The sequence below is a fragment of the Paenibacillus sp. 1SOY10 genome (assembly GCF_056836745.1).
Genome location: NZ_JBXENK010000008.1, coordinates 1 through 57,671, shown reverse-complemented (window position 1 = coordinate 57,671; position 57,671 = coordinate 1). Strand labels below are relative to the sequence as shown.

The 57,671-nt window shown below is 51.6% G+C and carries 56 protein-coding genes and 1 riboswitch (1 of these 57 running past the window's edge); of the genes, 13 read left to right on the top strand and 43 right to left on the bottom strand.

Annotated elements, in window-relative coordinates; all coding sequences use genetic code 11:
- The 11 genes from AC1VOR_RS17355 to AC1VOR_RS17305 all read right to left on the bottom strand — a co-directional run.
- On the bottom strand, positions 1-913 hold the 5' portion of the coding sequence (locus AC1VOR_RS17355; RefSeq protein ID WP_482619601.1) for a CgeB family protein. 170 nt of this gene lie to the left of the window's left edge; 913 of the gene's 1,083 nt are visible here — the first part of the coding sequence; the start codon lies at positions 911-913; the stop codon falls past the left edge of the window.
- A 697-nt stretch (positions 914-1,610) separates the two neighbouring features.
- Positions 1,611-1,970: a hypothetical protein gene (locus AC1VOR_RS17350; RefSeq protein ID WP_482619599.1), complete on the bottom strand. Its 360-nt coding sequence runs from the start codon at positions 1,968-1,970 to the stop codon at positions 1,611-1,613.
- A 12-nt stretch (positions 1,971-1,982) separates the two neighbouring features.
- Positions 1,983-2,276, bottom strand: coding sequence for a hypothetical protein (locus AC1VOR_RS17345; RefSeq protein ID WP_482619598.1), 294 nt, complete (start codon positions 2,274-2,276; stop codon positions 1,983-1,985).
- Positions 2,273-2,632: an alpha-helical endospore appendage domain-containing protein gene (locus AC1VOR_RS17340; protein ID WP_482619597.1), complete on the bottom strand. Its 360-nt coding sequence runs from the start codon at positions 2,630-2,632 to the stop codon at positions 2,273-2,275. The genes AC1VOR_RS17345 and AC1VOR_RS17340 overlap by 4 nt, the downstream gene beginning before the upstream one ends.
- Positions 2,633-2,656: 24 nt before the next feature.
- Positions 2,657-2,944, bottom strand: coding sequence for a nucleoside-diphosphate sugar epimerase (locus AC1VOR_RS17335; protein ID WP_482619595.1), 288 nt, complete (start codon positions 2,942-2,944; stop codon positions 2,657-2,659).
- A gap of 90 nt (positions 2,945-3,034) precedes the next feature.
- Positions 3,035-4,333 (bottom strand): glycosyltransferase family 2 protein, encoded by a 1,299-nt coding sequence (locus AC1VOR_RS17330; protein WP_482619593.1) that lies wholly within the window; start codon positions 4,331-4,333, stop codon positions 3,035-3,037.
- A 15-nt stretch (positions 4,334-4,348) separates the two neighbouring features.
- The gene (locus tag AC1VOR_RS17325) at positions 4,349-5,548 is read right to left on the bottom strand and encodes a GT-D fold domain-containing protein (protein WP_482619591.1); all 1,200 of its coding nucleotides are present in this window, start codon (positions 5,546-5,548) and stop codon (positions 4,349-4,351) included.
- Positions 5,549-5,588: 40 nt separating this feature from the next.
- Positions 5,589-6,320 (bottom strand): sugar phosphate nucleotidyltransferase, encoded by a 732-nt coding sequence (locus AC1VOR_RS17320; RefSeq protein WP_482619589.1) that lies wholly within the window; start codon positions 6,318-6,320, stop codon positions 5,589-5,591.
- 25 nt (positions 6,321-6,345) lie between these two features.
- Entirely contained in the window at positions 6,346-7,092 is a 747-nt protein-coding gene (locus AC1VOR_RS17315; protein ID WP_482619587.1) for a glycosyltransferase family 2 protein, read from the bottom strand.
- The gene (locus AC1VOR_RS17310; RefSeq protein ID WP_482619585.1) at positions 7,089-8,246 is read right to left on the bottom strand and encodes a glycosyltransferase family 2 protein; all 1,158 of its coding nucleotides are present in this window, start codon (positions 8,244-8,246) and stop codon (positions 7,089-7,091) included. The genes AC1VOR_RS17315 and AC1VOR_RS17310 overlap by 4 nt, the downstream gene beginning before the upstream one ends.
- Positions 8,247-8,253: 7 nt before the next feature.
- Positions 8,254-9,081 carry a glycosyltransferase family 2 protein gene (locus tag AC1VOR_RS17305; protein WP_482619583.1) on the bottom strand — a complete coding sequence of 276 codons (828 nt, stop codon included), beginning with the start codon at positions 9,079-9,081 and terminating at the stop codon, positions 8,254-8,256.
- Between the two features lie 226 nt (positions 9,082-9,307).
- Here AC1VOR_RS17305 and AC1VOR_RS17300 point away from each other — a divergent pair, with 226 nt between their 5' ends.
- On the top strand, positions 9,308-10,441 hold the full coding sequence (locus AC1VOR_RS17300; protein ID WP_482619581.1) for a YheC/YheD family endospore coat-associated protein: 1,134 nt from the start codon (positions 9,308-9,310) through the stop codon (positions 10,439-10,441).
- A 16-nt stretch (positions 10,442-10,457) separates the two neighbouring features.
- On the opposite strand, the gene AC1VOR_RS17295 is transcribed toward AC1VOR_RS17300, so the two are convergent.
- Genes AC1VOR_RS17295 through AC1VOR_RS17285 form a run of 3 tightly spaced genes read right to left on the bottom strand, consistent with a single transcriptional unit; the run spans position 10,458 to position 13,467 of the window.
- A complete protein-coding gene (locus tag AC1VOR_RS17295; protein WP_482619579.1) occupies positions 10,458-11,261 on the bottom strand; it encodes an energy-coupling factor transporter transmembrane component T family protein in 804 nt (267 codons plus the stop codon).
- A gap of 17 nt (positions 11,262-11,278) precedes the next feature.
- A complete protein-coding gene (locus AC1VOR_RS17290; RefSeq protein ID WP_482619577.1) occupies positions 11,279-12,850 on the bottom strand; it encodes an ABC transporter ATP-binding protein in 1,572 nt (523 codons plus the stop codon).
- An 11-nt stretch (positions 12,851-12,861) separates the two neighbouring features.
- On the bottom strand, positions 12,862-13,467 hold the full coding sequence (locus AC1VOR_RS17285; protein ID WP_482619575.1) for an ECF transporter S component: 606 nt from the start codon (positions 13,465-13,467) through the stop codon (positions 12,862-12,864).
- A 105-nt stretch (positions 13,468-13,572) separates the two neighbouring features.
- A riboswitch (TPP riboswitch) is annotated at positions 13,573-13,684 on the bottom strand.
- 113 nt (positions 13,685-13,797) lie between these two features.
- Here AC1VOR_RS17285 and asd point away from each other — a divergent pair.
- Positions 13,798-14,619, top strand: a complete 822-nt coding sequence (gene asd / locus AC1VOR_RS17280) for an archaetidylserine decarboxylase (protein ID WP_482619573.1) — start codon at positions 13,798-13,800, stop codon at positions 14,617-14,619.
- An 82-nt stretch (positions 14,620-14,701) separates the two neighbouring features.
- Here asd and AC1VOR_RS17275 read toward each other — a convergent pair whose 3' ends face one another.
- The 3 genes from AC1VOR_RS17275 to pdxR form a co-directional block, all read right to left on the bottom strand.
- Positions 14,702-15,598 carry a DUF4097 family beta strand repeat-containing protein gene (locus tag AC1VOR_RS17275; protein ID WP_482619571.1) on the bottom strand — a complete coding sequence of 299 codons (897 nt, stop codon included), beginning with the start codon at positions 15,596-15,598 and terminating at the stop codon, positions 14,702-14,704.
- 116 nt (positions 15,599-15,714) lie between these two features.
- The gene (locus AC1VOR_RS17270; RefSeq protein WP_482619569.1) at positions 15,715-16,500 is read right to left on the bottom strand and encodes a helix-turn-helix domain-containing protein; all 786 of its coding nucleotides are present in this window, start codon (positions 16,498-16,500) and stop codon (positions 15,715-15,717) included.
- A gap of 34 nt (positions 16,501-16,534) precedes the next feature.
- Positions 16,535-18,049, bottom strand: coding sequence for a MocR-like pyridoxine biosynthesis transcription factor PdxR (pdxR, locus tag AC1VOR_RS17265; protein WP_482619567.1), 1,515 nt, complete (start codon positions 18,047-18,049; stop codon positions 16,535-16,537).
- A gap of 133 nt (positions 18,050-18,182) precedes the next feature.
- Here pdxR and AC1VOR_RS17260 point away from each other — a divergent pair, with 133 nt between their 5' ends.
- The 3 genes from AC1VOR_RS17260 to AC1VOR_RS17250 all read left to right on the top strand — a co-directional run bounded on the left by AC1VOR_RS17260 (position 18,183) and on the right by AC1VOR_RS17250 (position 20,453).
- Positions 18,183-18,809 (top strand): pyridoxamine 5'-phosphate oxidase family protein, encoded by a 627-nt coding sequence (locus tag AC1VOR_RS17260; protein WP_482619565.1) that lies wholly within the window; start codon positions 18,183-18,185, stop codon positions 18,807-18,809.
- Positions 18,810-18,917: 108 nt separating this feature from the next.
- On the top strand, positions 18,918-20,216 hold the full coding sequence (locus tag AC1VOR_RS17255; protein ID WP_482619564.1) for an aminotransferase class I/II-fold pyridoxal phosphate-dependent enzyme: 1,299 nt from the start codon (positions 18,918-18,920) through the stop codon (positions 20,214-20,216).
- 120 nt (positions 20,217-20,336) lie between these two features.
- Complete coding sequence (locus tag AC1VOR_RS17250) at positions 20,337-20,453, top strand: YjcZ family sporulation protein (protein WP_482619562.1); 117 nt, start codon at positions 20,337-20,339, stop codon at positions 20,451-20,453.
- A 62-nt stretch (positions 20,454-20,515) separates the two neighbouring features.
- Here the strand turns inward: AC1VOR_RS17250 and AC1VOR_RS17245 are convergent, their stop codons facing one another.
- The 5 genes from AC1VOR_RS17245 to AC1VOR_RS17225 all read right to left on the bottom strand — a co-directional run bounded on the left by AC1VOR_RS17245 (position 20,516) and on the right by AC1VOR_RS17225 (position 25,442).
- Positions 20,516-21,730, bottom strand: a complete 1,215-nt coding sequence (locus tag AC1VOR_RS17245; protein WP_482619560.1) for an ABC transporter permease — start codon at positions 21,728-21,730, stop codon at positions 20,516-20,518.
- A gap of 2 nt (positions 21,731-21,732) precedes the next feature.
- On the bottom strand, positions 21,733-22,479 hold the full coding sequence (locus tag AC1VOR_RS17240; protein WP_482619558.1) for an ABC transporter ATP-binding protein: 747 nt from the start codon (positions 22,477-22,479) through the stop codon (positions 21,733-21,735).
- A gap of 37 nt (positions 22,480-22,516) precedes the next feature.
- Complete coding sequence (locus AC1VOR_RS17235) at positions 22,517-23,998, bottom strand: DEAD/DEAH box helicase (RefSeq protein ID WP_482619557.1); 1,482 nt, start codon at positions 23,996-23,998, stop codon at positions 22,517-22,519.
- A gap of 130 nt (positions 23,999-24,128) precedes the next feature.
- A complete protein-coding gene (locus AC1VOR_RS17230; protein ID WP_482619555.1) occupies positions 24,129-24,905 on the bottom strand; it encodes an SDR family NAD(P)-dependent oxidoreductase in 777 nt (258 codons plus the stop codon).
- A gap of 78 nt (positions 24,906-24,983) precedes the next feature.
- Complete coding sequence (locus tag AC1VOR_RS17225) at positions 24,984-25,442, bottom strand: chemotaxis protein CheX (protein ID WP_482619553.1); 459 nt, start codon at positions 25,440-25,442, stop codon at positions 24,984-24,986.
- A gap of 278 nt (positions 25,443-25,720) precedes the next feature.
- On the opposite strand from AC1VOR_RS17225, the gene AC1VOR_RS17220 reads away from it, so the two are divergent.
- Positions 25,721-26,623, top strand: coding sequence for a LysR family transcriptional regulator (locus AC1VOR_RS17220; RefSeq protein WP_482619551.1), 903 nt, complete (start codon positions 25,721-25,723; stop codon positions 26,621-26,623).
- 65 nt (positions 26,624-26,688) lie between these two features.
- Positions 26,689-27,498 (top strand): histidinol-phosphatase, encoded by an 810-nt coding sequence (locus AC1VOR_RS17215; protein WP_482619549.1) that lies wholly within the window; start codon positions 26,689-26,691, stop codon positions 27,496-27,498.
- Positions 27,499-27,726: 228 nt separating this feature from the next.
- Here AC1VOR_RS17215 and AC1VOR_RS17210 read toward each other — a convergent pair whose 3' ends face one another.
- Together AC1VOR_RS17210 and AC1VOR_RS17205 are read right to left on the bottom strand one after the other, a co-directional pair.
- Positions 27,727-28,302, bottom strand: coding sequence for a GNAT family N-acetyltransferase (locus tag AC1VOR_RS17210; protein WP_482619548.1), 576 nt, complete (start codon positions 28,300-28,302; stop codon positions 27,727-27,729).
- Positions 28,299-29,048 carry a DUF1361 domain-containing protein gene (locus AC1VOR_RS17205; RefSeq protein ID WP_482619547.1) on the bottom strand — a complete coding sequence of 250 codons (750 nt, stop codon included), beginning with the start codon at positions 29,046-29,048 and terminating at the stop codon, positions 28,299-28,301. The genes AC1VOR_RS17210 and AC1VOR_RS17205 overlap by 4 nt, the downstream gene beginning before the upstream one ends.
- Positions 29,049-29,191: 143 nt before the next feature.
- Between AC1VOR_RS17205 and AC1VOR_RS17200 the strand changes: the two genes are divergently transcribed.
- The gene (locus AC1VOR_RS17200; protein WP_482619546.1) at positions 29,192-29,506 is read left to right on the top strand and encodes an MGMT family protein; all 315 of its coding nucleotides are present in this window, start codon (positions 29,192-29,194) and stop codon (positions 29,504-29,506) included.
- Between the two features lie 40 nt (positions 29,507-29,546).
- Here the strand turns inward: AC1VOR_RS17200 and nagZ are convergent, their stop codons facing one another.
- From nagZ to AC1VOR_RS17185, 3 genes are all read right to left on the bottom strand, one after another.
- Positions 29,547-30,905, bottom strand: coding sequence for a beta-N-acetylhexosaminidase (gene nagZ / locus AC1VOR_RS17195; RefSeq protein ID WP_482619544.1), 1,359 nt, complete (start codon positions 30,903-30,905; stop codon positions 29,547-29,549).
- 27 nt (positions 30,906-30,932) lie between these two features.
- Positions 30,933-31,511: an LOG family protein gene (locus AC1VOR_RS17190; protein WP_482619543.1), complete on the bottom strand. Its 579-nt coding sequence runs from the start codon at positions 31,509-31,511 to the stop codon at positions 30,933-30,935.
- Positions 31,512-31,580: 69 nt separating this feature from the next.
- Complete coding sequence (locus AC1VOR_RS17185) at positions 31,581-32,120, bottom strand: hypothetical protein (RefSeq protein ID WP_482619541.1); 540 nt, start codon at positions 32,118-32,120, stop codon at positions 31,581-31,583.
- A gap of 230 nt (positions 32,121-32,350) precedes the next feature.
- Between AC1VOR_RS17185 and nrdD the strand changes: the two genes are divergently transcribed.
- Together nrdD and nrdG are read left to right on the top strand one after the other, a co-directional pair.
- Positions 32,351-34,537: an anaerobic ribonucleoside-triphosphate reductase gene (gene nrdD, locus AC1VOR_RS17180; RefSeq protein WP_482619539.1), complete on the top strand. Its 2,187-nt coding sequence runs from the start codon at positions 32,351-32,353 to the stop codon at positions 34,535-34,537.
- Position 34,538: 1 nt separating this feature from the next.
- The gene (gene nrdG, locus AC1VOR_RS17175; protein WP_482619537.1) at positions 34,539-35,051 is read left to right on the top strand and encodes an anaerobic ribonucleoside-triphosphate reductase activating protein; all 513 of its coding nucleotides are present in this window, start codon (positions 34,539-34,541) and stop codon (positions 35,049-35,051) included.
- 95 nt (positions 35,052-35,146) lie between these two features.
- Here the strand turns inward: nrdG and AC1VOR_RS17170 are convergent, their stop codons facing one another.
- From AC1VOR_RS17170 to AC1VOR_RS17120, 11 genes are all read right to left on the bottom strand, one after another.
- Complete coding sequence (locus tag AC1VOR_RS17170; RefSeq protein WP_482619536.1) at positions 35,147-35,980, bottom strand: CPBP family intramembrane glutamic endopeptidase; 834 nt, start codon at positions 35,978-35,980, stop codon at positions 35,147-35,149.
- Between the two features lie 17 nt (positions 35,981-35,997).
- Positions 35,998-36,519: a YfiT family bacillithiol transferase gene (locus AC1VOR_RS17165; protein ID WP_482619534.1), complete on the bottom strand. Its 522-nt coding sequence runs from the start codon at positions 36,517-36,519 to the stop codon at positions 35,998-36,000.
- Positions 36,520-36,522: 3 nt separating this feature from the next.
- Positions 36,523-37,158, bottom strand: coding sequence for a DUF4269 domain-containing protein (locus AC1VOR_RS17160; RefSeq protein WP_482619533.1), 636 nt, complete (start codon positions 37,156-37,158; stop codon positions 36,523-36,525).
- 1 nt (position 37,159) lies between these two features.
- Positions 37,160-37,984, bottom strand: a complete 825-nt coding sequence (locus tag AC1VOR_RS17155) for a VanW family protein (protein WP_482619531.1) — start codon at positions 37,982-37,984, stop codon at positions 37,160-37,162.
- 177 nt (positions 37,985-38,161) lie between these two features.
- Positions 38,162-39,790: an extracellular solute-binding protein gene (locus tag AC1VOR_RS17150; RefSeq protein WP_482619529.1), complete on the bottom strand. Its 1,629-nt coding sequence runs from the start codon at positions 39,788-39,790 to the stop codon at positions 38,162-38,164.
- Positions 39,791-39,835: 45 nt separating this feature from the next.
- On the bottom strand, positions 39,836-40,756 hold the full coding sequence (locus AC1VOR_RS17145) for a carbohydrate ABC transporter permease (protein WP_482619527.1): 921 nt from the start codon (positions 40,754-40,756) through the stop codon (positions 39,836-39,838).
- A 15-nt stretch (positions 40,757-40,771) separates the two neighbouring features.
- The gene (locus tag AC1VOR_RS17140) at positions 40,772-41,695 is read right to left on the bottom strand and encodes an ABC transporter permease (RefSeq protein ID WP_482619525.1); all 924 of its coding nucleotides are present in this window, start codon (positions 41,693-41,695) and stop codon (positions 40,772-40,774) included.
- A 341-nt stretch (positions 41,696-42,036) separates the two neighbouring features.
- Positions 42,037-44,139 (bottom strand): pullulanase-associated domain-containing protein, encoded by a 2,103-nt coding sequence (locus AC1VOR_RS17135; protein WP_482619523.1) that lies wholly within the window; start codon positions 44,137-44,139, stop codon positions 42,037-42,039.
- 46 nt (positions 44,140-44,185) lie between these two features.
- Positions 44,186-45,469: an alpha-amylase family glycosyl hydrolase gene (locus tag AC1VOR_RS17130; RefSeq protein WP_482619522.1), complete on the bottom strand. Its 1,284-nt coding sequence runs from the start codon at positions 45,467-45,469 to the stop codon at positions 44,186-44,188.
- Positions 45,470-45,496: 27 nt separating this feature from the next.
- Positions 45,497-46,540 (bottom strand): LacI family DNA-binding transcriptional regulator, encoded by a 1,044-nt coding sequence (locus AC1VOR_RS17125; RefSeq protein WP_482619520.1) that lies wholly within the window; start codon positions 46,538-46,540, stop codon positions 45,497-45,499.
- A gap of 48 nt (positions 46,541-46,588) precedes the next feature.
- Positions 46,589-48,226 (bottom strand): extracellular solute-binding protein, encoded by a 1,638-nt coding sequence (locus AC1VOR_RS17120; RefSeq protein WP_482619518.1) that lies wholly within the window; start codon positions 48,224-48,226, stop codon positions 46,589-46,591.
- A gap of 375 nt (positions 48,227-48,601) precedes the next feature.
- On the opposite strand from AC1VOR_RS17120, the gene AC1VOR_RS17115 reads away from it, so the two are divergent.
- Positions 48,602-50,335 carry a sensor histidine kinase gene (locus tag AC1VOR_RS17115; protein WP_482619516.1) on the top strand — a complete coding sequence of 578 codons (1,734 nt, stop codon included), beginning with the start codon at positions 48,602-48,604 and terminating at the stop codon, positions 50,333-50,335.
- Between the two features lie 10 nt (positions 50,336-50,345).
- Positions 50,346-51,977, top strand: coding sequence for a response regulator transcription factor (locus AC1VOR_RS17110; protein WP_482619514.1), 1,632 nt, complete (start codon positions 50,346-50,348; stop codon positions 51,975-51,977).
- A 17-nt stretch (positions 51,978-51,994) separates the two neighbouring features.
- On the opposite strand, the gene AC1VOR_RS17105 is transcribed toward AC1VOR_RS17110, so the two are convergent.
- The 5 genes from AC1VOR_RS17105 to AC1VOR_RS17085 are packed head-to-tail and all read right to left on the bottom strand — an operon-like array spanning position 51,995 to position 56,103.
- Positions 51,995-52,558: a TlpA family protein disulfide reductase gene (locus tag AC1VOR_RS17105; protein WP_482619512.1), complete on the bottom strand. Its 564-nt coding sequence runs from the start codon at positions 52,556-52,558 to the stop codon at positions 51,995-51,997.
- Positions 52,559-52,562: 4 nt separating this feature from the next.
- The gene (locus AC1VOR_RS17100) at positions 52,563-53,294 is read right to left on the bottom strand and encodes an ABC transporter ATP-binding protein (protein WP_482619510.1); all 732 of its coding nucleotides are present in this window, start codon (positions 53,292-53,294) and stop codon (positions 52,563-52,565) included.
- On the bottom strand, positions 53,287-54,108 hold the full coding sequence (locus tag AC1VOR_RS17095; protein WP_482619508.1) for an ABC transporter permease: 822 nt from the start codon (positions 54,106-54,108) through the stop codon (positions 53,287-53,289). Before AC1VOR_RS17095 ends, AC1VOR_RS17100 begins: the two co-directional genes overlap by 8 nt.
- A gap of 28 nt (positions 54,109-54,136) precedes the next feature.
- A complete protein-coding gene (locus AC1VOR_RS17090; RefSeq protein WP_482619506.1) occupies positions 54,137-54,724 on the bottom strand; it encodes a nitrous oxide reductase accessory protein NosL in 588 nt (195 codons plus the stop codon).
- A complete protein-coding gene (locus AC1VOR_RS17085) occupies positions 54,721-56,103 on the bottom strand; it encodes a right-handed parallel beta-helix repeat-containing protein (protein ID WP_482619505.1) in 1,383 nt (460 codons plus the stop codon). The genes AC1VOR_RS17090 and AC1VOR_RS17085 overlap by 4 nt, the downstream gene beginning before the upstream one ends.
- A gap of 216 nt (positions 56,104-56,319) precedes the next feature.
- Here AC1VOR_RS17085 and folE2 point away from each other — a divergent pair, with 216 nt between their 5' ends.
- Positions 56,320-57,243 carry a GTP cyclohydrolase FolE2 gene (gene folE2 / locus AC1VOR_RS17080; RefSeq protein WP_482619503.1) on the top strand — a complete coding sequence of 308 codons (924 nt, stop codon included), beginning with the start codon at positions 56,320-56,322 and terminating at the stop codon, positions 57,241-57,243.
- Positions 57,244-57,671: the final 428 nt, after the last annotated feature.

The following is a 57,671-nucleotide window of genomic DNA, read 5'->3' as shown; positions in this document are numbered from 1 at the left end:
CATATCCGGGACGATAGTAGGAAGTGAGTTCATCGCGAACATCGGTAATCTGGAATGCGCCACAACCGGCAATTTCATAGGTTCGGGGGTTAATGGACCCGCCAGATAAATTTCGACCGTTCCGGTTGTCTTGCCCCGCCTCCGTCGGACGGTGAATATTCAGCACAATCTTGGCGGCATTGTAATAGCTGACCGTTTCCTCCGGCGGAAGCCATCCCTGCCGAATCCAAGGCGATAGCTCCTGGAAATGGGGCATGCGTTCCCAATGCCAACCCGCAATCAGGACACGACGGTTCTGGAGAAAGGAGCTCAAGCGCTCGAACAAATCAACGCGGTTCCAGAACGCATTTCCGACAAAGCAGACATCATAGCGGTGCTCTGGCTTCGCCGGCACAGGACGAAATAACCTTGGATGGGCAGCCAGTGGAAGATGATGCACCTCGGCACATCCAATGGAACGGTACAAGGACACGCATTCAATCTCATGGGTGAAGATAACGTCGTAGCTAAGAGCCAAAGCCACCGTGTCATCGGTAAAATAGGGATCGTCGACAAACCAGACGGCCGTGCGAATACCCATGCTGCGAATTCGTTCCATCTGCTGGGGATGATCCGCAGGGAATACATGCAGCGAATTCATGACCAGCACCAGGTCAGGCCGATAGCGCTCCGCTTCCTGCACCATGGTCTCCGGAGAAGCTACAATACACTGATCCGTCAGCTCCGTCAGTGCGTCCTTCACTCCCTCGTCAATAGCTTCGAATCCCTGGGGAACGTACAGCACCCGCAAATTCACTCTGGGCCAGCCAGCAGGAGATACCCGCTGAAGCACGGCCTGACAGCCGCCATAACGATACCCCTCGCCGTACCCGGCTGAATAAGCATCACCGGTGTGATTCTCCTCATCCTTCATCAAAGTTCTTCATCCTATCTTTGTGGATTCAAACTATGCGTTTTTCCTGGGTCTTAATAAATATATGCTGAGGGGGCACGTGCATCATGGACGACTACCCGCCCGCCTGATAAATTGGCGAATGCCCTCTAGGTCAAAATAACAACAAAAAGCTTCCATGAATACGGAAGCTCCAGCAACCATTTACGTCGACTAGAGGATATGGCTGTTATCCAAGAATACGACAATCCGCAAGAAGCCTGGAGTGGCTATAAAGACAACACAAGCTTCACCCAACTCGTGAGCTCTATGTATTCCATACGAGCAGAAGTAATGTTGAGGTTGTAGAAGAGTTTTTCTCAGGAGTACGGCAGCTAACATGAAGTTATAGTTACAGAGAGACTTGCCTATGGTTTCTTTGACTGTAACCCAAAGTGATCGCTCCGTCGTTTTACACAATGTTTTATTTGATACAGGCTGTGCAGCTACCGTTTTTGATACTGATGCCTTAGCTGCAATATACCTCTAACGGGAAATCCTCCTGCTAATTCGTCTGTATTTCACCAAATATCACATATAGCGGGATCTTTTCCCTATAATAGGAAGGTGGATCCCCCAAAATAGAGATAAAACGATCCTACATAGCTAGGGCTACCAAACCATAAATGGTTGGTAGCCCCGAACTGATGCTTTAGGTATGCTGCAAGCAACAGCTTGACTAGACTTGTTCCTTGTAGGCTAGCTTATGTCCATCCTCAAAGCCTTGGGCAAAACCTCCGTTGAAGCCTTCCTGATAAGCATCATTATACGCTTGATTATAAGTGGCATCCTCGGTGGCAGGATCGACTGGAACGGGCTCCTTCACTGGAAGGCGACGAGCCAGCCCTTTACGACGCCGTCTCAGCTTACTCTTACGGCGGCGCAAACGGAGTGCCGGGCGTAGCTTACTGCGCTTGCGGCGGGCAACACCGATCTTTCTGCCCCGCTTTAAGGATAATCTCCGCTTCTTCCCCGGACGTCCTTTCTTCATCACACGCGGCTTCACCCGGCGGGTGCGCCGAGATTTCGTTTTGGCCATTACCTGTTCCTCCTATTCTCCTCGGGCAACCTCGTTAGCTGCATAGCAAGTGTTCTTAATCCACGGCGATGAAGGAGTTCCATAATTGACGCGATGGAGAGTCAACCCGCAGACGGTACGGGCCATCGCTTCCTGATGCTTCGTCAAAATCTCGATATTGGCGGCAAGGTGCCGGGCGGTTTCCGGCGACCCTTCCGCTACCTCGGCCAGACTGCCGAGAATGCGAGCCATGGCGACCTGACTTCGGCTGATCGAGTCGATCAGCCGGAGTTTGGCTTCTTCGTGAAGTTCTAGCGGCAACCTCATTTGCTGGAATCCTCCAAGTCAAATCCACCGCCAAACAAACCACCGAAGCCGCCGCCCAGGTCGCCATCACCGCCCGCTTCTTCTTCCTCGGTGGCTAGCACCGTTTTTAGATTGCTGTACAGCCCATTTTGCAATTTGGTCAACCCTTCAACCATTTCCACAAGCTGCTCATGAACGTCCAGCGGGTCGGATAATTGCTTCTCATGATCGTCAAAATTGGCCTCTACCACATGATTGAGCACCCAGTTGCGCACCTTCTCCGCTTCAACCGCCTTCGCCTCCAAAATCATTGCAATGTTCCATTGTATTTTGGCGGCTGCATCCAACATGTGCAGATAGGCCTGTTCCCTGCTCATGGCATCATACCCCGCTTCTTGGCATTACTCTTCGTCATGGGTTTTCAATTCCTTCATTACATAACCCAGGTTCTCGGCCATGGCCTCTTCCAGATCGGCTATCGCATTCAAATAAGAGATGACGCTCTTGTTGACGCGGCCTGAGTTCTCCAGCACGCCAGACATGCCAGCAAAGGCCGGCCCCGCATCCGGAATGCCGTGTACAATCTGCGCCATACGTACCGCAACCTGTCGCTCGGCATCGATCATTCGCGCCATCTGCTGGTGAGAGTGGGCCATATGAACAATGATATCCGTTATCTTTTGCTCCACCCTGATTCCTCCTCTATGGACGGACTGCCCAGCTTGGTACCCTGCATTAGCATATGCCGCTGCAAACCAGCACGTTCCTGGGGAATCCTCCTATAAATCCTCGTTTAACAGTCTGAGAGGCGGGAGAATGGGCAGCCCCTCCGGGTACTGCTCCAACCACTGCATTCCTGGGATTTCCCCTGACACTGTAAGCCCCCAGGCCCGGCAAGCATATTCCGATACGACCTCGCGGCGTTGCCCCCGGTCAAGCTGATACAGGCGCCCGTCAGCGGCGCGAGTGACGCTTCCCTCCTGCCCCGGCTGTGCTGCCAGACCCGCTCGCAGAGCTAACACTTCATGCATGGAACGTCCTGCTCCGCGCGGAAGATGCAGCAGGTCCGTTACGGCTAGCCTTGTCGGCGGGAAGCCCACCCCTTCTGCTACATTTCCTTCTAAGGGATAGCGAACACCGTGCTCCAACCAATACACCGTAGCATTCCACCCCTTGACACAGACTCCACTCGGGAAAAAATCAGCAGACCGAAGTGCCCCTGACGAACGCAGGCCTGGCATACGCAAGTACAAGGACTGCAAATCGCCCCATTTCTCGGCAAAAAAATCATGATTCCTTGTATTGACCTCGGCAAAGCCTTGCTCTCCCAGCCCCTTCATCGTCATGCTGCCATAATGATGGATGAAGGTATCTCCGGCAACCACCTGCTTCTTCCCTTGCAGCCGCAGCCGAGCCACCCAATCGTCATCCTCATAATTTCCAATGGTATACCCCTCGTCAAGGTATCCGATTTGCTCAAAGGTGCTGCGGGGAAAAACCAGACAGAAACCAACCAATCGCTCCGTTTCCCGCCATTTGGCCGGATCAGTAACATTATGGGCTGCCGCATAAACCTGCATGGCGGCAATATCGTCCCCATAGGGTACAGCAATCTGCTGATCACCGCTGATATAATTCGTAACCGGACCTACCGCCGCCGCGTCTGGACGCTGGCTCAGGCAATGCAGCAATTGATCAAGCCAGCGTTCCGTCACCAGCACATCGTTGTTCAATAGAACGATGTATTGGCCCTTTGCCATCATCAACCCTGTGTTAATAGCCCTCGCAAACCCCAGGTTCTGCTCATGCACCGCCAGCCGAATCGGTCTCTGGCGACGCCTGATCGCTTCTGCTGTCCCATCCTCGGAGCCGTTGTCGACGATAATGATTTCATAAGGCAAATGGGTATGGGCCTCAATGCTGTCCAGACATTGGAGCAACAAGTCTCTGCGATTATACGTCGGAATAATGATGCTGGTGCCCTCCAGACCCGAACCAAACGAACGGATGCCTTCCTCCATCCCCCGTGCATACCCGGCTGCGTAGCCGCTTGCATATTTGCCTTGCTCCTGCTTCAACCTCTCATCCTCCCCTCACAACCGTGTTAGAAACATCTCTCCACGGATCAACTTGTCGGCTAAATGGCCCAGGTCCAATGCCAGCTTGCCTTGCTCTGCCGCGAGGCGTGAGCATATCATCACTGCAGCTATACCTGCCGCTACCAGAGCCAGGTCAAAATCAGGCTGCTCGCGGGTTCGTATTAGAACAGCCTCAACATCGGCAACCCCCTGAACCGGAGCGACCCAGCCTGTGATGGCTATCCCTTGTCGGCTTAACAAATCTGCCAGTTCTGGCGATTGATTGCCGATCAGCAGCACGCGTCGACCTTCCAATAGCCGCGCCAGGTACCCTCCTGCGTTCAACTCGTAATTGACCGTTGAAGTAGTGAGCTGCATTGTGCGGTAATCCATGCCGTAATGACGCAGCACGGGGAACAGCAAGCCCTGATACGACGGATGCCGGGACTGAGGCACGCCGATAATGTCTGCCGAGTGGACCGCCTGCGCCAAGGCTTCCCGCGCTCCAGCATCCGGCAATTGCACACCCGCATAAGGTAAGAAACTCCCCCAGCGGATGGCATCCTCTGTGGGGATTACCGTCTCATGCGCCAGCGTAAGCAACTCGCCGTCGCCCAAGCGAACGATGGACAGCGGCCGCCCCTCCTGAAGGGCGGTTACCGCTGCTTGAAATACGGCAGGTGCAGGGAGCAACGGATACAGCGAGTCGGCAACCGCTCGGAACCCCTCGGCAATGACCGCATCCACTGTGATTTCAGGCAGCATCGTATGGTGGGGAATCAAACGGCCCAGCTTGGCTTCCCCACCTTCGAATAAGCCTTCCCGGTGTCCATGAGCATAAGCTTCTGCACGGATGGATTCCAACGCCTCCGTACTCTCGGATGGGGCAGGAGAGCGATCCTCTATTCCCGAAGACGCCGCTTCCTCCACCGGAAGTGATATCGGCAGGAGTGCTGCTCTAGATGCCGCTGATTCTAGCGGCGCAGCAACAGCCGAGCCTGCTGGCATACGCGTACGCCGTCGCAAATCCCGCTTGCGGCGCCAGGCCGCCCGCCGGGAACGCAAGCGACGGGGGAGCGTCCTTCCCCCGCTCCTCCTGCTGGCTGTCTTGCGGCGGATGCTGTTCAGGGTGCGGCGGGATGCCACTGCAGCACCTCTCCCTCCTGCCTGGCGCCGGGCCTTTCGGCTGGATTTTCCCGATGAACCACGCATCATGGCCCGCCCTCCTTTCTTCATCATGTCAAGTCTTAAGAAGTCACGGAAGTACGCCCTTCATATAAACCCCGGCCTCTCGCAACGACTCGAGCGTACCGGCGTCCCCCCACCATAGCTGCAGTATGTCATATTCCAGCTTGCCTGCCTTGGCATAACGATTATTGACATCCGTAATCTCCAATTCTCCACGATCGGAGCGACTGATCCCGCGAATGATATCGAATACAGCGTCATCATACATATAGATGCCTGTCACCGAAAACTGCGATTTCGGCTTTTTGGGTTTCTCTTCAATGTATGCAATCAAATCCGGATTTTCGGTGTCAAATACGGGAACTCCGTAGCGGCGGGGATCATCCACAGGCTTAAGCAGTACCCGCGCACTCCCTGACGGCTGCTGTTTGAATTTCTCCACAAAGGGGGTCAAATCATCCAGGAACAGATTATCGCCCAGCAGAACCACAAACCGCTCGCCAGACGGGATGAAGCCGGATGCCAGCTCCAACGCCTCCGCAATCCCTCCCGCCGAATCCTGTATCCGATAGGTAAGATTAACGCCAAAATTGTCGCCACTGCCAAGAAAATCGGCATACAGCCCGGCAGACTGCTTGCCAATGACGATCAGAATGTCCGTGATTCCGGCTTGACGCAGCCGTTCTATGCCATAGCACACCATCGGGTGGCTCCCGACGGGAAGCAGGTGCTTATTAATCAATCGGGTCAGCGGGTATAGACGCGTACCGGTGCCTCCCGCCAAAATCACACCTTTCATGAACTCTCCCCCCAGTAAGTAATTGCTATATAAACTGCCAGGGGTCTAAGCCCCATTTATTCATAAAACGCTGCCGGTTCCGTTCAATCAGTTCGCTCCACCCCTCAGGATGCTGCGCCTTGAAGCTGGCGCTTCCAGCGTGATGCACGAGTGTATCTCCGCAGATGAGCAAGCGATATCCCGCCTGGCGTACCCGGTAGCAGTAATCATCATCTTCGTAATGCCCCGGCGAGAAGCTTTCGTCCAGCAAACCCACCAGAGCCAGCACCTCTCGCTTGATAAGCAGACACATGCCAATCAAACGCTGGGCCTCTTGCCAGCGGGAAGCGTCGGAGTGATTGTAGCGCTGTGCAAACTGGATAAAGTCCTCCCCTTCCCTCCAGGGAACCTCCACTTGCTGGCGCCCGCTGGCATAGTTCGTGACCGGGCCTACCATCCCGATATCAGGAGCGCTCTTTAGTGCTCTTTGCATGTTGGATAACCAATACGGCGAGACGGTCACATCATTGTTCAGAAGAAGCAACTGATCACCCGAGGCGATAGACAGCCCCCGGTTCACAGCGATGGGAAAACCTTCGTTACGCGGCAAAGCAGCCAAAATGAGCTGCTCTCGCAGACAATACGAGACGGTCTCGTCAGCAGAGCCGTTATCCACCACGATAATTTCGTAGGGAACCTCGGTATGACGACGAATGGCCTCAACGCAAGGAGCAAGCAGATGAAGTCCGTTATAAGTAGGGATAATGATGCTGGTCAATCCGGCTTCATTCATTTGGCATTCCTCACTTTCGCGAGCTCGCTGCGAGGAAGCGTAGCAAAGCTTAGACGTACGCCCTCCGTCTTCATCACTTCTCCCAAGGCCTCCACATGGTCGCCGATGATCATTCGCGCTACGGCATTGCCTGCCCCGCTATTGCCACTGCGAACCCGATTGCTGCGTATGACGTCGACGGAGACTGGTGCGCTTGTAGCAAGGCCACGAGCAAGCACCATCGCTTGCGCCTTGGGCGGCACGAGCAGAGCCGCGGTCCCCACCGCCTGAACAGCCCGGCGGGACATCGCGTGCGGCACCGCTGTCAGCGAGTTAGCCCGCAAATCCGGACGGCCAAGTGCGTGGTTCAGGAACACTTTGCAGCGTGTCACCTCATCTTGACCCGCAAACGCGGGAAGATATGGAGTCAAATCATTGAGTACCAGGTCCTCACCCCGATCAACGGCCAGGATAAAAGCCGCGAGTTCCTGAGCAGGGACGCAAATGTCGCCATCGGTGAACAGCAGGATATCGCCGGAGGCCACCGATGCTCCAACAGCCCGACCTACATCATGACCCAGTCGCTCCGGGAAGCTGAGCCGCGTAATTCGCGGGTCCTGATCCACAGCGGCAAAGCTTCCGTCTTCACAGCCATTCAGCACGATAATGATCTCTTGCAGAGGCAGCTTGCGCAGCTCCGTCAATACGGCTGGCAAGGTTTTCTCTTCGTTACTCGCAGTAACGATCGCCGTTACGGTGCCTTGTAAGGGTAGGGGAATCCACAAATCCTCTACCCCGCAAGCCTTGGCATAACCGCGGTGGTAAGCCAAGGCCGCGGGTAACAGAATCTTTATCGGTAGACCGGCTGGAGCGTACCGGGCATACCACTCCCGGAACCCTTCTTGCATCTGGAAGGAGAACTCTTCGCTGCCCCGGTTCTCCCGAGCCGCTCTCCCCGCAAGAGCACCCGCTTCCCCGGCCCTGAGCGCCAGACGGGTTGCGCGCTGACTCTCCGCTGTTGAGCGAATCATCTTCCGCCGGGCAGGTAACTTGCTCCGGTTTGCACTTGCTCTTCTGGACATGCGGCCTGCCCTAGGTCGCGGGTAGGAAGGCCGCTTCCCCGATGGGGAACGCTTCTTATGCCCTTGACGGCTTGTTGTTGGCTTTGTCTTCACCCTCATCTCACCTCACCCGGCCGCGCTGTCGGCCCAGATCGCTATATCCGCCCCGGGCTCCCTGCTGCTTAATTAGCCATTCGACCGCTTCCAGATGGTCTCCGGCGACGAGCCGGGTCAACGGATCAACCCGTTTGCCCTGCTCCTCTTGTCTGGCTCGCACCGGATTTAACCGGCCGACCTCCACCGTATGGACCACTTCCACCTTCAGGTCCAGCAGAATGGCCTTGGTCAAGGCCAGCGGAGGTACCTCCAGCGCCTCTGGCCGAATCCATTCCAATGCCTTGCGGCTCAAGGCATGAGGAACTGCCGTCAGTGAGGCTCCCTTCAAATCAGCACGTAGTAGCAAACCATTAAGTACATGTTTGGCCAATACGACCGGATGAACCTCTCGCCGGCGTACCGGACCCGAATAGCCATTCAAAGCTACATCGATTCCTGACAATACCGCTTGCACGAAAGGTCTAAGCTCCTTGGCTGGCACCACCATGTCCGCATCCATGAATAGCAGCACCTGACCAGCAGCCGCTTCCGCGCCTACCCGTCTCCCCACATCATGCCCCAGCGGCTCCGGTACGCGAATCAGGCGGGCGCCGCATTTCTCGGCCAATTCAGGCGTGCCGTCCGTGGAGCCGTTAGCCACCACAATCGTTTCGCTGCGGGGGTGCACCTTACCCGCTTCGCGCAGTACCCGGCCCAGCGTGGCCCGTTCATTCATAGCCGGAATAATAATGGAGACTATGGGGTCGTCGTGGTTGACCAAACGCGGAAGCGGGGACTTTCGCCGAAGCGGCTTTCGGGCCGGCCGGCTGCGCAGCTTGCGTGTTTTGACCACATCGCTTTCCTCCCAAATCGTGATATACCAGAACATATACCACAGTGTATGTGCTGAAGGAGGTGTTGCAACGGCAAACGTACAACCGTCTTCTGGTAGAGGAATCCTGCGCTGTAAGGGCCAAGGCAATCGTCTGTAAAACAGGCGGCTGACGCGGAACAGTCGTCCACGCTTTTTGCCCGGGAAATCATAGATTGGAGGAAGAAGCAAGGAAGGAGGAAGTCTCTTGAGTCAGACTTACGTTGGAATATTGCTGAATACGGGAATGTACCGGGGAATTCCCACACGCCGAACCGGTCAGGAATCGCTCTCATTATATGAGGAGACCGCACGAGAATATGGGCTGACTCCCTGCTATCTGCGTCTTGCTGATATCGATTTATCCAATGAAAGCTGTATTGCCTATGTATATAACGGAATTGACTACAGCAAGCAGGAGCTGCCATTGCCGCAAGTTATTCATAATCGTGCCCTGTATCCGAGAGCCGAAGCAGTACAAAAGATTCGTAAGCTGATGGCCATGGGGATTACCGTATTTAATGTGAACAACCGCTATGGCAAGGATACCATCCACCGGTTACTCTGGAACGCTCCTCATTTGCGTCATTACCTTCCTGCAGCTATGCCCTTAACCTCCAGGACCTTGTCTACGATGATGTCTCGCTACCCGGACTTGATCCTGAAGCCGATTCGCGGCTCGGTGGGTCATGGCATTATGCGCTTGCAGTATCGGGAGGATGCAGGCTGGGCGTTAATCTATCCCTCTCCTACAGGACCCCGAGACTGGATCACAGCCAGACTCAGAAGAGGGGAACTTCCAGGGTGGGCAAGAAGAAGACTCGAACGTGTACCTTACCTGGTACAGGAACGCATTCCATTGGTCGAATATGAAAGACGGCCCGTAGATTTACGTGTTACGGTACAGCGGGGAATTCGCGGGGATTTTGAAATTACCGGTCGTTTCGCCAAGGTATCTCCCAAGGGCGGGTTTGTCTGCAATATCGCCAAGGGAGGCGAGGCCTTACCGGCTGAGGACGTGCTGGCCCAGATACTTCCAGCTCCGTTGGTTCCGGCGTCGCTCAGTCATGTGGAGGCGCTGGCCCTCACCATCTGCCGCTATTTGTCCGACCGTCTGCCCCTACTCGCCGACGTCGGGCTAGATATCGGCCTAACGCCGGAAGGGCGGCCTTATTTTATTGAATGTAATGGACGCGATCAGCGCTACGGCTTCCGTAAGGCAGGGATGGACAGCATTTGGAAGGATACGTATCGTAGGCCGATGGCTTTCGCGCATTATCTGCTGAATCAACCTGCCAAGAGCACGACAGCTCCCAGGAAGGGAAGCGCGAAGACAACCTGAATGAAGCAGGCTGGCACTAATGGTAACGAACATCGGCAATGCCAAAGGGTGGATACAGCATCGCTAGGGTGTAAGCCAACGCCTGTACGGTAATCATCAGTACAGGTATCCATAAATCATAACGTGAGTAAGCAGTGGGATAGAAATAAGTCCGGGGCCGGGAGCCGTCAAACGCCTTGGCCTCCATGGCGACGGCTACGCGATGCGCCCGCCTGATACTTTGCGAGAGCAGCGGCACTGCGTACAGCTTGGCCCCTGTGGCCAGGCCCGCCAAGCCTCGCGGAGAACGCAAGCCACGAATCAACAAGGCGTTGCGCCGGACAAGCAGCTCCTCCCAGACCATCGGCAGCAAGCGAACCGAAGCCATGAAGCTATACGCATACTTGGGTGGCAGCTTCATTTGCTGCATCAGGGCATAGAACAAGGCCACAGATGACGTAGTCAGCACGAACAACAGCCCCTGTGACGCAAAAGTCACCGCCTTGAGCCCGATATGAATGCCGCGATAGAAGCTTTCCTCCGAAATGTGGAACAACCCCCAGGCCCACCAAAGCGTGTCCCCCTTACCGAATAAAATCATCGTCGTTGCCGATGAGACAAAGACCAGCACAAAGGGCAGGATAATTAAAGCCACCTTCCATGGCTGGTACCCGCTCAAGGCAAAGAGCAGCACGATAAATAGAACGGCCTGATAAAAAATAAAATCCAGGCGATGGGTCAGCAGCGTCATAATGAACAGCAGCAACATCATCATAAGCTTGCTTGCCGGATTGGCCCTGTGCATCCAGGTCTGTACCTTTGGCGTTAGAAAGCGTCTCATATAACCATCATATCCTTTCAAGAGAGTATTTGAGCATATGGTCTCAGTGATCGTTCCGGAAGAGCTTCCTCAACCTCATCCCTGCCGAACAGGTGTCTGCCGCGTGGGGTGTGCTCCCGCGAGACCAGTCGGCCTGCACGAATCTCCCAATGCTGGGTAGCCAGATAATGGGCAATGCGTTCCTCATGCGTGACCATGACGATGGCTGTACCCTGACGGCGCAATTCCTCACATAAGGTCAGGATGGCAAATGTATTTACCGCATCCTGGCCAAAGGTCGGCTCATCCAGCAGCAGGATTGGCTGACGCCGCACGGCGGCTCCTGCGACACTGAGTCGCCGCTTCTGCCCCAGTGACAACTGATATGGGTGTCGCCCCTCCAACCCCACCAGGCTGAACTGCTGCATGCTATGGCTCACCCGCTCCACAATATCCTGTTCAGCAATTCCGTCCTGCTTCAGGGAGAAGGCTATCTCATCAGGGATGCGGTCCGCCACAAATTGAAATTCCGGGTTCTGAAAAACAAAGCCGATGCTTCGCACCATCCGGTTATCCTTCCGCCGCTTGCCTCTGCGATTATTGCCTTTCCCGTGTCCAGCCTGCTCGCCTTGCAGCAAATATACACCTTCCGAAGGAAGCAGTCCGATCAGACTGAGCAGCAAGGAGCTCTTCCCCGCTCCATTAGGCCCTGTAACGGCCACAAAATCGCCAGGACGAATGTCGGCCTGCTCTACGGCTACGACCGGCTGGCCTTGACGAAGCCCCTGATACCGACCCAGCTTCACCAGTTCCGGCACATCCCTTCCTCCCTCCATAGGAGAGGCATTCAACAGCCGTTGTCCCTCTTCAGACGAGAAGAAATCCTGCCATACCCCTGGATACCAAATACCGAAGTGCTCCAGCTCCGCCTGGAACTTAGCGAATACATACGCCGGAGCCCCTTCGCCGATGGGTACCCCGTCCGGTCCAAACAACACCACCCGATCAACGAGCCCCAGGGCCAGTAATTCCTCAAGGCGATGCTCCACAATGATCAGGGTCCGGCCCTCCGCATTGCGGAGGATGGCCTGCCAAATCTGCTCCCGACCCTCCGGGTCCAGCAAAGCCGAAGGCTCATCCAGCAACAGCACTTCCGGCTCTCCCAGCAATACGGAGGCCAGCGCCAGGCGTTGCTTCATACCCTGGGACAAAGCATCAATAGGCATATGGAGATCAGACAGGGCAAGGCCCACCTTGCTCAGGACATCCTCCATGCGGTCTATCATCTCTTCCCGCGGAATCCCCCGATTCTCCAGCGCAAATGCCAGTTCCTCATCCACATAAGGCATGCAGAACTGGGTATCCGGGTCCTGGAACAGGATGCCCCAAGAGTCGGGCAGCCGCTGGGAGGTGCTGCGCATCGGAATTTCCACCAAGTTCGGGATAATGCCACACAGCACCTGAAGCAACGTTGACTTACCACAGCCACTGGGTCCAAGTAATAATACCTTCTCGCCCCGCCCTACGCTAAAGTCCAGGTCCTTGAACACGAAATTCTCTTCGCCCGGGAACTTCAATCTCAGGGCAGTAACTTCTGCTGCTATATCCATGTCACCACCCCTTATTTATCCAGGGCGGCGTAGTCTTTAGGGTCCAACGGACGCAGCAGCGCCGTTACTCCTGTCGCCTCCACCGCTTTGACCAGTCCGTAAGCAAAGTATCCGCAGATTACCACAGAGCTGATAGCCCGCATGATATATTTGGCCGTGAGCAGCCAGGGAGCATAATCTTGGACGTATCCATAGAAGAAATCCGGGATAATCGACCCGATCGCAGCCCCGATTCCAGCCAAAGCAGCTACCGAAGCAGAAAATTTGCGGTACCGGAACGCAGCAAATACCAGCTCCGCTCCCAGCCCCTGAAGCACGCCATAGAGCAAAAGCTGAATGCCCCATTCGCTGCCAAACAGAATTTCGACGTGAGCGGCTGCCACCTCGGCAATCAACGCTACACCAGGTTTGCGAATCAGCAAGAATACCAGCGTAGATGCGAGGAACCACATCCCGTAGACCAACTCGTCCGCCTGGAAGAACAAGGGCGAGAGCAAGGAATACACCGAGCTCCAAAAATGATATACCACACCCAGCACCACCGAGATCAGCACCGTCACCAGTAAATCACTTAGCTTCAAGCCGCGAGCGGCTTGCTTTTTTACCATTTCCGCCATATTGAATTCTCCTTCAACGAATAATTTGTTCGCATATGAAAATAACCGTCTGAATAAGCTCAGACGGCAGTCAAGTCCATGGGAAGGCGCAAACAGGCACACAGATGTCCCCTATGGTCGATTCTCTACGCTGGCATTATCCAGATCAGATTAACGGTCTGCAGCGGAATATGCTGCCATCTCAGCCTGATTCACTCAAGCCCCCGTATCCTATGCAATTGTTAATAACATACACTAACCTTTGCCGGGCGGCAAGCATCAATTAATTGATTTCAATCCTGATTTATGTCAATATAAGCGGAAGTAGCAATTGGACGAGGAGGATGTATTTTGGCGGCAACATGGATGAAATGGATGACGGAGCTGTCCTCCCGTAAGTGGATTTCCAAGCTCATGGGCAGATTCTCGCATTCGGGCATCAGCCGGTTGATGATTCCGTTCTTCGCAAAATCTTATGGCATCCCCTTGCACGAAGCGGAGATGGAAATCGGGGATTACCAAACACTAAATGAATTTTTTACCCGCCGATTAAAACCAGGTATGCGCCCGCTTCATGAAGAGCCGGGAGCACTTATTAGTCCGGTAGATGCCCTTGTTACGTTTATGGGGGTCATTCAGGACGGGACGCTGCTGAATGTCAAAAGCCAGGACTATTCCCTGACCGAGCTCTTGAATCACTCTCCGCGTCTGGAAGCTTACAAGCATGGATATGCCTTTGTCTTATACTTGAGTCCAACGGACTATCATCGCATTCATGCACCCGTAACCGGTAAGAGGTTAGAGAGTGACCATATCAAAGGCCGCGTGTATCCGGTTAACGATTTTAGCATGCGTCATATGAGAACTGTATTGTCCCGCAATGAACGGCTGATTACGTACATCTCTCATGCTTATGGCGAACTCGCGCTTGTCAAGGTCGGGGCAATGAATGTCAGCAGCATCAAATATACCGATGAAGCCATTACCCGTTGGGAACAAGGGGAAGAGCTCGCCTACTTCGAATTTGGCTCCACGGTGGTCCTGCTCACCCAGAACGCCACCTTCACCCCGTTAACGGGACTTAAAGTGGGCCGCAAAGTACGTATGGGTGAGGCGCTAGGCCATTTTGTCCTACCAGAATCAGGGCCCTCTGAACCCGCAAATAATAAGTAAAAGCAGCAACCGGCTGTGTTCCCTCTTCAAAAGAAGGTTCACACTTGGTTGCTGCTGGTGTATCGTACACTCTAAATTCAGTCTATTCTACCTTGATGCTCCCAAGAGAGGTCGTCAGCGACACTTGTGGCCCGCCGCCATTGTGCTCACTGGTTCCCTCCGGTGCTCCGGTAATTTGGCCAAGCTCGGTAGTTGTCTTCAGGTTATAGCCCAAGGAATCGGCCATGCTGGCGGTGATACTGCCTACATCGGCGTTGACACTAAGGCTGCTGTCTGATTCGAGAAAAGCCAGAGACAAATTCACGCTACCCGTTTCAGTCTCAATCGTTGATTTCCCAACAATCCCGCCATCCTGCACGTTAATGGAGCCCACATCTCCCTCCAAGCGGTATTTCCCGGTCACGCCAACTACCTTGATATTGCCTACGTCGACACGGATATCCAGATCCTGAACACGGGCTGGAATTTCCACGATATAATCGATTGTAAATTCAGAGGTCTTTAATTTCTTCTTCGCCCAAGACCACAAGCTCTGGCTTGGATCGTCCTTCGCATGAACACGAACCTCGGCAATCCCCTTCTTGGTTGTCACCGATACCGTGCTGGCTTCAAACAGTTCCTCCTGCTGCTTCTGGCTAATGCGGCCCTGCTGCACCGTAATTACCGCGCCTACGGACAGTTGATCCGTCGTACCCTGCACTACTTCTACGCTGCCCACTTGATTGTCGATGCTCAGCTTATCGGCCTTACCGATGTCCGTTGCATGACTAAGCTCATGTGTCACTTGGTTAAGTGTCATACTCTCCTCCCAATTATCGACCGTAAGCTCCAATGAATCCTGCACTTTATCTACCGTATTCAAGGCCATATTTTCTACCTTTTCCGAAAAGGCATCCTGCTCGCTACTACAACCCACGGTCATAGCCAGCAATAATCCTGCCGTTGTGAGCCAGGCCATTTGTCCGAATTTGCTCCTCATGCTTACGTCCCCCTGTTCTTGCCTTACCTAATCCATATTATATCTGACTCATCTTCTGCCGCCACGGCCGGGAGGCCAGCAAGGGCCCTAGACTTAAGTCGCAATAAGTGATCTGCTTAACGGATTTCGGAGGGGCTTTTTCCCGTATACTGCTTAAATTGACGGCTAAAAAAGAAAATATCGCGATATCCCAGCGCATCTGCGACCTCGGTCACATTCATTCCCGCATGGAGCAAGAGGTGCTGTGCCCGATCGATACGCGACTTGATGATGTAAGCTTGGACCGACATCCCGATAATTTCCTTGAATTTAATAGAGAAATAGCGCGGCGACAATCCCGCCCGGGCTGCCAAATCCTGCACTTTGTGCGGAAGGCCCGGATGCTGTACCACGTAATTCGCTACCTCATGGATGACCTCGTGCAATTGATTGCTGACCTTCCGCTCTGTGGGCACCTCACGTTCTTCACGCAACAAATAAATCAGCAATTGCTTGAGGATCAAACGGGCCTCTTCTTCTGCGGCATAGGCCTTAATCAGAAACAAGCGCACGTAACGCGCAAGCATATATTCGAAATCAAGTGTCTCCTCCAGTACCCGGTAAGAGCCCGGCACCTCGCTGACCGGCTCATGAACATCAAAATGAATATACGTCAGTACAAGCGGACGTTGAGGATTATGAGTAGCGGTGGTGTAATCTCCCTTCCGGAACAGGAAGCAACTGCCTTTGCTCACCGGGATGGCCTGGTCATTAAGCACAACCGTCCCCTCCCCGCTCCATACATAGAATAAATCATAGTTCTGTAGCGGCTTCTCTCGTTTATGCCATTTCCATCCGGGCTCACACACGATCTTGGCGAACGCCGGCTTTAATTCGAATGAAGACGGTGAAATGTGTAGCATGTCCTTCCCTCCCGTAAAAAGTGCTGACCGCTTGTTAAGTTGTTTTTATTATACCCCGATATCGGCCTGCTTGGATATCGTCCCAAGCCGATTTCATCCGGTGAATTCCCTCCAGCAACTTTCCTTCCGCCAAATGGGCAAAACCGAAGCACGCTGCGGGTATCCCCGGAGTTAACCGATAGGCCTCTGCATCACGGAAGACTACACCCTGATCCAGGGCGGCCTGACGGAAGACCTGATATTCCTCCGGGGAGCGAAGCCATTCGGCATAGATAAGCAGGCCCGCATCAGCGGGCCTTAGCTTGAAGAGCTGATCGAGTTCCTGCTCCATCGCACGGCGGAAGGCCTCTTGCTTGGCACCATAGTAGCGCCGCATTCTACGTAAATGGCGCTCATAACCGCCCGTACGCATAAACCGCGCCAGCGCCCTCTGCTCAAGCCGGGAAGCTGGCAGCGGCTCGTAGAGTGCCTTGGCGCTGGCAACCGGGCGGGTCAGACTGCGGGGCAGCACCGCGTAACCGATTCTGAGGGCACTGAACATTGTCTTGGAGAAGGAACCGATATATACAACGCCATCCTCCTGGTCCAGTGCCTTTAACGGCTCCAGCGGACGGCCTCCCCAGCGAAACTCACTGTCATAATCGTCTTCAATGATGACCGCCTCCCTCCGCGAGGCCCAGGCCAGCAATTCACGGCGGCGGGCGTAGGGAAGCACCACTCCGGTTGGAAATTGTCGGCCAGGGGTAACGAATAGCAGCTTGGCTGTCCAATCTCTTGGCACAAGTCCCTCTTCGTCCATCTGTCCCGGTTCTACCACGCCACCGCAGGCGGCCACCGCTCGGGTAATCCCGTAGTAACACGGGTCTTCGAGGACCGCGGCCTCCCCTTCCTCCAGCAGCAGTTGGGTCAGTAGTGTAATGGCCTGAAGCGATCCATTGAACAGACAAATCTGTGCGGCTTCAACGGCAATGCCCCTTGCCCGCCGCAAGTACGCTGCAATGGCCTCGCGCAACTCCCTGTCACCGGCAGGTTCTACCGCTACGGTCAAGCTGTTGTTCCCGGCGGTCTCGGCCCAGGCCAAGGCACTGCGCCATTCAGCAACAGGGAACAACGCTTCCCAGGTCCCTCCATCAAGGTAGGAGATCAGTTCGGGGGGAGTCACTCCGGGAGGGGTCACAGTGGGTCTGATGATATCGGCTGCTTCTCCAGTAGCCGCCATCAGCTCCTCTACCCGTCTGCCCCAGCGTGATAATACGATGGGCCGGACTTCTTTGGCTTCCTTCACAGGTGAATAGGGAGAGGCTGTGACAAAGGTGCCGCTCCCCAACACCGTATGTACATACCCCTCGGCATTCAACATATCATACGCCTGTGACACACTCCCTCGGGAAAGGCCATAATGCGAAGCCAATTCCCGAGTGGACGGCAGCCGCATGCCTTCAGGCAGATTACCTTCATGAATGGCCGCACGAATAGCGTGGTACAGGGCCAGGTATTTATAGGTATATTTCTTGCTGAACTTCTCTAAATAAACCGTAAATTCAGGCATCTTTCTCCTCCTCTCTGGCAACATTATGCTTTCGCTTACAATTGGACCATTTAAATTAATGTAAATTGGTTCTTTTTTATTGTCAATTTGCGGCGTAAGCTAATGAACAACACGATCATAAGGAGCGATCAATATGCGTAGAAAAGAGTTCTCCATGACGGAAGAAGCAGAGATCACCTCATTTTTACAGGAAATGACCTTTGGTTTTCTGGGAACCGTGGACAAGGAAGGCTGGAGCCGAGTAACACCGCTAAATTTCGTGTATGACGGGGCCTGCTTTTACTTCCATGGCAGCCTGGCGGGGGAGAAGATGAAACATTTGGCCCACGATCCCCGCGTTAGCTTTACGGTGGCCAAGGAGTATGCGATTATTCCTTCATACTTTACCGATCCTAAGCTGGCTTGTCCGGCCTCTGCCTACTTCAAAAGTGTGATGGTGCGAGGACGAGTGGAGAAGGTTGATGACCTCCCGGAGAAAGCCAGGGTCTTCACTTTATTCATGGAGAAGCTCCAGCCCGAGGGAGGTTATGCGCCTATTGTGCCAACGGATGCCGACTATGCCGGGCAACTCAAAGCCGTTGCCTTGCTGCGCATTGTTCCCGAGGATATCAGTGCCAAGTTCAAATTCGGTCAGAACGTGAAGGAGCCTTCCTTCTCGCACATCATCACGGGGTTGAAGCAACGAGATCAAGAGCTTGATCAGAAGACTATCCACTTGATGAAGCAGTATTGTCCCGCACATAGCGGACAAATCGATTAGCGCCCATGAATTGACCGTGACGCCTGAGGATCGAAATGATATAATGTTAGGCAGCTTTAGAACGTTACCTCCTTAAAATATCAAAACCGATCGGAAGGATGAAATGTGATGACCCCACTTGCGGAGCAGTTAAACGAGAGCATCAAATCCGGCAATCATCATGTGTACGACATGCTGTCCACGCTGGGCAAGGAGATCTATTTTCCGAAGGAAGGCATCTTGAGCCAATCCGCCGAAGCTTCGGCCCATGCCAAGAAATATAATGCGACGATCGGTATCGCTACCGAACAGGGTGGTCCGATGCATCTTGCGGTCATCCAAGACACGCTGTCTGCCTATAAGCCACAGGATTTGTATCCGTATGCCCCGCCGGCAGGCAAGCCGGAATTGCGCTCAGTGTGGCGCGACAAAATGCTCCTGGACAACCCTTCATTGTCTGACAAGAGCTTCGGTAACCCTATCGTGACCAACGCCCTGACCCATGGCCTGAGTATTGTGGCCGACCTATTCGTAGGCGAAGGGGATGCCGTGATCTATCCGGATAAGAACTGGGAAAATTACGAATTGACCTTTGGAGTTCGCCGTCATGCTCAGCTTGTTCATTTCCCGCTATTTACCGAGCAAATGACTTTCAACAGTGCCGGTTTGCGGGAGGCCTTGCTGGCTCAGAAGGATAAGGGCAAAGCTATCGTTGTTCTCAATTTCCCCAATAATCCTACAGGCTACACGCCGGGTGCGAAGGAAGGCGAAGAGATCGTCTCAGCTCTGCTGGAAGCTGCCGAAGCTGGTATTAATGTTGTAGCCGTCACGGATGACGCCTACTTCGGACTGTTCTTCGAAGACTCTCTGCAGGAATCGTTGTTTGGCAAGCTTTGCGGTCTGCATCCTCGCCTCTTGCCCATTAAGGTGGATGGTGCCACCAAAGAGGAATTTGTATGGGGATTCCGCGTCGGGTTCATCACCTTCTCCGATAATCATAAAGAGGTGCTCACCGCCTTGGAGCAGAAGACATTGGGGATTATTCGGTCGACCATTTCAAGCGGCCCGCATCCTTCCCAAACCTTTGTACTCCAAGCGTTAAAGTCGCCTGAGTTCAACGCGCAGAAGGAAGAGAAGTTCCAAGTGATGAAGGGTCGGGCCAACAAGGTTAAAACCCTGCTGGACAGTGGCAAATACGATGCTGTATGGGACTATTACCCGTTTAATTCGGGGTACTTTATGTGCCTCAAGCTCAAGACGGTTTCAGCCGAAGCGCTTCGGCTCCATTTGATTCATCAATATGGTGTCGGTACCATTGCGCTCGGGGAAAGCGATCTGCGAATTGCCTTCTCTTGCATTGCTGAGGAGCATTTGGAAGAGTTGTTCGAACTGATCTACCGAGGTGTGCAGGATTTGCAAAATCAATAAATAGGTTGGTGTTTAGCCACGGATCTATACCATGGCCCAAGCACAGCTCCTTCCCGCTTCATACAATACGGTGTACGAACACACATGACACCTGACAGGGTGTATGAAAGGGGAAAAAACATGAGCGGTGTAGAGGATGTAAGAGGTGGATACGGCGGTGGCCTGTACGCAAGCACGGGCTATATTCTCGTTCTCTTTATTCTGTTGGTCATCATTAGTCGCACCATCTTGTTATAATATCTGCGGCTAACAAGAACGGACCGCTTCCTTCGGGAAGCGGTCCGTTTTAATTTATATTCCTACTCGTCGTCCTCTTCTTGCCATTTACGGGCCCAGGTCGAGCGCATGCCCCAGGCCAGGATTATACCGCCTGCCAGCGATCCGAAGGTTAGCGCCGGATCACCGCCCGGCATTGCAATCATGGGCAGCCATAGCAGAACGGCAACGCCCAGTAGCAAGCTGGTCGCCAGGCGCAATACCGCCGCCTTGCGTGCCCCTGCTGGCAACGGGTAATAGGAGGCCGCAGGCGAATCCTGGTGAGTTTGCCGCAGCGAAGCAAGCTGCGTGCCAATCAGGAACACAAACAACAGATATAGCACAGCGCCCAGCCAGGATTGAGCATTCCAGCCCGTCAATACCATGCCCAGCAAGGTAAGACGCACTACAATACCAAGCAACTCACTGCGGGTAAAGGTCTTGATCAATAAGTAACGGTAAGCCTCGGCAGGATTCCAGGGAAGCCGATTACCAACCGCAGATAAATAACGGCGGCGAATGACCTTCTGCCCGTCGGCAGGAACCTCCACGAACCACCCCAACACCAGCATTGTGCGTGCTGCCCCCGAACGCTCCAAGGCGATGAGATGTTCCCAAGGCACCTTATGTTTTAACGGAAACCGTAAGAGCAGCACATAGTTCAGGCTAAGCAGCAGCATAAACAAAGCGCTCTTCCAGGCTGGCTGCCAAATCCAGGCGGCTACAAGTAGCAGCAGGAAACACCAGCGCAGCAGACGGTAACCCGAGCGGGCCCGGGATGACGCTATGCGCATCTCCTGCCAAGCGCCATAGGTGCTCAGCGCCTTGAGCAGCACCAGCACGAGCAGCATCAACCACAAGGGATGGAAGACCCCTGTGCTCCGTTGATACAAAGGCCAGAGCAATAGCAGTACAATAACCAGTCCCGGTACCTTATAGATTAAGCCGCTGCGAAAGGCAGGTGTTAAGTATGAGTTCATTTTACTTTCCTGGGGCAGCAGAAACAGAATATCCGCCGGTTGCAGATAGGTACGAAATCCGGCATGAACGGTTAGCGGTCCCAGCAGCAACAGCATAATCCAGCGAATCGGCAGATCAGGTGGCAAATCCCGCAGGAAGGCCGTATACCAGGCGGCAAAGGCAATGCTGAGAATCAGCAGCAGCACCGCCACCCCGCTTTGCAGCACATAGGGCAAATACGGAAGCACCTTGCTCCAGAATAGCGCCCTCCGCCGTCGATGCAGCGCGCGAAGTTCCATAGCTATTCGCCGTCCTTCACTAGGTCGTAGAAGATCTGCTCCAGCCCGGCACCCGGTGTATGTATGTGCTCCCCAAGTTCGGCCAGCGTTCCCTGAGCCAGCACCTTGCCCCGGTGCAAGACGATAAACCGGTCGCAATAATGCTCAATCGTCGACAAGATATGGGAGCTAAGCAGGATGGACGAGCCATTTTGCTTCATTTCCTGCATGAAGTCCAGCAGCGAACGAATCCCAAGGGGGTCCAGTCCGAGAAACGGCTCATCGATGACGTACAGCGGCGGACGAGCAACGAAAGCGCACATAATCATTACTTTCTGCTTCATGCCCTTGGACAGGTGCATGGACAAGCTGTCGGCCTTCTCTTCCATATGGAACAACTTGAGCAGACGCTCCGAGCGCTCACGGTATGCTTCTGAATCCACATTATAGGCCCTTGCGGCAAATTCAAGATGCTCCCTTACGGTGAGCTCCTCATATAACAACGGCGACTCGGGAACGAAGGCCAACGAGGATTGGTATTGCTCGGGCTGATCATGCCGGGTTTGCCCTGATATGCGAATCTCTCCCTGGTGGGGAGTCATCAGGCCCAGAATATGCTTCATGGTCGTACTCTTGCCGGCCCCGTTAAGGCCGATAAGTCCAACCATTTCTCCCGGTTGCACATCAAAGGCCACATCATGGAGCACGGGACGTCCCACGCTATACCCACCGCTCAAATCATCAACCTGCAATACTGGCAATTCACTCAATCCAAACTCCTCCTACCGTTAATAGCGCTAACGCTACCTATTGATCCTGCGGTGGCTTGTTCTTCAGCCACTTGGGAGCGCCCTTGTTCTTCCGATCCTGCAATCGCTCCTTCTTCCGGGCCGCGCTTGGGGTTGCCTGTCGTCCCGTACCTGTCGTCTTCCTGCCAGAAGCCGGATTCCCTGTACGTTTGGCTGGATAGGATTCACCATGACTCCCTGAGGCAGCCTGTCCGCCCAAATCGAGAGGTCTTGATTTGAGGCCTTCACTCGGGGAAGCATTCCGCTTCGGTGCATCGTCTTGATTAGCTGGAGCCCTGCCTTGACCTTGAGGCGCTCTTTCGCTAATTCCCTGCCGCGACGAAGCATTCCCTGCCGGGCGATCTTCAGGGCCGGCCAGCTTTCCGCCATAAAGCTGCTTAAGTTCAATCTCAATGTCCAATTCTCGCGCGAATTTGCGCATAATGAATTCTTCCTGTGGCGCAATAATCGATACGGACAGCCCCTTCCGGCCCATTCGGCCCGTGCGACCAGAACGATGCACGTAATGTTCAGCATCGATGGGAGGGTCCAGATTAACGACAAGCGCCAAGTCTTCAATATCCAGTCCGCGCGCAGCTACATCACTAGCAACCAGCACACGAATTTTGCCTTCCCGGAACCGCTTTAGCGTCAAGCTACGTGCGGTCTTGTCTGCGTCACCATACAGTGCGCCTGCATCCAGGCCGACATAATTCATCTTCGCTTCTACCTCGGCAATCTGATCGGTATGATTAATGAACACCATCGTACGCTCCGGGCTAAAATGTCTTACAATTCGGCGCAACATGTCGATCTTGTCCCTGGCCTCGCAGACAAAATACATATGCTCCAGCGTCTTGGAGGTTCGTTGCTCCGGCTCGATGCCGATCTCCAACGGCTCCTTCATTTCCTTGGCGGCCAAAGCACGGATATCTCCGTTAATCGTTGCCGACAGGAACAGGAGTTGCCGCTCCCGCAGCGTTCCCCGCAGGATATGCTCAACATCGGCTGTGCCGCCCAATTGGAACATCTGGTCTACCTCATCCACGACCACAGTGCGCAAAGTATGCAGCTTCAGCTTCCGCTGCGCAAGAATCTCCCGGATACGTCCCGGTGTGCCTACCACGAGCTGCGGATGTAGCCTCAGCTTCTCCAGTTGCCGTTTGATCGCAGCTCCGCCGATGAGCGCCTGGGAGCGGATGCCCAGCGATTCTCCGTACTTCTCCGCTTCCCGTTGAATTTGCATGGCAAGCTCCTGAGTCGGAGCCAGAATCAGTCCTTGCAGCGTCTTATCAGCGGGCGAAATAGCTTGGAGCAAAGGCAGCAAATAAGCCAGCGTCTTCCCTGTCCCCGTCTGCGACTCTGCCAAAATATCCCGACCCTCCAGCGCTGCTGGAATAGCTTCCGCCTGTACGGGAGAGGGTTCTGTAATGCCGTGCTCCTTCAATTTTGCCGTCAGTGTCTCTACAATGCCCAAATCGGCAAACGTTGTTATTGTCATTAAGTTCCATCCTTTGCTTTTGAAAAGTACATGTCATCCGATACCATTATTTTCATTATATGCGATAAGCGGCAACCACAACAAATCTCCCGGAAAAACGGCAAGTAAAAAGCCTGCCTTAGACGGCAGGCTATTTCTTATTCATTACCTTATAAGTCAACCGGTCTGCCAGACGCGGAAACATATGATACCACTTGGTTCCCACTCCAGCAATCCAGGGTAAGTTAATCTCAAGCATCCCCTTCTCCACGGCCTGGACCATCGCCCTGGCTACACGCTCGGGCTTCAGCATCATCCAGCGTACATTCTGGACATAACCTCCGTCCGGGTCAGCAATGTTGAAGAATTCAGTATCAATAGGACCAGGATTAATGGTCGAAACCGTAATCCCATATTCCCGAATCTCCTGACGTAAAGCGCTACTGAACCCAACCACCGCATGTTTGGTGGCCGTATAGGCCGTAGACTTCGCCGTACCAATCTTACCGGCAATGGAAGCCACATTCACGATTCGCCCGGAACGCGCGGATTTCATAGCGGGAAGCACCGCTTGGGTGCATCGAACCATACCCATATAATTCACGTTCATCATCTCGTTAAATTCCGAGATTGGCATACGATCCAGATACTCAAACTTGCCATAACCTGCATTATTCAACAGACAGTCCACCCTACCAAACTCGGCAAAGATCCCCTTAAATCCGGACTCGACGGAAGCATCGTCCCCGACGTCCATCTTCACTAGCCGATAAGGGCCCTTCAGCTTGAGGGCCACCTGTTCCAGCTTATCAAGTGAGCGAGCCGCCAACACAACAACCGCCCCGCGTTCAGACAGCATTTGTGCCGCCATGGCGCCGATTCCGCTGGAGGCTCCGGTGACGACCACGACTTTGTCCTGTAATGACATATTCCTAACTTCCCTTCAAGAGGTTGTTCAAAAAGTCATCTTGATCAAGAAGCGATTCAAGTCTTACTGAATTCTATCTTAAGAAATCATCACTTGAATGTCCAGTTCGCCAATCCCATCCATCAGCAACGGAATACATAACGCTTTGCGTGGCTCCACTTGCGTAGCGGAAATAGACTTGATTACTTGCGGGGGCGTGATGTCTACGGCAAATCCTTGATTGGACAAAATCGTGCTGGCATTCCCACTGATCATATTACCCAATTCGGAAATCGCACTCTGTCCCATCTCATCCATCTCCGTGAGTACAAATCCGCCCATCATTGCGGAAACGATGCGTAGCGCGACGGCTTCTTGCAATCCGAAAACAACCATACCGCTGAAGTGACCGGTCATGCCGATCTGGATCCAGATATGATCCTGTATAGGAATCACGTCCTTGATGCCCATGCTCCCGGTGGATGGGGATATTTGAACAACCTGTTCAATGACCGAACGTGCGGATTCAAGAAAAGGATTGATTACTTCTGCTTTCAAAATTATGCGCCCCTTTTCACTAGGAGAATAACTTTATACATACTAAAGTCCCATCTTTTGGCTAAGGATCATTATACTTTATTCCTACTAATAAGTCATTAAAAATCGAAATTTGAAATTTAAGCTAACCTCTTAAGTCAAGTCTGTCTAAAGACCCGGAAACGGTTACGTCATTGATTTAATCAAGGAAAATCACCTATAATTAATAAAATCGCATAAAAGCGCTGAATCTTCGCTTGCAAGATACAGCGGAACGGGAAAGAAAGGGAGGCAATCTGGTGAATATCAGTCAGTTGGAAACGTTAATTACTATCTCCAAGACGAAAAGTTTCCGTAAGGCCGGGGAACTATTAAATCTGACCCAGCCTGCCGTCTCGGCCCAGATCAAAAGTCTGGAGGACGAATTCCGGACGGTACTCGTGGATCGGAACCAACCGGTGACGTTAACGGACCGCGGACAAGTGTTTCTTGAACAGGCCGAACGCATGCTGGATATCGTTGAAGAACTCAAGCTCAAGCTATCGGATATGGAACATACCCCGCAGGGGCATATTGTACTGGGCACCACCACATCGATCGCCATACAGATTTTACCGCGGATTTTATCTTATTTTCAGGACCAGTTCCCTCTCATAAAGACAACGATTCAATCCATGCCCTCCTGCTTGATCTACCAAAACGTGGAGCAAGGGCTCGTGGACATCGGCATCGGTTATTTGATCGAGAACAACCCCCAGGTACTATCCTCGGTTCTGTATTATGATACCTTCGATCTGGTCGTCTCGCCGCTTCACCCGCTAGCCAATCAAACTATACCCACTCTGGAATCGCTACGCGATATGCCCATGATTATGCTATCCCCCGATACGGTCGGACGCCGGTTTATGGATGAAGTGTTCAAGCAGCATGACATGGAACCACATATTGTCATGGAGCTCTCCAGTAGCGAAGAGGTGAAACGGATGGTCGAAATCAACCTGGGCGCCGCGCTGATCTCACATCAGTCCATCCTTCGTGAACTGCGGCAAGGATCGCTGAAGAATGTTCCTATTCCTGAGTTCGAGGTTACGCATCCCGTGGGAGTCATTTACAAGTCCAGTCGGTACATCAACTCGGCGATGCAGCAATTTTTGGGCGACCTTAAGGGCATGCCCGAAACCAACTTTATTAGCTCCGAATAACATCAAAGGAAAGACGGAAAGTTGGCTCAACCATCCTGTGTTAACAGAAAGGAGTTCTTCTTCCTATGAAATTCGATCTCCATACTCACCATTTCCGCTGTGGTCATGCGGATGGCAACATTCGCGATTACGTTGAAGCCGCCATCGCCGCTGGCCTGTCAGTCATCGGAATCAGCGACCATACCCCCTACTTCGGCAGTCCGGAAGATCGCCCTTTCCCACGAATCTCCATGGGCAAGCAAGCCTTTGCCGGATACGTGGATGAGGTGCTGAAGCTCAAGAAGGAATTCGAAGGTAAGATCGACGTCCTGCTCGGCATCGAATCCGATTTCTTCCCCGAGCATGCAGAAGTATACAGAAATACACTAAATCAATATCCGTTCGACTACATTATCGGCTCGGTGCACAGCGTAGGCGGAGTCAGTATCTTCAACGAGAACCGCTGGAAGGGATTAAGCCATGCTGAGAAGATAGCTACCAAGGAAGCTTACTATGAATTAATCGGACAATCCGCGCGCAGCGGCATGTTTCAGATTCTTGGACATATCGATGCTATGAAAGGCAATTATCCCGAGTTCACCGAGATTCCGGCTGAAGCTGCCATTGATCGGGCACTCCAGGTTATTGCGGAGAACGAGGTAGCCATTGAGATCAATACCTCCGGAAAAACCAAACGAAGCGGCGGCTGGTATCCAAGCGATGCCATACTGGAACGAGCACTGCACTTCGGCGTGGAAGTCACCTTCGGCTCCGACGCCCATATTCCGGCAAGGGTAGGAGATGAACGCGAGGACGTTGCCCGGCGCTTGAAAGAGATTGGCTTTCAGGAATGGGTGTACTACAAACAGCAGCAGAAGGTTACCGTACCTTTGTAGAGGTTGTTCAAAAAGTCGTCCGGTACGAAGCAGTTCGAGAAGTAAATTCGATTTTTTGAACTCGTACTTGAGACTAGACTAAGAAGACAAAAAAAGAGAACCCGTGCCGTCATGCACCGGGTTCCAAGAGAAAATATATATTCAAAAGGGGGTCATGTAACAAGTGTACCCTCTTTCTATTAGGGTTTGATCACAGCTATATTTCATTTATGTAACAAAACCTATCACTTAGATTTCATAGTCCATCCGCTCCGCGACATAATGGCGTAATTCCGCGATAGTTCCTTTGGCTGCATGCCGCGTAGCTGCTACCCTTACACCGTCGTATTGCAAGCCACACTTCTGCAAGACTCGCTCCGATGCTGGGTTGTCCACGCTACAGTCCGCTTCGATTCGCAGTAAACCGAGCGTACCGAAGCCGAATTGCACCACATTTTGTACCGATTCCGTAGCATACCCCCTATTCCAATATGCGGGTGAGACAAGATAGCCAAGCCGAGCCTTACGCCCCTTCTCAGTCCAATACTGCAAGGAGCACAACCCGACTAGACGACGATCTTGCTTGGATTCGATAACAAAATGAAGATCGCGCAGAGTGCGATAAGAATCTTCGAAGTAGCGGTACAGGCGTCCGGGAAATAGCGGGTTGCCTCCATGAGAGAACAACGTGAAGGCGCGAACGGCCGGGTCTGCCAGACAGTCATACAACGCCTTGGAGTCCTCTTGAACGAGCCTTCGCAACAGCAAACGCTTGCTCTCCAATACCGGAAATTCGCTTCGTAACCGCTCCTTCAATTCCGTCATGCTTCCTCCCTTTGCTTCCATGGTAACAGAGCGTTCCCGCTCACTGCGGAGAACCCGTAAAGTAACACGTGACAAAACAAGGTAATCAAAAAAATCCACTTGCAAAAGCCTATCGCATGCGCCAGGTTCGCCGAATCTGTCATATAAAGAAGGGTCTCCTTCACCACGTGCTTGGGGGTTCTCAGAACGTCCCAGCTATTCCAGCGAATAAAACGTCCTAGGTAAATGCCAAAGCTGCTTAGCAAGAGCACTCCAACAGCGAATACCCAGCCGGCAACATGTCCCCAAGCTCTTTGAACCAGTCGCTGTACCGAAGCCAGCGATACCGAGCCAAGCGCAAGCCCTAACAAAGCTACAAAGAACAAGATGAACAGGTGATCCCAGAACAAGTTCTCCTGCCAGAACCTCACCTGTGAGCTGATCGGATAACGCGCAAAGGGATGCAGCATATCCGTAATCATATAAGCGGCATTCGGGTAAAAGAACAACCACATCAGCCCGGTAGGGATGCCCAGAAGCCATCTCCCTGTTCTTGAGCCCAGCAGGCTGATCCCATCAAGTGCAACCGCCAGTCCCAATGGAATCCAGGCCAAAAACGTGTTCCAGATCAGGAACAGATAAGGCGGTCTTCCCCCATCCGGCAAACGGGTACTGACCACATAGTTCATGGCGATGACCGTTATGATAAATAGAAAGCCGTACAGATACGCTTTCCCAGGGTAACCAAGCTGTTGCCATTTTTGCAAATCTTGTACCTCCCGTCCCATTCGTGTATCTCTGATAATGGTACGATTCGGTCGTCAGGATAGTTACGCCCTCGTCACGATTCCGTGGGATATGGTATAACACAAAGAGATAGATTGCGACAGATCGCAAGGAGGAATCATCGATGCAGCCATTTACCGAAAGAGCTCTGAAGATTATCGCAGCCATTCCCCCGGGCAAAGTGATGACTTACGGACAAATTGCCGCAGTAGCAGGTAGCCCCCGAGCCGCCAGACAAATCGTACGCATCCTGCACAGCATGAGTGCCAAATACCACTTGCCTTGGCATCGTGTAGTTAATGCCGCGGGCCAGATCGCCCTGCAGGACGAAGAAGGCTATCAGGAGCAGATTTGGAATCTGGAGGCAGAAGACATCGAGGTGCTGCCGAACGGGCGAATTGATCTCACCCGTTATCAGCATCACCCCGAAGCTTTATGACAGCTTTATGACAGCTCTATGAACGCCACCTGAAGCAGATTCATTTTAGCTTATACTCCTGCAGCAGTCCGCGAATATCCTTATTTATTTGCTCGGGATCAGGACCCTTCGCCGCTTCATTGTCAAGCTTGTATTTACGCTTTAACTCCAGGATACTGTAAACGCGCTGGTCTAGCATATCAGGTGTAATCTGTCCTTCATCCACCGCCTTATGAATGGCCTGAAGCACCTGCTTACCCTTGTCATAATCATGTCCTACTAATACGATATTTCCCCCGGCCTGAATAAACTGCACAGCAGCTTCTCCAATATCATAATGCTCCGTGATGGCGCCCATGGTCATATCATCAGAGATAACGACTCCGGTAAAACCTAACTCCTGCCTAAGCAAATCATGAATGGTGACCTGCGAGAACGATGCGGGATGGTCGGGATCAAGCTTGGGAAGCAGCAGGTGGGCAATCATGACCACATCTGCCCCCTCATCAATCGCCCGAGTGAACGGAATCAGCTCCAGTTCCCGCAGTCTGTTCAGGTCATGCTCCACAACCGGCAGACCAAGATGCGAGTCAACCGAAGTATCGCCATGCCCTGGAAAATGCTTAACTACCGGAATCACACCTTGCTCGCGAATCCCCTTCATGACAGCAATCCCCATTTGACTCACAATGTCCGGTTTGGTGCCAAAGGCACGATTCCCAATCACCGGATTATTCGGGTTGCTGTTCACGTCCAGCACCGGGGCGAAATTCATATTTAACCCGAAATCGCCTAGCTCTCGTCCTAGAATACCTCCGACTTGCTTGGCCAATTCCTCACTGCCTGCATCACCGATCTTGCGAGCCGTGGGCAAGCCGTCGAATTCCTGGGGCATACGACTGACCTTGCCACCTTCTTCATCTATACTCAGAAGCAAAGGAATCTGCGCATGCTCCCGGTTAAGCTGCTTCAAATCATTAAATAAACCAAGTGCTTGCCTCACATCTTGGATGTTATCCTTGTAGAAAATAAATCCCCCGACATGGGCCTCCTCAATGAAGGAACGTACGGTTGCATCCGGCGTTGTCCCCTCCAGACCAAGCAGAACCAATTGCCCAATCTTCTCCTCGGTGCTCAGCTTATTCAGCCATTGTTCCACTGAATCAGACGAGGGAGAAGCAGTATCATCGGAGCTGTTCGCATTTTCCGAATTCCCCGGTGGCTCGGATGGCTGTCCTGGACTGGATTCCCCTGTGTTCTGTTCACTGTTCGCCCCACCAGAGTTGGCCTCTTGAGGAAGCTCTCCTGAGCTTTGGGAGCCTGGAGAACACGCCGTGGCCAGCACAAGGACCATTAGCAGGCAGAACACGATTCGACCGGCATGATTTGGCCTGGTTTGTGGAATCATATTTGAGCGCATATGAATCGCCTCCTGTTCATTTCTGTATTACGCCTGTTGCTTCCATTTTGCCTCTGCAATGGACGGAATAAAACTCTCCATAAGTTGCAGCAATACTCCGGGGTCCTCCGCACGTTTGAGTAACGACCTCTGTTCAGCTTGAACAAATCCGGCATTCACACAAGATTCCACCAATTCGATCAGCGGGTCATAATACCCCTTAACATTCAGTACGCCCACCGGCTTCTGGTGAATACCGATCTGGAGCCAGCACAGTACCTCAAATAGTTCTTCCAGTGTACCGAAGCCGCCAGGCAAAGCGATAAACCCATCAGCCAATTGACTCATGGTTGCTTTGCGGGTATGCATATCCACCACTTCAATGAATTGAGTGAGCCCCGGATGAGCCTTCTCCCCGTGAATCAGGCCGGAGGGCATCACTCCAACGACCTCGCCGCCTGCGCCCAGCACCGCATCAGCAACCGCTCCCATCAATCCGTGCCTGGAGCCACCATAAATTAACCGGTAGCCGCGCTCGGCCATCACGGCCCCCAAATTTCCCGCCTGAATACGGTATTGCTCATCATCCCCATACCGGGAACCGGCAAATACGCAAATGGATTTCATCCTCTGCCCCTCCTTCGTCCATAGACCTTGTGATTGCCTATTGCTTCCCCAAAGGTTGTACCTGACTTCTCACTGTTCCTTCTCTTGCACAGTACCCGCAAGCTCCCAGCGGTGTGCGAATTTCTGTAGCCTCGGGTGGAGATCCGCTGGTTCTTGTGTCAATAATAAACGGACCTTGGTAATCCATTCCTCAAAGGAAAAGAAAGAAGCAAATTGATTGGCTACCTCCGGCGTCAAATATATGAAATGCGGGGCAGGATATTTCTCCGTCAAATGACGAAGCGCCGTATCCATGGGCGTATATTTCTTACGCTTGCCTTCCCATCCCTCGACACTAACGGAAGAGGAACCGCGCTCTCGCTTCCACTCATGCAAGCGGTCTTCCCGGCGGTAAAAGACAGACACGGGCTGCTTCGTCATTCTCCGTACTGTCTCCTCATGTAGCGGGTACAGCACTAGCTTCACGAATTTGCGGGCCGCAGCCTCGGCAGCCGCAAGTTCCAAATCGGTCTCCTCCATGTGCTCAAAGGAATCATAGAAGATTAACGTGCCTCTAGGGTCTGCCACCGGGGGTTCATAGCCAAAGGGCACCTGAATATTTTGTCTCAAGCTGAATATCCTCCTTGAAGAGTCACCTTAATATGTGCTTTGCTTGAGATTTTACCATAAGTCCCCAGTCCAATTCAGCCTGCTACTGTAAAAATTCCAGAGGGATTCCACCATACTAACCCTGTCCCAAATCTTCTAGAATAAAAATGAATATGAGTAGGATCACATTTTTTAAACTATATATTGTGCTATACTCACGAAGCACAACAATATATAGAGGGTGATTGAATATGATAGTCTTAAAACGTGACGGGTCCGAAGTACCCTTCGATCAACAAAAAATTATCGATGCAATCTGCGCAGCCATGAATAGCACAGAGAAGAAGATTGACATGGACGTTGCGCAGAAGGTGGCCGATAAAGTTACCGCCAAAATCTCCAGGCTGGAGAAGATTGATATTGAGCACATTCAGGACGAGGTGCAATCCGCCTTAATGAACAGCCGCCGTAAGGATGCAGCCGAGGCTTATATCGGCTACCGCGAAATCCGTACTTTGAAGCGGCGCGAACGCAGCAGCCTGGACAAGAAGGTGCTGGGCCTTCTGGAGCTGACCAATGAAGAGGTACTCAAGGAGAACTCCAATAAGGATGGAGCTACGATTCCTACCCAACGTGATTTACTGGCAGGTATCATGGCCAAGGACTTCGCGCAAACCTATATGATTCCCAAACGTGTGGTAGAGTCGCATAATAACGGTAGCCTGCATTTCCATGATCAGGATTACAGCCCCTACTTTCCCATCTACAACTGTATGCTCATTGATCTTAAGGGTATGCTGGAGAACGGCTTCAAGCTGGGGAATGCGCAGATTGAGACTCCTCGCTCCATCACAACAGCGACGGCCATTACAGCACAGATCATTGCCCAGGTCGCCAGCCATATTTATGGTGGGAATACGATTAACGAAATTGATAAAATTCTGGCTCCTTATGTGGCCAAATCCTTCGCCAAGCACTATGCTAACGGGCTGAAGTGGCTGTATTCGCTGGATCAGAAGACGATTGCCGAACTGGAAATGGATATCGCTTACGACAATCAGAGCTTACACGAACGTTTTCCGAAATGCTTCGATTACGCGAAGGAACTGGCCGAGAAGGAAACCTTCGATGCCTTCCAGTCGCTGGAATATGAGATTAATACTCTGGTGAGCGCCAATGGACAAACCCCGTTCAGTACGTTTGGATTTGGACGCGGACTCTCCTGGGAGGAACGGCAAATTCAAATTGCGATTCTGCGGAACCGAATTCGCGGACTGGGCAAGGACGGGAAGACGCCTGTATTTCCAAAGCTGATCTTCGGGTTGGAAGAAGGGGTTAACCTTCATCCGGGTGATCCCAACTACGATATCAAGCAACTGGCACTCAAATGCAGTACGCTTCGTATGTATCCAGACATTATCTCCGTACCGAAGGTGACTTCCATTACCGGGTCCTTCAAATTCCCAATGGGCTGTCGTTCATTCTTGGGTGTATATGAAGAGAATGGACAAGAACTGCATGATGGACGCTTTAATATGGGTGTCGTGACGGCGAACCTGCCTCGCTTGGCCATTCAAGCCAAGGGCTCTGAAGCTGAGTTCTATCGTCTGCTCGATGAACTGCTGGATGTATGCAAGGAAGGCTTGATGTACCGGATTGAGCGCCTGCGGGGTGTTAAGGCCAAGGTTGCTCCTATTCTTTATATGGAAGGTGCAGCAGGAAGTCGTCTACAACCCGAGGATACGATCGATCATTTGCTGATGAACGGCCGGGCCAGCATTTCGCTAGGTTACATAGGCATTCACGAGACCGTTCTGTCGCTGTACGGGCAGCATATCTATGATGATACCAAGCTATGGCAAAAGGGACTGGACATCGTTCGCTACCTGAGTGAACAAACAACGCAGTGGAAAGATGAGACCGGGTACGGCTTCAGCTTGTATTCCACCCCGGCGGAATCGCTCTGCTATCGATTCTGCAAGCTGGACGAGGAACGTTTTGGCGTGCTGGATGGCATCACTGATAAAGGCTATTATACGAACTCGTTCCATCTTGATGTGGCCAAGAAGGTAACTCCTTTTGAGAAGATTGAGTTTGAGAAGGAATATCCTGTTCATGCGAATGGCGGTTTTATCACCTATTGCGAATTCGACTCGCTCGTGCAAAATCCGGAGGCACTGGAAGCCGTATGGGATTATGCCTATGAACGCGTACCTTACTTTGGAACTAATACTCCAACGGATAAATGTCTGGAGTGCGGCTATGAAGGTGAATTCGAAGCTACTAGCAGTGGGTTCGAGTGTCCGAATTGCGGCAACCGCAATCCCAAGACCTCCTCGGTCATCCGTCGTTGCTGCGGCTATTTGTCCGAACCAAGCCAACGCCCGTTCAATGAAGGCAAACAGCGGGAAGTGTTAGCCCGCGTTAAACATATGTGACATGACCATGTATATAGCGGATTATAAGAAATTTGACGTGCTGAACGGAAGAGGCCTGCGTAATTCCCTGTTCGTCTCCGGCTGCACTCACCATTGCAAGGGTTGCTTCAATGCAGCTAGTTGGAACTTTAATTACGGTTTTGCTTACACGGCAGAATTCGAACAACAGGTTATTGATGATTTGCGAATTCCGGATATCCGGGTGTCTGGCCTTTCCCTCCTGGGCGGAGAGCCCTTTCAAAATGTGGACGGACTGCTTGGTCTGGTTAAGCGTGTACGCAAGGAATGTCCGGACAAGAACATTTGGGCGTGGTCGGGTTATACCTTTGAGGAGCTTGTAGCTGACTCCGCCCGTCAGGAATTACTGTCTCATTGTGATGTGCTCATCGATGGCAAATTTGTGCTGGAGCAGCGGAACCTTAAGCTGAAATGGCGAGGTTCGGAGAACCAGCGGGTGCTTGACGTGCAAGAGAGCCTGCGCCAGCAAGCTGCGGTCCGGCTTCATCCCGAATAACCCCTAAGACAAGCCATGGCTTCGGGGTTTAAAATCAAAAGAAGCTTCCCGCCTTATGTGATAAGGACGGGAGGCTTCTTCTTTGGATATAAGAGTTATCGCCCAATGCGGGGCAAGCGCTCGGATCTCTGATGTATACGCAGCACGAGTAGGCAAGCCAGCAAAAGGATAATCGTCGTTAGCAGGCTTCCTTCTGCACCAAAGCTCCCGCCAGAAATAACCGGATGGCCTTGTACTTCCGAGGTCATTAAGGAGCCCCCTTCCGTACCGGAAACCGCGAGTCCGAACACATTCCCTTGTACAAAGTTCCAAGTCAGGTGAAAGCCAATCGGAAACCATAGTCCCCCCGTGATCTCTCGGGTCATTGCAAAAAAGATACCCACGAGAAATATATTCAGCAGTGGCAACGGTGTTGACAGAATACCCGGATTGCCCAGATGCAGCAGGGCAAACAATAGGGAGGGAATCCACACCGCTGCACGTAAGCCGTAACGGTGTTTGATTAGTCCTTGCATATATCCTCGACACAGCAGCTCTTCGCTGATGGCAACAAAAGCAAAAACGATGAATTGAATACCAACCAACCGCCAGGTTCCGGCGTCACCATGGACGGAAATAATCTGTAATCCTCCCAAGGCCCAGATGCTGGCAAAGCTTAGCGTAATCAGTCCCACTCCCGTCAGCATGCCTAAGCCAGTATTCACAGCCATCCGAGGCTGTCGCAGTCCCAGCTCCCAGCGATACCTCCGTTCAAAGATGGCGTACATGATGAGTGGAGCCCCAATCATCGCTATATTTGTCACAAGTTGCCCACTCCAGCCCATCTGTCCGCCTGAAATCGTCAACAGCGTCGATCCCACCACCACAAGCACAACAAATATAAGCACAGTAAGCAGTATTTTTCCCAATATCCCAAACGCTTGCTTCATCTTCGCTCTCCCATTCCTTAAATATGTAGCCGGTCCCGTAAAGAGGTAATATGCGCCAGATGATGATTGCCATGCCAAGCATAATTGCCTAAATTATAGGCCAGGCTTGTGGTCTGTTCTGTACCTGGATGGAAAAACGACTTCTCATAATCGGCATCACTTAATGACTCTAGCAAAATCACCCATCGATGATGCAACGTCTCCAGCAAAGACAAAGAAATCTCCACTCCGGCCCGGGAATCAGCCAACTCAGCCCATCGGTCTTCGTAATAAGGCCGAATGGTTGGTATATCCTCCGTTAATGCCAGCTTGAATCGGATATAAGCGTTCATATGGCTATCGGCCACATGGTGTACCACCTGGCGTAGGCTCCAGCCGCCTTCCCGGTAAGCCAAGTTCAGTTGTTCTTCGCTCAGTCCCGCAACAGCCTCTCTCATTCTGGCAGGCAAAGCAGCAATCTCCTTGATCCATGCCTCCCGCTGGGCCGGTGTCACAACACCTTCGAATTCAAACAGGCCAATCGGATATCTAGGGTCCATTTGCTATTCCTCCTCTTTATTGAGTGGATTCATTATACTCCTTCTGGGTCGTGGTTCATACTGGCGCTTCTCCCTACATTCCTTCTCCCTGATCCACAAGCCTAACCGGGTATCCTCCCAATCCGCCATATCCAACAAGGTTTGATAAGGATCGCCGGCGAGACCGAAATATTGGGCGAAGGCCGGTTCGGTCTTGAGCCCGTTTATCTTAAGCTGGCGTATAGCTTCTAACGCCTCGGTACCTGCCATCTCCAGCAGCCGATGCTCGATGATCATATGCCGGTAGGCATTCTGCTTCGTTACTGTAAGCGGTTGGCCGAAGATTTCGAACCAGAACCCACCATAGCTGAACCCCGCCACCATTCGCGGCATACCAGCAACTACCTTGCTGGTACGGCTATACTGGTCACAGGTTCCAAAGTACCTCTCTAATACCAAAGCAAAGGATTCAGCATCATGTACTTCGCAAATGATATCCAGATCGCTTGCAGGAATATCAATATTCAGCGGTATTGTTCCGGCCAATACAGGTTCATATGGGGCCAACTTTTCCATAACCTGTAATTCCTGCATTACCCGGTAGGCCCTTTGCTGGCGATCATTCCCTTGCTCCAAGTAATCTAACTTTAAAAAATTCATCCTAGCTACCCTCCTCATTCCCGTTGCCCGCCTCCAGGAAGGGCTGATACATCATCAGTGCATGATTCTCCGTAATAGGTTCATCTTGAACCAGTTCATTGGCTATGTTGTACGTTTTGCGACGAATACAATTATGTCTGGTGTATCCTCCCCAATACTCCTGGGTCATTCGATGATTGGTTTCATAAACACAATAGTAATAGGCTGGCTCTTCCATAGAGCGCCACTCTCCTACCAGATACTCGGAGGTCAAATCTAGCTTAAGTTGGTAGGGATATTCGGTAGGATTGTATATTTGCAAATCAAGATAATTATAGGCGCAGGTTGCCCCGCTACCGAAGGGCTGGGTTCTTGCTGCATCAGGGAATACGTCATAGCTGTGGCGATGCCGCTCTGTCACGATTAACGGAGTATGCAAGGTCATCCAATATATCAAGTTCGATAACTGGCATAAGCCTCCCCCTGTCCCTGGCTTGAACCCTCCATAGAACAATACCATTCCCTTAGCATAGCCTTTTCTCTGTGTCGGCTTGCCAATTAAACGCCAATAAGAGAACGTCTCTCCAGGTTGAAGGATAATCCCATCTAGTTTGGGAATGGCTAATCGAAGGTTGGTAATTTTGCCGTACTGGAGCTCCATATCCACGTCCTTCAATCGGCGCAATAGCGGGGTTTCGTGCCTGAATACGCGATGGGGCAGGCTCTTAATTGATTGCTGACGGGCATAAGCTACACCGCCTAGCAACCATTTCAGATACCTTTTATATGTAAAATATTGCTTTCCTACCAAAAGTCTCAACGCTGAACGGGGAACTGGTTTGAGCATACAACATCACCTTTCATCCCTGTTTTCCTCTATTAAACTTTAGTTCGCCGTCCCTCTCGCCCATCCCTGCCTCGTAAATGCACGGATCGTTAATCACAGCACACTACCTACGGCGAACGATAAAAAGCAAAAAAGCCCCGCCGCTCTCCAGTAAGGAAGTGACAGGGCCTATTCGTATTAATCTACACTCATATAACGGTTATAAGCATCCGTGCGAATTTTCATCAGCTTATCCAGCCCCATGTCGTTGAGCTTCTTCACGTAAGCATCCCAACCTTCTTCGATGCCGCCCTTGGTCACCCACTGAGCGCGCAGCGCAGCCACATAGCTATCGATGTCTGTCGTCAGCGTTGGCAGCTCCTGGAATTCCTCAGCCGTGTACATGACGTTAGGGAATGGGTCCGTTACGTATTCGCTGCCGAGCTTATCAATTTCCAGCTTCAAGCCGTCCCCGGCCTCCTTGTTCAACACGATCTTCTCTTCGAAGGCCGGGCTGACATATTTCGGACCAAAGTCACGCAGCGATTGCTCCCAATACCAAGCATCCGCGCTGGTTCCTTCTGGCGGGTCCATTAAAGTGTAAGTACCATCATCGTTCTTCTCAATAACTGTTCCAATCGCGCCCCAGAAATTTTGAATGCTTGCTTCATTTGTATAGAACTGGTCCGCCCAACGGGCAGCCACTTCCGGAAATTTGCAAGAGCTCGTAATCAGCATTTCGTTACGGTTAAAGCTCATGCCATTGGGATTCCCCGGATTATAACGTTTCCCATCTGGTCCGGCAATCGGTGGAATCATCGCATATTGATCACTCCATTTGCCAAATACGGCATCCGGCGTCCATTGGTTGCTGAAGCCAACAATGGCTGCATCCGCATTTTGCTGTTTGGCCGAGGTCATCGTAGCATCCTGAGTGAATAGTTCCTTATCGATCAGCCCCTCCGTATACAGCTTGTTAGCAAACTTCAGCCCTTCCTTGTATTCCTCGCTGACTGGATAGAACACCGGCTGGCCATCCTTCACCAACATGCTATTGGCGTTGATGTCAGTAATACCGAACGGATTCAGAAAATCCGGGGCCAGCCCCGTTTCTGTATACGGGATTTCGTCCGGCTTGCCATTGCCATTCGGGTCTTGCTCCTTGAACGCTTTTAGCACGTTATAGAGATCATCTGTCGTGTCCGGGAGGGGTAGCCCCAGCTTATCAAGCCATGCCTTGTTAATAACCGGCTGGTTTTTCGTTTTTGGCCGGGAAGGCAGGCGGGTCGGTAGAGAGTAAATTTTGCCGTCCGGGAAGGTGCTAATCTTCTTTAGCTCAGGTGTTTCAGCCATCGCTGCCTTCAAATTCGGCATATATTGATCGATATAGTCATCCAGTGGACGGAAATAGCTCAAATTATTCACGATATCCGAATCGGAGAAAGTCTGGTTCCCCAGGATGATATCAGGCAAGGTGCCGCTTGCCAGCATAATGGATTTCTGCTCGCTCCAATCGTTGGAGGAGACCACCTGCCACTCAATTTTCACATGGGTACTGGCCTCCAGATCCTTAAGCCACTGATTTTGGGTAAAGGTATCGCCCATATTACCCCAGCGCATGGTCAACACTTTTAACGTCACCGGCTCAGTTACGATAGGGAGACCTTCTTGATTGAAGTTTTCCGTTTCGCCTTGCCCCGTATTGCCTGTGTTGCCCGGATTGGCAGAACCGCCACTTCCGCAACCCGCTAATCCCAGTGCCAGCGTAGCTGCAAGAATCAAGGACATCCATTTCCCAGGCGAGAATTTTCCTGCCTTCTTGTTCATTTGAATTCCCCCATATGTTTGTAGTGAAGTTGCCTAGCATTCAGACTAACTCTTAACGGCGCCAATCATCACCCCCTGATTAAAGTATTTCTGTACAAAGGGGTACACGCACATGATCGGTACCGTAGCGATGATTATGACAGAATAGCGCATCAGATTGGCCATCCGAAGGGCAATTTGGGCTGCCTCTCCGGTCCCCATCCCCGATTGCATCTGGTTAGTTATCAGGATATTGCGAAGAATGAGCTGGAGCGGGTGCAGGTCCGGATTCTTTAAATAAATCAAGGCATTAAAATAGGAGTTCCAATAACCTACCGCAATCCATAAGCCCAGTACCGCAATGATTGCCTTGGACAACGGCAGCACGATTTGAGCAAAATATCGCAGATTACCACAGCCATCCAGTTGGGCCGCTTCCCACAAGTCCTCGGGAATACTGGACTGGAAGAACGTTCTCGCCACGATGATATCATAGACGATGACCGAGAAGGGCAACACCATAACCAGAAACGTATCGTACATATGAAAATCACGAATGGTCAGGAAGGTGGGGATCAAACCTCCGCTGAAGAACATGGTAAAAATGAAGAACAGCGAGAGAAATTTTCGCCCCACCAAATCCTTGCGAGATAACGCATAGGCCGCACAGATATTGACCAATAGTCCAATGGCCGTGCCCACTACGGTGTATAATATCGTGTTGCGATAGCCAATCCAGATATTCTCATGCTTGAACAGTTCCTTGTATCCGTCCAGCGTGAAACCCTTGGGCAGTACCCAGACCTGACCCCCCGCGACCGCTGACGGGTCACTGAAGGAAGCGATTACGATAAAATATAACGGATACATTAACACGATCAGAAACAAGACCGCAAAGATATACAGCAGGATATCCATCACTCTATCGGATGACTGAGGATGAGTCTTCCCTGCGACGGGACGCACTACCGGATTTACGGAGTTCATCGTTTTTCTCCTCTCTTACCAAAGGCTATTCTCGCTGAATTTCTTGGAAATCTGATTGACGAGAATAAGCAGCATGAAGTTAATAACGGTGTTGAACAGGTTGACAGCCGAGGAGAAGCTATATTGGCTACTCAGCAGCCCGATCTTATAAATGTACGTAGACAAAATCTCGCTTGAGGTGATATTCAAGTCATTTTGCATCAAATACACTTTCTCAAAGCCTACCCCCAGCAGGCCGCCTACCCGCAGAATTAACAAAATAATCGCCGTTGGCATCAGCATCGGAATATCAATATAACGTACCTTATGCCAGCGGCTGGCTCCGTCTACCGTTGCTGCTTCATATAAGCTTGGGTCCACGGTAGACAATGCCGCGATAAAGATAATGCTGTCCCAGCCTACATGCTGCCAGACGTCCGACCAAACATAAATGCTGCTGAACCATCCGGCTGACCCGATCAAGTCGGGGGCCTCTCCACCAAATAGCTTGTATAAATTACCGACCAGCCCTGTGCTTGGCGAGAGCAAAATCAGCATCAGTCCCACCATCACGACGGTTGAGATAAAATGCGGCATATAGGAAACGGTCTGGAAAAAGCGGCGGAAGCGGCCCGCCTTCATCTGATTCACCATCAAAGCCAGTACGATGGGAATCGGAAATGTGGCAATGCTATACAAGCTGATAATAATCGTATTCTTTATCGTTGTTGAGAACTGATAAGAATTGAAGAACTTCTCAAAATGCTTGAACCCCACCCAGGGGCTCCCGTTAATGCCAAGCGCCGGGCTATAATCCTTGAACGCAATCAGCACGCCGTACATCGGCTTATACGCGAAGAGCAGCGTCAGTATCACTGCTGGCAGCAGTAGCAAATACAGTCCACTGTTCCGCTTGATTTGCCCCAGGGTCCGCCCCAGATGAGAAGCACCCGATTTCATGACATCCCCTCCCTCTTTTTTTTGTATATATCCTCCTGTTAGATGTCTGCCGCTTGCCCCCTTAGTATAGCGCCCGCCCTTGGGCGATTATCGGACCAGAAGCAGTCGTTAACCGGACTTTTTCTCGTCGGCTCGGTATTGGCTTGCTAGGTACAAAGCAGGAATTGACGGAAACAGGACCAATTCTGGCACTATCCGGACCAAGGAGGCATAAACGGGAAAAAGCCGCCCACACCCTCAGTACGTTGAAAATACTCAACGTGTTGAAGAAGTGTGAACGACTTCATAAAATTACTACCTATACGGTTTAGAGCAACCACGAAGGCCTGCTTAACGCCCTGTTATTGTGTGAACACCTGATAACCCCAGGCCGCCAGGTTAAACGTATGGCTTGCTCCAAGTGTGGCACTGGACGAATCAAACACATTCTGATAGGTACCCGCAGCATGGCCAAGCTGCACAGTCGAGGAACGTGGTGTACCGGACAGGTTCAGGAGCACAATCACCCGATTCCCCTCCTTCTCCCGTTCGAAAGCCAGCACCTGACTGTCTGATGAAGCCAGATACTTCATGGCCCCTCCGGCTTCCCCGTTCCACAGCGCCGAATTATTCTTCTTCAAGTGAACCAGCGTCTGATAGAAGGCTTGCTTGGACAGATCACTCCAGTCAATCTCGTCTTTCTCGAAGAATTCAAGCCGTTTGTCCAAGCCTGCTTCCTGACCGGAATAAATTAACGGCATGCCTGGCACTGTAAAGCTAAGCACCGCATTTACATCTTCGGCCGGACCGAACATTTCAGCCACCGTTCCCTCCCATGAATTCGTGTCATGGTTCGTGATGTAGTTCATCGGATAAGAGCCTGCTGGATACCTCTGCTGCTGCCCCTCCAGGAACGAACGCACGGCCTCGGCGCTCACGCCCCCGCCGGGAATTCCCTTCATGATGTTATAGAATAGTCCCATATTGTAATTCGAATTGAAGGCCTTATGAAGCAAGCCAATTTGGGTATCATCCTCGGCCAGCATATACACTGGCTTGATGGCATCCAGCGCCTCCCGTGCATCCTCCCAGAAGTCCTGAGGCACGCCAGAAGCAAAGTCCGCCCGGTATCCGTCAATATCCGCCTCTTCAACCCAGTAGGTCAGGGCATCAATCATCGCTGCCCGCATATCGGCATTGTTAAAGTTAAGCTCTGCTACGTCGGTCCAGCCATCGGGGGCTACAATTTCACCATTCCCATCCGTTACATACCAGGCCTTGTTCTGAATCCACGGATGATCCCAGCCGGTATGATTAGCTACCCAGTCCAGCATGACCTTGAAGCCAAGCTCATGGGCCCGGTCCACCAGATGTTGAAAATCAGCCATTGTGCCAAACTCGGGATTGACGCCCTTATAATCGGCAACGGCGTAATATGAGCCCAAGGTTCCAACCCGGTTCTCCTCAGAGATCGGATGGATGGGCATCAGCCAGAGGATTTCTACGCCAAGCTCTTTCAGGCGTGGCAGATGGGCTTCTAATGCGGCAAAGGTGCCTTCTTCCGTATACTGCCGGACGTTAACCTCATAGATCACGGAATCCTTCGACCACTCCGGAAAATGAGCTTCGCTCCCTCCAGATCCACCATCCCCAGGTGGCGAGGTATAAATACCCGAATCATTTTGCTTGAGATAGATGGTACGATATTGCCCCAATTGGTTGAAGGTCCGCTCTACTCCATCTTTGTCGCCAGTCACCCGATTGACAACGATGAAGCTCACCTTCTGCGCACTGGCACTTAAGGCCACGTCGATGTAAGCACCATGGTCGTCCACTTGCTCCCCGGAAAATGCGGACGCCCCCTCTGGCCAGCTACCTTCTTCTTCGGATGGTTCCGCCACGTCATCCCATAACCATAATCCCCAGTCCTCATATTGGCCGTCCGTTCGCTGATAATAAATGCGCAGATCGCCCTGGCTTGGTCCTGAAGGCGGCTCCAGACTGACCACGTCAGAGCCTTCCTTGATCCAGACCTCCTTAGGTCCCGAAGCGGATAAGCTGACGTATTTATCATTGGCATCCTTTACACCGCTGAGCTTGTTCAGCACGATAAAGTTAAGATGAGCTGCATTGGCCTTGAGCGGCACGTCCATATAGGCGCCATAATCAGAGGTCTGAAGGTTGCTGAAGGCGACCGCTCCTGTGGGCCATTCCCCCAACTCTTCAGACGGAACAGCTACATCTCCCCAGAGCCATAACCCCATGTCCCCATACTGCTGATCAGCCCGCTGATAATGTACTCTTAGCGTATTCGCCGGAACATCGCTGGTCAGAGCTTCCACCGAACTTCCTTCATCTGCTGCGGCCCGCACCAAGGAGGCAGCCCCCAAGCTACCTGCTGTGAACGTCAAGACCATAACCCAAACGACCATCATTGCTGTCAAAGACCTGAAACGGTTTGTCACTGTTCATTTCCCCTCTCTAATATCATCTGAAAAGCATGGTGAAGCGTTACAGTTCGATAATTATCGGTTGATTATGAATGTACAAATGTCCGTCAGTTACTGTTACTTCACGATGATCAATCAGATTAAGATATACACCGTCCGCAAGCCCCACCTCCACTTCGACTGCTCTTCCCTGCAAGCTGAATATGCCAGTCAGTTGCCGATGTTCTAGCGCGTATCTTCCAATGACAACACTTTCCTCATCAATGGCCGTAAAGCGGCATATTCCCTCAGCCATGATCTCCTTCTGCTTAATCTTATATAGCGCCTGAAACAACCAGGATAAGTCTTGGCCCGACTGCCAATCGACGGGTTCCTTCCCGAACAAGTCCGGGCAGATGACACTCGCCCGTTCCTGTCCTCCATAAATAAGCGGAACCCCCTTCTGGAAATACATGAAGGCCGTCCAGTGAAGCAATGCCGCTTCATTCGGGAGTAAGGCCGCAGCGCGTGCCCGGTCATGATTCTCCAGAAAACGCAGCTTCACGTAATTATTGGCATAAATGTATTCCTGCGCATTGATCCGTTCCACGTACTGGCTAAGCGTATTACCTCCAGAGAGATAGCCAGCGAAATAGGGATAAGTATCGTAATCGTAGCAAACATCGAAGCTTTGCAATATTTCCGCATCGGATAAACCCGTCATGCCTCGGGAGCGTAGATGCAAAATAAAATCCGGCTCCACCGATTCTGCCAGCCACAGACAGTCAGGATTAACCTCGGCAACAGCCTCACGGGCATACAGCCAGAAGTCCAGCGGTAACAGTGAAGCTACATCGCAGCGGAAGCCATCTACCAGGCCTGCCCACATCTTCAAGGTGTCCACTTGAACATCCCAAAGCTCCTTCTGGTTATAATCCAGATCAACGATATCGCCCCAATCACCGATGCGATTGCCCAGAGCACCTTCAGGTGTGCGATAGAAAAACTCAGGGTGATGCTTGACCAACCAAGCGTCGGGGGAGGTATGGTTATAAACCACATCGATGATGACTTTCATCCCATTACCATGAATCGCATGGACCAGTTCCTTGAAATCTTCCTTTGTACCCAGCTCCGGATTGATCTCGCGGTAATTACGGATGGCATAAGGACTTCCCAAGGTTCCCTTACGTGACTCAAGGCCAATCGGATGGATCGGCAGCAGCCAGATGATATCAACCCCAAGGTCCCTAATGCGACCAAGATCGGAGCGCAGAGCCTGGAATGTACCTTCTGCCGTGTGATTACGAACATACACCGAATATATGACACTGTTACGTAGTGTTTTTTTCGTCGTTGTAGCCACCGGGCATTCCCCCCTCTTCTTAAGCATTTACAAAATTACGGAAGACTCGCGGACAATAAGCCGATGCGGAGTAAAGCACCAACTGGCCATGGATTGCCCGTCTTCATGATATTGGCCCCTGATTCTGCGAATCAGCATCTCCACTGCCGTACGCCCCAATCGGTCCAGGCCCATATCTACACTGGTAATCGAAGGGATAGCCATGGCTGCAAGCTGTGAATTATGCAAGCTCACAAGTGCCATATCCTCCGGAACCCGGAATCCCAGTTCATTCAGTGCACCCAGGATGCCCCAGGCTACGACATCATGGGTAATTACCATAGCTGTGGGGCGAAGCTGAAGCTGCATTAAGCGTGACACCTCATTGCAATATGCACCGGGAGACCACGCCTCCCTTGCTACGATCCACTCGGCATAGCCTTTAAAATCATGATGGTGCAAAGCCCTTTGATAGCCTTTTAGCCGGAGGCTGGAATCCTCTCGCTCCAATGAATGGCAAACTAGTCCGATACGCGTATGACCCATGGAGATTAAATGATGAGTGGCATCATAAGCTACCCCAGCATGGTCAGTATCCACAGACCAAATAGGATGCTGCTGTCGATTACGTCCAATAAGGACCACCCGATCCTCAACTTCATCCAGTCCATCAAAGAGGGTAGACCCATCCCTGCCAGAATCCAGTACAATTAAGCCATCTACACGACGACTCCGCAAAAGCCGCTTGATCTCTGTGGCACCGTATTTCCCGTCAGAATAGGAGACCGGGCCGAGCAAAATATCAAAGTCCTGCTGGCGAGCCTGCGCAGTAATGCTATGCACTAATTCCATGGCATACGGGTGAGGAAGCTGATCCTCACCGTAGCCAGGTATAAGAACACCGATAACACCCGTTGTATGTGAGGCTAATCCCTTAGCCATCCTGTTAGGCTGATATCCGGTTATAGCCACAGCCCGTTGAACTTTGCGGGAAATCTCCATCCCTACCCTCGGGTGGCCAGATAATACCCGCGTGACCGTGGCGGGAGAGACCCCGGCTCTGCGGGCAACCTCTTTAATCCCGGCCTTCATGAATATCTCTCCGCCGCTCTTGCGGCACCATCAACGTAGCAGAGCACACTATTTAGCGCCTGCATAACGGTTATAGGCTTCGGTACGAATTTGTAGCAGCCGTTCCAGCCCCATGTCGTTCAGCTTCTTGATGTAGGTGTCCCAATCCTTGTCGATTCCGCCTTTAGTAACCCACCCTGCCCGCATCGTGGCAACATAGCTATCAATATCCGTGGTCAAGGTCGGCAATTCACGGAACTCATCGGCGGTGTACATCACGCTCGGAAACGGCATCGTCACGAATTCACTACCGAGCTTATCAATCTCCAGCTTAAGTCCATCCCCGGTCTCCGGATTCAGCACCAGCTTCTCCTCAAAGGACGGACTGACATATTTCGGTCCGAAGCTCCGCAGCGATTGCTCCCAATACCAAGCATCCGCACTCGTGCCTTCCGGCGGGTCCATCAGCGTGTAGGTCCCATCCTCATTCTTCTCGATCACGGTCCCAATCGCACCCCAGAAGTTCTGAATGCTGGCCTCATCGGTGTAAAATTGATCGGCCCACCGGGCCGCTACCTCCGGATAATCGCAGAACGTTGTAATGAGCAACTGGTTGCGGCTCAGACCATTCCCATTCGGATTGCCGTTCTGATATCGCTGACCATCCGGTCCCTTAAGAGGCGGAATCGCCACATACTGATCCCCCCATTTGCCGAAGACGGCATCGGGCGTCCACTGGTAGCTGAAGCCCACAATCGGCGCTTCCATGTTCTGCTGCTTGGCCGATGTCATGCTGCCATCCTGGGTATAGAGTTCCTTATCAATCAGACCCTCGCTGTACAATTGATGGGCCCATTTAATGCCTGCCTTGTATTCCTCTGAAGTGGGAATGAACAGCGGCTGGCCATCCTTCACCATCATATTGTTGTTGTTGAGGTCTGTAATGCCAAAGGGATCCAGCAAAGCGCCAAGCCCTGCTTCGGTATACGGAATTTCATCCTTTTTGCCGTTTCCATTGGGGTCCTGCTCCTTGAACGCTTTGAATACCGTATGGAGGTCCTCAATCGTGTCCGGAACCTCAAGCCCCAGCTTATCGAGCCATTGCTTGTTGATGACAGGCTGGCGTGTGCTCTTGGGAGAGGCTGGCTGACTTGCCGGCAAGGAATACATTTTCCCGTCCGGGAACGTGCTGATTTTCTTGAGCTCGGGCGATTGTTCCATCGCCGCTTTGAGATTAGGCATATAGGTATCGATATAATCGTCCAGTGGACGGAAATAGTTCAGGTTATTGATAATGTCCGAATCGCTCAGCGTCTGGTCACCGAGAATAATATCCGGCAATGTGCCGCTAGCCAGCATAATGGACTTCTGTTCACTCCAGTCATTAGAGGAGACAACCTGCCATTCGATGTTGACATTGGTGTTCTTCTCCAGGTCCTGTAGCCACTGATTTTTCGTAAAGGTATCGCCCATATTGCCCCAGCGCATCGTTAACACCTTCAAAGTAATCGGCTCAGATACAATCGGCAGACCTTCTTTATTGAAGCCGCTTTCGGTATTGGCATCACCGCTGCCTTCATTGGCCGGCGAGCCTGCATTGCCTGCAGTACCACCACAGCCTGTCACCACCAGACCCAGAGCCAATAGCAAGGTCATGGCCATGGACCAACGCCGTCTAACCGGCATTTTCTTATTGAACCTTCTCATGTTAACCCCCCGTTAATGTGAAATATTGAGCATTATGTCAAGTTTTCTTGCGGAAGCTAGGCTTCACCTTCAGTATAAACTCCCAGCATCTGACAAACTGGACCCCTTGCGGTAAAAATCCGGACCTTTGCCCAAGGCTTGTCTTCCGCCAGTGATATTGAAACGGGAGTGAACAGGCAAGTTATGACGTTATTCAGACCTTACTATGTCCTTTTCGGACTTTCCGGTCCAGGCCGGGAAATCGCGTATTCTATTTTAAAATGAAAGATTTATAATAAAGATAGCACCTCATAAAAGCGCATTCATAAGTGCATTACACATCATTTTAGGGCGCGCTGCGGTTGCGCGCGGGAAAGGTTGCAGCGAGGGCGAGCCATGAACAAATCTACAGAAAATAAACAGTATCCCATTCGGCATTATGTCAATATCATGTTTCTCATTTCCTTTATTGTCCTGGTCGTGGATTTTGCCATCAGCATTTCGGCGATCTCCATCGTCAAACAGCAATCCACCCGGTATTTACAGGACACGGCCAACTTGTATATTCAGCGGATTAATCATGATTTTGCCTACATTAATCACTATATCGGCTGGACCCTGGCTAACGACGAAAGCCTGCGGGCGATGAATACAAGCAGCATGAATAGCATCGAATTTTTTGAGGGGAATGAGAATTTGCATAAACGCTTTAACGAGCTGCAAAAAAACTATGGGCAGGAATACAACTTTTTTGTCTATCTGAAGAAACAGGATTTTTTCCTCAACTGCGCGCCGATCAGCATTCCCTACTCTCATTATGTTCAGCTTAAGGAACAAATCATGGCCAATGTAGAGGCTGACCGGAATGTATATGAGAAAATTTATTCCAAATGGACCCCGGTGAAGATTGATGATACCTATTACATTACCAATATAGTTCCGTACTACGACAGCTACATGATCAGTCTGGTGTCTGCCGATAATCTCATCCGTCCCTTGCGGCAGCTCAATTTAGGGGATAATGGATTCGTCTCCCTGATTGACAGCAGCAACCGGCATCTGAGCAGCCCCGTCTCCAACAACGGCAAGCCGCTAGAGGAAATGCCCGTTCCCTCTTCCCTGCCGAATCTGTTCCAGGCCGGCACAACCGTGGATGGAGAGTTCACCGATGCTTCCTTCCATGTCCAACTGGTCATTCAGTTCGGAGCATTCGAGAAGATTATGGTGGCCCAGCTTCTGATCATTCTTCTGGCTGTCATCCTGACTTGCAGCCTGGGCTTTATCCTGCTTTATTTTCGCAACAAAGTCCTGCTGCCCATCAAGAGCTTCTCCTACAATTTGGCCTTCTGGACGGAAGACGGCGAGCCGCTGGAATTCGAGAGCAGCAAGATTGTGGAGTTAGAGCGAGCAGGGAACCAATTTGTGAATCTGGTCAGTCAAATCAAGAAATTTAAAATTGATCTGTATGAGCGGGAGCTAGAGAAGCAACGCATCCAACTGGATTATATGAAGCTGCAAATCAAACCCCACTTCTTCTTGAATTGCTTGACTAACATTTATAGCATGGCGCAAATGCAGATGCATGAGGAAATCGAGCAAATGGCCTTATCTACCTCGAAGTATTTTCGTTATATCTTTCAGAACGACGGAGACTTTGTAAGATTGGGGGACGAGATTGAGCATGTGAGGATCTACCTGGATATTCAGAAGCACCGGTACCAGAACGCCTTGGCCTATCACATTGAGCAAGCAGACGAACTGGCCGATACGCCTATCCCACCGCTCGTGCTGCAAACCTTTGTAGAGAATGCGGTCAAATACGCGGTATCCCGGGTCTCGGAGGTACAGGTGAAGCTCTTCGTGAGAGCCGATGAGGAAGATGGGGCAAAGCGCATGACGATCGGTATAACCGATACAGGACCAGGATTTCCGCCCGATATTCTGCATGATTTGCAGCAGAGGTTGCCTCTGGATCAATCAGCCGGAACTCATATCGGCATCATGAACACACTGCAACGCTTGAATTCCCTGTATCATGGCCTCGCCCATGTATCTTTCTCTAATGACAAAAATGGTGGCGCCTGCGTCACTTTATCTCTCCCGGTCATGCCGGAACGAACAGGAGTGTGAGGGTAGCCCGATGAATGCATTAATTGTTGATGATGATTACTATGTTGTTACGGCCTTGGAGAAGAAGATTGACTGGGGCCAGCTTGGGATAGAGAACGTATTTACAGCCAACAATGTGGCGCAAGCTCGGGAGGTATTACAGCTACACCCGGTGCAAATCCTGATCTCGGACATAGAGATGCCGCAGGGCAGCGGACTGGAGCTGCTGGCCTGGATTCGGGAGGAGAACTATGCGGTGCAAGCTATCTTTCTTACCAATTATGCCGACTTCAATTACGCACAAAAGGCCATTGAGTTGCAAAGCTTTGAATACTTCTTGAAGCCGATAGAATTTGATAAGCTCAAATTAATTCTGCAAAAGGCCATCGTGCAGGCCAAGGAACTGCAAAATCGGGAGAAAGCCATTCAGGAGGGGGGCTACTGGCAGAAAAATCAGGCCAATCTCGCGGAATACTTCTGGCGCAAGCTGGTTGGTGCAAGCGTCTCCGCTCCCGTCAAGCCTGCAGCCGTGGTGCAGGCCATGGAGGACCAGCATCTTGTCTATTCAATGAACGACCTGATTCAGCCCGTGCTCATTCATGTATTCCCTTATAACGGCAGTATGGGGCGGGAGGAAAAAAGCTTGTTCGACTTCGCCGTACAAAATGTGCTGCATGAGCTGCTACAGGACCCCCGATTCACCGCTGAAGCCGTGCTGGAATTCCGTGAGTATCATTGGATTGTCATTCTGAAATGGAAGCAGCAGCCTGAATCTGCCGTGCTGGAGGAATTGTGGAGTTCATGGTTCGAGCGGGCTGGCGCCTATTTGAAATGTGATGCCTGTTGTTGTATTGGACTGTCTGGCCAAATTGAAAACATGGGTCCCGTGCTCCACCAGTTGCTGGCTATGAATGATAATCTGCCGAAGACGCGCAACCGCACTTACTGGGCGGAACGGGATGGTCGGCCAAGACAACCTGAATATCAACCGCCCGATCTGATGCACCTGGAAGAACTGCTGCATCAGAACAATCCCGGGGACTTCCTGAAGGAAACCTCGCGTTATCTGAGGGACCGGCTGGACCGCCAAACACTGGACACCGCCGGGCTGGCCTTGTTCCGGCTGGACATTGTGCAGCTTGTCTATGCCTTTCTTAAGTTGAAGGGGATTGAAGCCCATAAGTTGTATGCGGCCAAAGCTAATGAACAACTGCTGGCACAGTCCCTTTATTCAATTGAGGATATGGAAACATACGTGACTTACCTGGTTCATACCGCGATGGCTTATCACGATTTTGCTACAGAACCAAACTCCGTGGCTGAAGAAATCAAGCAATATATTCATGACCATTATGGAGAGGATTTGACCCGCAATGACTTGGCGGAAGTGGTCTATCTGAATCCTGATTATCTGGCCCGCCTATTTAAGAAGGAAACCGGTATCTCTCTGGGTAGCTATGTTATCCAAGTCCGCATCTCCGTAGCAAAACGTTTGCTGGAGACAACCAAGCTATCCGTTTATGCGGTAGCCAATCAGGTGGGGTATACCAACTATTCCTATTTCTCCAAGTTGTTCAAGCAAGAAGTCGGGGTGACTCCCAACGAATATAAAAAGCAGCCGCGGGTTCAGGTCAAACCCTCTCGCCCTTTATCGCAGACGTAAAGAGCTAAATGCTGGCACTATTGAGGGGAAAAGGTTGACCTGGCTTCATCAATATAGGCTTGAAGCTGCTCTGCACTGGTAATCTCTCCGAAGATCGGCTGGGCGATGTCTCCATATGGATCAATGACATAGGTGGTCGGCAGGGAGGTTACCCCGTACAGCTCAGAGATTCTGCCGGTAGCATCCAGGATGACGGGGAATTCAAAGCCATGCCCGGTTAGAAATTCATTAACCGTGGCCCGCGATTCGCCCACATTCACGAATAACACGCTAACTTCGGAAGCCTGCTCCTGGGCCAGACGCTCGATCAAAGGCAACTCATTTACGCAAGGGCCACACCAGGAAGCCCAGAAGTTCAACACGACGGCCTTGCCTTGACTAGCGGTCAGAGACACCTGGCCTCCTTTGCTATCGACAGCCTCAAAGATTGGAGCAGCACGGCCCACATCCAATCGTCTGTTCCCCGCTTCCTGGACATCCGAACGCCAGGCCGAAGCTACAGCCCACAAGGTAGCTCCAGCCAACACCAAGGCCAGCAGCCACGCGAGGGGACGGCGCCAGTTACGATTGACCTTGGTCATCTCGTCACTCCTCCCAAGAACCAAGTCCCAAGCTTTGCTGAAAAGCACGGTGTAGTGGAAGAGGGCCATAAAGCGCACGGAAATGCTCCACCGGCCCTTCTCCACAAATACGTCCGTCGTTCAAGAAGATGACCTCGTCGGCCAGTTCTTCGGCAATATCCAGTTGGTGCGTCGAGAATAATACAGTTTGTCCTTCCAGCTTCACTCTCTTCAAGATAGCTACAAACTCCTGCATCCAATACGGGTCCAGGCCATTGGTCGGCTCATCCATCAATATCAGGGATGGGGATGAGAGCATAGCCTGAGCAAATAACACCCGTTGCCGCATACCCTTGGAGTAGGAACTGACCCGCTTATTCCGCTTGTCGTGGAGGCCTACCAGCGCCAGCACTTCCCGAACCCGCGACTCCGGCACCCGGCGAAGTGATGCCCAGAACGACAAAATTTCTTCCGCCGTCAAGCCTGCCGGGAATTGAAAATCATCGGGCATATAACCAATCTGCCTGGCAAATTTCTTTCGGTCTTCTTTCCACTGCAAGCCGCCTACACGAATATCTCCGGAGGTCGGCTGAAGGATACCGGCGACCATACGCAAGATCGTGCTTTTTCCTGCTCCGTTGCCCCCACACAACCCAACGATGCTTCCAGCAGGCACCTGAAAGGACACTTCATGCACAATGGTCTGGCTTTTAATGATTTTATTCAGGCCAGACACAGTTACCAATGGTTCAGCCATGTGTTCTCCCCCTCTCCCAGATCGTGTACACAATGCCTAACGCAGAGAGCAGCCAGAGGACAAATAAAGCTATAAACCACAGGCTTCCCCCAGGCCCTTGAATCCACGTCACCCATTGGTAATATTCAGGCCCCAGGATAGAGCCCCCTCCTAGCTTGACCACAACGAACAATCTGACGAATTCCGCCGGGTTCAACAAGGTCAACGTCACTAGAAGTGGCTTGATCCACAAGTAAGGCACGAATCCGAGCACGGCGATGAGAATTGCGGGCCAGCCGATGACAGCAAAGAACCAAACCATGACCGAGATCGTCATCGCCTGCCAGCGATTTCGGGATAAAGCGCCGATCACCAGAGCTAACGCCAGAAATAGCAGGACCAAACCACAGGAAAATGAGAAGAACAACAGATAGGTGTTCACCTCGAAGCGCTGTCCCATTAACACTGCAATGACACCCATTAATCCGTAGCCAAAGGAGAGGATCGTCAGCAATACAGCCGCCAGACCCGCAAACTTCCCCAGCAAGAACGGCAAGGTGCCTAGAGGATACGTTGCCAGTAAAGACCAACTGCCTTCTTCCTTCTCCCCTGTCAGCGAGAAGGAGCCAAGGAACAATGCCATTAAAGGCAGGAGGTACAGAATCAGACTAAGCATTGAACCGGTCACTCCCGAATATCCACTAATGTCGGTTTGCGCATTAATCAGTAGCAAGCAGAGGCTAAACACCGAAAATAAAATCAGAAAGGAATAGGCCCACGGATTGCGAAACCCTACCTTGAGTTCCTTACGTGCAATTTGTAGCAGATCCGCCATGAACAGTAGCTCCATTCCTTTAAATTAATTAATGACCGTCGTGCCCTGCGTTGCTCTCATGATTACCATCGGCTGCGTCGCCATGGGAATGTTCCTCTTTGCTGTCGCCATGCGAGTGCCCCTCTTCCCCCTCTTCATGCGAGTGCATATCCATCATCCCTCCGCTTTGCTCCCAGGTATGATTCTTCAGATCTGCCGAGCTCAGCAGGGTGCCCACACCTTGCTCAGCCATAAATACTTCAGCAGAGGCTTCATCCTTAAAGCTGACAATTCCATATGCCATCGGGGTACGAATAGAAGCATCGTAAACATAGACCGCTTTATCGAACTCGATCCATGCCTTATCGTTGTAGTCACGTACAAAGTCCGTACCAATATCATCCGTCCCATGTTGCTTTTTCCACTCATTCATACAGCCGATATCGTCAAACTTCAAGCTCTTGCCTTCCTTGGTAACGATTTGAGTGGCATAGGCATCATCCTTCACCTGCATATTGCAAATGACGCAAACATCCACATCTTCGTTAATGGGCTGGGCTGCATAAGTTTTCGCGCCGCAGCCTGCAAGCACCACCAGTACTAGCATCAAAGCCGTGATAAGCATTCCTTGTTTCATGATTTTCGTCCTCCTGAATAAATGATAGTTAAGATGGATGTCAGCAATAGTATCGAGGCGATGATGGCCATAAAGGCTGACTCCGAAATATACTCTCGTTCTGCCAGCGCACCGGATACGGCCTGCGACATATTGGGCGATACTCTTGGAGCAAGATCCGTTGTCCAGCTATTCCGTTCCCCTTCATACATGCCGCTTAAGAAGCTAATGCCCGGCGATTGAAAGAACAATTGATAAGCAGCATCCCTCGATATAAGCTGGGTATAAAACGGGTTCATGACATAATTGAGTTCACTAACCCCATCCCCGTTCAAGTCCAGCACCTGCGCGGAATCCCAATAGTTGAGTTCTATCTGATTGGCCCCGCTGTCCCTGGCTTCTGCCTCAATTACATTAGCTACAAAATCATTATGATGAATGAGATTATCCTCAGCATCAACAAATTGAATGCCCACAAAATTACGGTAAATTGAGTTGTTCATCAGTTCATTACCACTCGACATCTCCAAATAAATGCCCACTCGGTTACCGTCTACAACGTTCTTCTCCACCACGGAAGACTGTACATCATAAAGCAGAATACCCTGCGAATAGACATTGGCGCTTTGCTTGGTGAAGGAATTCTCGGCAATCCTTACATTCGTCACCCCCATCACCATAGCCCCGGTCATGTTATACTCCCCGGAATTGCCTATAATCTGGGTACCGTCAATATACATACAATGAATACCGTAACGGGAGCCTACAATTCTATTATTGATAATCTCCAGGTTGGTACTGTTCTCCAAGTAAATGCCGTCCCTCATTCTGAGTATACGGTTGCCCTCAAGCTGGTTCTCGTGGGAATTGTACAAATCGATGCCGTTCCCCTTCTCAGCAATGCGGGCTGTGCCTTGCTGTCCGCTATCCCAAGCAATTACATTATTCAGCACAACGCCCCCGTCCGCATTACGCAGAACGATGCCAAAACCGCGTGTTGTGATACGCAAGTCTTGCAGCAGGAAGCCGTCAGCCTGAACCGTAACCGCTGCCAATTCTTCACCGTCTTGTTGCTGAGCAATACGAAGTCCACGCACCGTAACGTCTTCCGAGGAAATAGTCATAGCAGAGATAGAGTCATGATTAATCAGTGCAGCCCCTGTACCCTCTATTGTGATTGGCTTATCAATCTGAACGGGCCCAACATATTTCTGTTCCCCCAGCACAATGCGTTCCCCCGGTTTAGCCTGATCGATCAACTTCTGCAGGGAAGGGAGGGATTCCTCTTCGTTCTCTTCACCGAAGACGAGTGTGGGAGGCCACATCAGATTTAGCCCGATACCTCCTAGTAGGAGCAGGGCTGATAGTATGGAGAAGCTCCATTTACGTAATCCCTTCAAGATTAGAAACACCCCTATATCATCATAAGCAATAACTTTTATCGCTTAATATAGCCCATCCGAGTGATATAACGGGGGAAACTCACTATTTTTATGTCATTTTTGTGACATATCACTAATGCAAACGCATGATGAGTTGTTTACCAGCTTACTTCGGTATAGTATAATTATTTGTAATTATTACGAATAAAATTCAACGAAGTTAAGGAGTCTGCTATGCAACCTACCTATACCCCCAAGCTCCTTCCGGCCAAAGTGATTAGGCACCGCCGGTTCGGTTCCTCGGACCCCGTTCCCGGCAATAAGCCCATCGTCAAGGAGCAAATGTCTGATTTGCAAAATCAACGGGAAGACTATCTGTTCGCTATTGATCAAGTTGGCATCAGCCGGGTGCGCCACCCTGTTCAGGTTGAATCCGACCTTAAGCCTTCGTCTCAAACTTCCATTGCGGAGATTACGTTAACGACAAGCTTGCTGCAGGAGTCCAAGGGCATTAACATGAGCCGATTAACCGAGCAACTGGAGTTGTACCGCCAGCAAGGTGGGTCCACCCGGCTCTCGGAGTTGTGTGGCTTCACCCGTGAACTGGCGGAGCGAATGGAGCAGAGCAATGCGGAGATAACGCTGACCTTCCCCTGGTTCTATGAGCGCTCAGCCCCGGCCACAGGGCAAAGTGGCCTCAACCATGCCGATGTCACCATTAAGATCGGCTACGAGAAGGGCGGGCCCTATACCGCTGAGATTGGCCTTCAGGTGGCTGTTACCACCTTATGCCCATGCTCCAAGGAGATCAGCGAGTACAGTGCTCATAATCAACGAGGCATCGTATCGGTGACGGCCGTTGTTGACCCGCTGGCCTTGCAGGCAGCAGATTGGAAGACGCTGCTGCTGGAAGCGGCCGAGTCCAACGCCAGTAGTGCGTTGCATCCGGTTCTTAAACGACCGGATGAGAAGAGAGTCACGGAGCAAGCCTATGAAAACCCCCGGTTTGTAGAGGATATGGTCCGACTTGTAGCCGCAGATATGTATGAGATGGAAGGCGTACAAGCCTTCATCGTGGAATGCCGCAATGAGGAATCCATTCATATGCACGATGCCTGGGCTAGAATCGCTTATGACAAGAGGGTATTCCATAGCTAAAGCGTGGGTGTTTCATAGCTAAACTGAAGTTATTTGCATAGCTGAAATTTGGAAGGGAATACCTTCAGCTACAGAAAACAGAGGCCTTATTTGTAAAAAACCAAGGAACTCAGCGTCTATCTCTGCTGAGTTCCTTGGTTTTTCGTCATCCACCCTGCCTCTTGTAAACCAATTGTGGCAGGTGGAAACCTCGGTTGTTGGTTAGTTGATTAGTTGTGCGAATCATTATGCTCGCATGGTCCTTCCACAGATTAGTGGGAAATTCTCCATCTAATTATTTCATTTCTATTGAAATTTACAATTTAGATGGAAATCCACCCGTTAATCCAGGCATATTCATAGAAAACGGATGATTTCCGGTATATTATAGGGAGAAATTCCCTATAAATCAGATAAATCCTCTGTTTTTCTGCAAATAACGGGACCTT

Excerpts from the sequence above, each read along its gene's own strand:
- AC1VOR_RS17350 (WP_482619599.1), bottom strand. The coding sequence starts at position 1,970 with ATGGCCAAAACGAAATCTCGGCGCACCCGCCGGGTGAAGCCGCGTGTG.
- AC1VOR_RS17345 (WP_482619598.1), bottom strand. The coding sequence starts at position 2,276 with ATGAGGTTGCCGCTAGAACTTCACGAAGAAGCCAAACTCCGGCTGATC.
- AC1VOR_RS17340 (WP_482619597.1), bottom strand. The coding sequence starts at position 2,632 with ATGAGCAGGGAACAGGCCTATCTGCACATGTTGGATGCAGCCGCCAAA.
- AC1VOR_RS17325 (WP_482619591.1), bottom strand. The coding sequence starts at position 5,548 with ATGATGCGTGGTTCATCGGGAAAATCCAGCCGAAAGGCCCGGCGCCAG.
- AC1VOR_RS17320 (WP_482619589.1), bottom strand. The coding sequence starts at position 6,320 with ATGAAAGGTGTGATTTTGGCGGGAGGCACCGGTACGCGTCTATACCCG.
- AC1VOR_RS17315 (WP_482619587.1), bottom strand. The coding sequence starts at position 7,092 with ATGAATGAAGCCGGATTGACCAGCATCATTATCCCTACTTATAACGGA.
- AC1VOR_RS17295 (WP_482619579.1), bottom strand. The coding sequence starts at position 11,261 with ATGAGACGCTTTCTAACGCCAAAGGTACAGACCTGGATGCACAGGGCC.
- AC1VOR_RS17290 (WP_482619577.1), bottom strand. The coding sequence starts at position 12,850 with ATGGATATAGCAGCAGAAGTTACTGCCCTGAGATTGAAGTTCCCGGGC.
- AC1VOR_RS17285 (WP_482619575.1), bottom strand. The coding sequence starts at position 13,467 with ATGGCGGAAATGGTAAAAAAGCAAGCCGCTCGCGGCTTGAAGCTAAGT.
- AC1VOR_RS17275 (WP_482619571.1), bottom strand. The coding sequence starts at position 15,598 with ATGAGGAGCAAATTCGGACAAATGGCCTGGCTCACAACGGCAGGATTA.
- AC1VOR_RS17270 (WP_482619569.1), bottom strand. The coding sequence starts at position 16,500 with ATGCTACACATTTCACCGTCTTCATTCGAATTAAAGCCGGCGTTCGCC.
- pdxR (WP_482619567.1), bottom strand. The coding sequence starts at position 18,049 with ATGCCTGAATTTACGGTTTATTTAGAGAAGTTCAGCAAGAAATATACC.
- AC1VOR_RS17260 (WP_482619565.1), top strand. The coding sequence starts at position 18,183 with ATGCGTAGAAAAGAGTTCTCCATGACGGAAGAAGCAGAGATCACCTCA.
- AC1VOR_RS17255 (WP_482619564.1), top strand. The coding sequence starts at position 18,918 with ATGACCCCACTTGCGGAGCAGTTAAACGAGAGCATCAAATCCGGCAAT.
- AC1VOR_RS17250 (WP_482619562.1), top strand. The coding sequence starts at position 20,337 with ATGAGCGGTGTAGAGGATGTAAGAGGTGGATACGGCGGTGGCCTGTAC.
- AC1VOR_RS17245 (WP_482619560.1), bottom strand. The coding sequence starts at position 21,730 with ATGGAACTTCGCGCGCTGCATCGACGGCGGAGGGCGCTATTCTGGAGC.
- AC1VOR_RS17235 (WP_482619557.1), bottom strand. The coding sequence starts at position 23,998 with ATGACAATAACAACGTTTGCCGATTTGGGCATTGTAGAGACACTGACG.
- AC1VOR_RS17230 (WP_482619555.1), bottom strand. The coding sequence starts at position 24,905 with ATGTCATTACAGGACAAAGTCGTGGTCGTCACCGGAGCCTCCAGCGGA.
- AC1VOR_RS17215 (WP_482619549.1), top strand. The coding sequence starts at position 26,689 with ATGAAATTCGATCTCCATACTCACCATTTCCGCTGTGGTCATGCGGAT.
- AC1VOR_RS17210 (WP_482619548.1), bottom strand. The coding sequence starts at position 28,302 with ATGACGGAATTGAAGGAGCGGTTACGAAGCGAATTTCCGGTATTGGAG.
- AC1VOR_RS17200 (WP_482619546.1), top strand. The coding sequence starts at position 29,192 with ATGCAGCCATTTACCGAAAGAGCTCTGAAGATTATCGCAGCCATTCCC.
- nagZ (WP_482619544.1), bottom strand. The coding sequence starts at position 30,905 with ATGCGCTCAAATATGATTCCACAAACCAGGCCAAATCATGCCGGTCGA.
- AC1VOR_RS17190 (WP_482619543.1), bottom strand. The coding sequence starts at position 31,511 with ATGAAATCCATTTGCGTATTTGCCGGTTCCCGGTATGGGGATGATGAG.
- nrdD (WP_482619539.1), top strand. The coding sequence starts at position 32,351 with ATGATAGTCTTAAAACGTGACGGGTCCGAAGTACCCTTCGATCAACAA.
- nrdG (WP_482619537.1), top strand. The coding sequence starts at position 34,539 with ATGACCATGTATATAGCGGATTATAAGAAATTTGACGTGCTGAACGGA.
- AC1VOR_RS17170 (WP_482619536.1), bottom strand. The coding sequence starts at position 35,980 with ATGAAGCAAGCGTTTGGGATATTGGGAAAAATACTGCTTACTGTGCTT.
- AC1VOR_RS17165 (WP_482619534.1), bottom strand. The coding sequence starts at position 36,519 with ATGGACCCTAGATATCCGATTGGCCTGTTTGAATTCGAAGGTGTTGTG.
- AC1VOR_RS17160 (WP_482619533.1), bottom strand. The coding sequence starts at position 37,158 with ATGAATTTTTTAAAGTTAGATTACTTGGAGCAAGGGAATGATCGCCAG.
- AC1VOR_RS17155 (WP_482619531.1), bottom strand. The coding sequence starts at position 37,984 with ATGCTCAAACCAGTTCCCCGTTCAGCGTTGAGACTTTTGGTAGGAAAG.
- AC1VOR_RS17150 (WP_482619529.1), bottom strand. The coding sequence starts at position 39,790 with ATGAACAAGAAGGCAGGAAAATTCTCGCCTGGGAAATGGATGTCCTTG.
- AC1VOR_RS17145 (WP_482619527.1), bottom strand. The coding sequence starts at position 40,756 with ATGAACTCCGTAAATCCGGTAGTGCGTCCCGTCGCAGGGAAGACTCAT.
- AC1VOR_RS17140 (WP_482619525.1), bottom strand. The coding sequence starts at position 41,695 with ATGAAATCGGGTGCTTCTCATCTGGGGCGGACCCTGGGGCAAATCAAG.
- AC1VOR_RS17125 (WP_482619520.1), bottom strand. The coding sequence starts at position 46,540 with ATGAAGGCCGGGATTAAAGAGGTTGCCCGCAGAGCCGGGGTCTCTCCC.
- AC1VOR_RS17120 (WP_482619518.1), bottom strand. The coding sequence starts at position 48,226 with ATGAGAAGGTTCAATAAGAAAATGCCGGTTAGACGGCGTTGGTCCATG.
- AC1VOR_RS17115 (WP_482619516.1), top strand. The coding sequence starts at position 48,602 with ATGAACAAATCTACAGAAAATAAACAGTATCCCATTCGGCATTATGTC.
- AC1VOR_RS17110 (WP_482619514.1), top strand. The coding sequence starts at position 50,346 with ATGAATGCATTAATTGTTGATGATGATTACTATGTTGTTACGGCCTTG.
- AC1VOR_RS17105 (WP_482619512.1), bottom strand. The coding sequence starts at position 52,558 with ATGACCAAGGTCAATCGTAACTGGCGCCGTCCCCTCGCGTGGCTGCTG.
- AC1VOR_RS17100 (WP_482619510.1), bottom strand. The coding sequence starts at position 53,294 with ATGGCTGAACCATTGGTAACTGTGTCTGGCCTGAATAAAATCATTAAA.
- AC1VOR_RS17095 (WP_482619508.1), bottom strand. The coding sequence starts at position 54,108 with ATGGCGGATCTGCTACAAATTGCACGTAAGGAACTCAAGGTAGGGTTT.
- AC1VOR_RS17090 (WP_482619506.1), bottom strand. The coding sequence starts at position 54,724 with ATGAAACAAGGAATGCTTATCACGGCTTTGATGCTAGTACTGGTGGTG.
- folE2 (WP_482619503.1), top strand. The coding sequence starts at position 56,320 with ATGCAACCTACCTATACCCCCAAGCTCCTTCCGGCCAAAGTGATTAGG.